The following is a 53,345-nucleotide window of genomic DNA, read 5'->3' as shown; positions in this document are numbered from 1 at the left end:
CTTCCGCCGCCACGGTCACAGAGGTCTCTCCCGCCGGAATCGTCCCCAGCTCCGTGGTGCGGAACCGCACCGCACCCTCTGTCATGCAGACCGTCCCCTCCGGTACGGTCAGCGCTCCCGTCTGCGCGGTAGCCGCCGTAAATGTCAGCGTTCCCACTGCTTTGGCCGCCGCCTGCCGCTTCAGACCCCGCACGGCGGCATGGCGGTCCAGATATTCTCCCGCCGCCGTTTGTGGAAAGCTCTGGGCCAGCACCCAGTCCGCCTGTGCCTCCAATGCCTGCACCTGTGCCGCCGCGGCCCACAGCCGCACCGCCAGCTCGCAGTCCTCCTCAATCTGGCCGCCCCGCCGTTCGGCATAGGCCGCCAGCATCTCCTGATAGATTGTCTCAATCGCTCTCATGCTTCACCTCCCTACTGCAGCGTCACCTCTGCGGTCAGTGCCGTATCCCCCGCAGTGAGCTGCACCGTCAGCGCCGCGCATTCTCCCCCGCTCTGCGTCAGTGTCACGCTGTCCACCGTGAGTCCGGTTTCCTCCGCCAGCGCCTCGGCCACATACTGCTCCGCCGCGGCCTGCCGCTCCGCCGCCTTTAACTGCCCCAGCGTCCACAGGCGGCTGCCGAAGCTCTCCATAAAGGGGAATGCCCCCCGCCGCGCCGTGAGCCGCAGCAGCACCCGCTGCAAGACCGCCTCGCTGCCGGATACCGTTTCCAGCCCGCTGCCCTTTGGCACGTAGTCTCCATTTTTCATTCGCAGCATCAAAGCGCCTCCCCCTCGCCGCAGGTGCAGGGCTTGTAGCTCTCGCCGTTTACCGACAGCGAGCCCCGGATGTCCACTCTGCCCCGCAGTTCCAGCGTACCGTCCCGCTTCAGATAGACGCTGACGCCGCCGGGTGCGTGGAGATACACCTCTCCCGGCTGCATCCCCTTGGGTGCCGCCGCCTGCTGTCCGCCGCAGACGCACTGCTCCTCTCCGCCGGGACCGCCCTTGATGACCAGCACGCTTGCCCCGCTCTCCGGCAGCCACACATACCCGCCGGGGCCGTAGACCGGCAGCCGCCGCACCTCACCCCGGGTCACAACGCCCATTTCGTCCCCTACGATGGTGGAAACACCCTGATCCGCCTCTGCCTCCGGAACAGCGGGCTTCATTTTCTGAGCCAGCCACATCGTTTCACTCACACTCCTTCAGCGTCCATGTCATCACAGCCCCCTCCCGGGCGGAAAAACGGTTTTCCGCCTCCGCCACGCGAAAAAAGCCCTCTAAGCCCAGCTTGCTCAGCCGCAGCTCTGCCCGATCCCCCGGGAACGCCCCAAAGCTCCCCGGCAGCGATACCGTCACCGTTTTCTCATCCTGCCGGGACTGCTGAATCTGATACTCCCCGGTGTAGCGCATGGCGGCCCATGTGCTCTTTCCCGGCGTGTAGACCACCCGGCGGCACTGGCCGCCCTTTCGAATCATCTCCGGGTTTCGCACGGAGTAGCTGATATTCTGCCGCTTGTCAATGACCAGCGCCTCCGTGATGACGCCGTAGTGGTCCTCCCGCAGCCGGCAGCTCCGAATAGGGCTGCTTTCATCCAGCACCAACTGCCGCCCCGCCTGCTCCGGTGCTGCCAACAGCTCTCCCGTTTTGGAAAACCGGGGTAGAAAGCCACCGTAAACCCGGCAGAACTCCGAAATGACCTTCCATTGGCTGCTGCCTGCCCCGGCGGTGTAGGGCGCGGCGGACGAAAGCTCCACCGCCTCCCCTACCGTGATGCCGTAAGGCTCCGCGTGCCGCCGCAGCAGCTCCCGCAGCGTCACCCGCTCATACGTCACCGGCCGGGATTCGTTGTCCAGCAGCCGCGCGGCATAGCCCCGCCCCGCCAGCGTCACCGTCAGGCCGTTCTGGTCCAGCTCCACGCTGTATTCGTCCACAATGCCCCGCAGCTGCGTCTGCCCGTCTTCCACCGCCGCAAAGCCCGCCGCCATTTTCAAAACCGGCGCCATCTCCGGCCGGTACACCGCCGTAACGCTCCAGCTATCGCATGGCACCGTCCCCGTGTGCCGCACGTTCCATTCCAGCAGCGGCGGCAGCTCATAGACATGGTGGTCCGCCGTATAAAGCATTCCCTTCACGGCAGCCTCACCTCATTTCCCGGATAAATGAGATTGGGATTTTTGATCTGCGGATTGGCGGCGATCAGCGCCGTGAGGTTCACACCGAACCGCTTGGCAATGCCCCACAGCGTATCGCCCCGCTTCACGGTGTACGTCCCTCCGGAGGCGTCGCCCGCAGTCTCCTCCACCGGCAGCAGCACCGCGCTGGTGCCGCTGCGCTCCGTCAGGCTACCATCGTAGCCGCCCATGTCCTCCCAGAACACAAAGCGGTAGCGCACATAGTCCGGCCTCGGTTCCTCCGTCACGGACAGCGACACGAAGTACGCCCGCTCCGTCCGCCAGACCGGGTGCACCAGCAGCCCCGGCCCCTCGTCCTGAAAGACCGCCGCCAAACGCTCAAACTCCCGGTAGGCGTCTGCCCCCGCAAATTCCCCCTCACCCTGCAAAACGCGGTACGTCACGCCCATCTCCTGCAGCACGCAGCCGCCCATGGGAATCTTGTGGGCCGCCACCTGCCGCCGGTATTCCACGGTGAACGTCTCCGGGTTATGGGGCCACACATAGCTTTTATATCGCATGGAGGACAGTCTCATCTCTCCACTCCTCCCTAAAAAATGGTAAATCCCCCGTCATAGCGCCGGGCGTCCCGCTGAACGGCCCGGGACAGCGCCTCCGCGTCCGTCCCGCCCCCTCCGGTCTCCGCTGCTTCCGAGAAAACGCCCATAGGCGTCACCGGACTTCGCCAAAAGTGATTCGCCTGTTGATTCCGATAAAATACCATCGCCTGTGGCTCCGTTTCCGCCGCCGCAGAGACACCGGCCGCGCCGACCGTTTCTTCTTCCCACCGCTTCCCTGCGGCCCGAAGCGGCTCTCCGATTTCGGGAGCCGCCTGCACCGCCTCTTCCCCCTCCAGCCGCACGGCGGCACGTTCCTTTTTACCCGGAGCCATAGAGGACGCTTCCCGCCCGTTCCGCTTTCCTTGGCGGAGCGGCTGCTCCGCCGCAAGGCGTTGAGAAGTGGCGTCCGTCTCGTCCGAATCTTCCCGGCTGCTCTCCATGGTCAGCAGCCGCGCCAGAAGCGCGCTCTGCCGCCGCTGCAGCTCCCGCAGATAGTCCATGGCTTCACGCTCCTCTCAACGCCTCAAACCGCTCGCTGTCAAAGGCCGGATTCTCCCGCTCCGGCTGCCGCCCCTCCGCGAGAAGGGTGAGCATCCTCTCCATCTCCCGGGGCGTCAGGTCATCCAGAACCTCGGCCTCATCCCGATAGACCGCCTCTCCGTCAGCATGGCAGCTTGCCTGCAAAATGGCGGCGTTGCACCGCAGCGTCCGCTCCAGCGGATCGTCATACGCCTCCCGGTGCGCCTGCCACAGCCCAAGAAGCGCCCCCGCTGTCAGCGGCCTCAGCTCCTCTATGGCCCTCATGCCGTTGTCTCAATTCTCCGGGCTGCGGTCAGTGTTACCTTCTCCGCCACCGTGGCGTTCAGCTCTCCATCCTCCTGAATGCCGCTCCACTCACAGCCGCTGTAGATGACCTTTCGATCCGGCTTGCAGATGACAAGGGAGAAATCCGTCAGCCCATAGAAATCGATGCCGTCGGAAATGGCGGTGTCCGTGGCGTAGAGCCGCGTCAGCTCCACGGTGTAACTTTTCTGTCCTTCAATGGTGGCCACCGGCTCGCTCTCGCCGAAGGCCTCCACATTTTTGCTGGACTTGGCCGCCTTGGCCCGGTAGCTCTGCACCACGGCGATTTTTCTTCCGTCCAGCTCCAAGTAAATATCCGCACTGGTGGGAAATCCCTTCATGTCCGTCCCTCCTTAAACCGTCAGATGCACCGTCAGGTAGATCTGGTTGAGTCCGTGGGCCACGGCAAAGCCGAATTCCACCAGACATACCGTGGGATCGTCCGCCGAGGCTGTCACCGTCACCTCGCCGTAATCCTCGATGATCTGCGCGCTTTTTTTCTTCTCCAGCTCCACAATGGTCTGGGCGCGGATAGCCCCCCGGCCCTGAGCCGTATTCTTCGCCCGGGCAAACTTGCTCCGCAGCGCCGCCCGCACCGCCGGAATCACATCGTCCGCCACCAGCACTGTGGTCAGCTCCCGCCATGTGGCGTCTGCGGCGCTGCCGGTCTTGGTCCGGGTGGTAATACCCCGCACCGGGGACACCGTGCCGCCCACGCATTCCAGCGGCGTTACGCCGCCCCGCACCATCAGGTCGATGTCGTTATCGCCGTAATCCGCCTGCAAACCGCCGATACCGTACAGCGCCGCGCCGTTTAACGGCAGCGCCGGGTCCGTCCCTGCGGCGATGGCTCCCGCCACGGCGGCCGCCGCAAAAACGCCGGGCAGCTCCGTGCCGTTTTCGTCCTTCATGTCCGGTCCCACCAGCACCATGCGCTCGCTGTTGATGGCCGCAGCCCTTGTCACCAGCTCCGCCGCCGTGTCGCCGCTGCCGCCGATGACGCCGATGCGCTCTTTCCGCGCCCCGGACGCCGCCTCCACAGCTGCCTTCAGCGCCTTCTGCACCGCAAGGTCGCTGCTGTCGCAGACCATGACCTGAACCTCCCGGTCCGCCAGCGCCGCAAAGGCCGCCTGATACGCCGCCGTGTCGCCGGCCTCGTCCACACGCACCGCCTCCACGGTAGACGCGCCGTTTTGGAACAGCAGCTTCAAAAGCGTGCTCATCCCCGGCGCGGCGGCAGCGTCCTCGCCAAAGGCCTCCACCCCCGCGCTGTACCGCGTCAGCGTCACAACCGTCCCCGCCGTTCCCTTCACCGCCAGTGCCGCCACGCCGATGACCTTGGGTGCACGGCCCGCCGTTGTCACGCCAGAGGCATCGTAAACCGAATAGACCCCCGGCCGCTCGTGTCTTGTCCCGCTCATTTCATAACTCCTTTCAGCCGGAAATCCAGAAAGGTCCCGGCCTCCGCCTCGCTCTCCGCCAAAAACAGCGCCCGGCACACAAGCGTACCCCGCCGCAAAAACATCCGCGTGGTCTTTTCCCATGAGATAGCCTCCCAAGTCAGCTCCCCGGCGCGAATGCCCTCCGGCAGCCCGCTCAAAAGCACCTCGGTGGCCCGCTCACAGCCCGCCTCGCAGTCTGCGGCCCGCTCCGCCCGCAGCTCCACGGTGATCTGCCCCGTCAGCTCCTTGCCGTAGCGCTCCCGCACCGTCTGAGTCTCCGCGTCCGTCACCTCGCCCAGGTAATCGCCAAAGCCCGCCGACTTCCCACTGGCCGCGCCTACGCCTACCGTCGCCGCAGCGCCGGTGTACGCCTTGATTTTTTCCTCTGGGAACTGCTCCAGCGCCTCAATGCCCGCGTCCTTCAGCGCTGTCAGCACTGCCGTGCGAATCTGACCCAGCTCGTTCATTCCGCCGCCTCCCGCGCTTCCTCCAAAGAGGCCCACCAATGGTGCAGCTTACCGCCCACGTAATACGCCCGGCTGGTCCGCACCCGGTACGGCGTTTTCAGCCACACCAGAATGTCCCCCGGCTGGACCTCCTCCATTCCGGTGTAGCTCCACAGGCAGTGGTCCACCCAACCGATGGCCGTTTTCTCCCCGGGAATAACCTCCTCCCGGGTCGGCACCGGCTGGATGAACGCCCGGATGGGCCGCTGGCCCTCCCGGTTTTTCAGCACCATCTTGTCGCCAAGCTGCTTGAGTACCTCCGAAAGCCCGCTCATCCCCGCACCCCCTGAAAGCAAAACCGCCCGGATACGGCGTAGGGCTCCATAAGCCGCTCCGCGGACTGCTCCAGCGCCTCCGCCAGCTCCTTTGCGGAGGCGGCGGACAGCCCCCGCACCGTCACTTCGCCCACCGTCATGCTCTCCACGCGGCTCCGCTTGCCAAGGTAGTCCGCCGCTGCGGTAAACGCTGCCGCGCAGGGCAGGGCGCTGCCGCAGTCCGCCGGGGTCACACCGCTTTGCAGCCGGTTTTTCCACGCCTGCTCCGCCGCCGCGCACAAAACGCTCAGCAGTTCGTCATCTGCCTCCACGCCGCACAGTTTCGCCGCCAGTGCCGCCGTTGTCAGCTCCATCTCATCTCTCCTCTCTCCCGCCGCGCCGGGGATACCGGCGCGGCGGCTCATCTCAGACCTTCAGTACCTTCGCCGCGTCCGTAAACAGCTTGGCAAAGCCGGAAATGGACGTAATCGCCGCCCGCTCCAGTTGACGGTCAATGAGCTTGTCATACTCCACGACTACCTCACTGCCGCAGATCTGCTCCAGCGCGTAATTTTTATCAAGACCGATGATGGTCCCGCTGGGTACGGCGGCAGAGCGCAGCAGCTTGGCGCCCAGCGGCGTTGTCAGCTTGCCGGTAGCCTGAAAGTTAAGGCCCGTGTTGGGATTCTGGAACTCGCTGAGCTTCAGCATGGCCAGCATCATGTCCCGGCTCACCAGCATGGTGTTCATAGTGTAGGGATCGAACTGCGCCCAGAAATCCAGCAGTGCGCCATAGCTCAGCGTACCGTCCGTGCCGCCGATGGGGCTCTCCGCCACGTTGTACACCTTGGCGGCGTTGTTATTGCCATCGCCGTTCACCAGCACGTTCACAGCGTCCTCAAGATGCATTCGGCCGATGTACGCGCCGATCTGCCGCAGCGTCACGGCGAACAGGTCCAGCCGCTGAAAGCGAATGGCCTCGTAGGGGGCCACCAGCATCCGGCCCCGCTTGTGCAGGCGCACCAGATTCTCCTGCGTGCGGATGGTGGTCTGGGGAATCTGCGCCCCCTCCTCCACACGCTTGAGCTTTTTCTCCTCCTCCGTGGGAACAGAGGCGATGGAGCGGTAATCCAGTCCGTCAAAATTCGTGACAGTGGCGGTAATGTCCGGCAGGATGCTCTCCTCCTCCATGCCCTGGCGCACCACGCGGCTCACGAACTCCGGGAACAGCACGGCGGATTCCGTGGACCAGAAGAATTTCTCCACCCGGTCGCTGCCCGCGCCCTTGACCTTGATGTCAAAGCGCTTGAGCTGACGCTGGAAGGCGTCCAGTCCCTCCAGCGCGGTGCCCTTATAGCTCTCGCTGGGATCAAGAGCCTCCAGCGTCTGGGCAAAGCTGCGGCCGCCCTGACCGTACATTCCCTTTTCCAGCTTCAGATTTTCGTAATGATATGCCATCTGTCTTCCCCTCCTTACAGTACGATGGTCACGGTCTTGGCTGCGGTGTCCGCCTCCACAGCAAGATAGCTCCTGCCGCCCTCGGATACCACGGTCACGCCGCCCTTACCGTCCGCCGCCAGCGTGTTCCAACCCGCCGTGGGGGCCGTGCCGCTGTAGCTCACCGTCACCATGCCGCCCATGGCCACGGAGCAGGCTTTGCCGTCTCTGGCTACCGACAGCACCACGCCGTCGAACCCGCCGTTCTCCGCACACGCCGCCACCGTGCCGTTTCCGCTGACCTTTACCGCCTGCCCCTCGCTCACGCCGCTGCAGGCGAAGGTCGCGGCCCACTGGCCGATGCCCTCATAAGAAACGTTCATTCTTCTTCCTCCCTTGATTTATCGTTCCAATTCCCGTCTACCGGGAGATCAGACCTGAAATACAGCCGCGTCCTCCGGCAGCTCCGCCTGCCGCTGCCGGAGCTGGACCGGCACCGGGAACCTTTTTGCCACCTGCGCCTCGTAGGCGCCCTTGAGCTCCAGCAGCTCGTCCTCCTCCAGCCGCCCCACGGCCTTTGCGAAAACACGCCCGTCCAACGCGCTGTCCGCCAGCATGGCAAGGCGCACCACCTCCCGGCGCAGCGCGCTGAGATACCGCTGCCCTGCCTGCGCCTGCTTTTGCAGCAGCCGCAGCTCCGGCTCCTCCCGGCCAAAGCGCTTCACAACTCCCGCCCGGGGCTGGGCCGGCACTGCCACAAATGACCACTCATAGGCGTCCAGCGGCTCCCGCAGCTCCGTAAAGCACAGCTTATCGCCGTATACCTGCCCCTTCACATGGCTGCAGGCGCCGTTTTCTGCCCCGCATACGGAGCACACGCTCCGGCCCATGCTGCACCCCACGCTGACCTCTTTTTTGATGCCGCCCTCGATCTCCGTGATGAGGTCCTGATTTTTCTCCGTCCGCATGAGATAGGCCCACGCCTTCAGCCAGCGGTATTCATCCCCCGCCGCCGTTACAACGCCCGGCTCCCGCACCACCTCCGTGCGGTAAATGCGGGCGGTCTGCCCCTTGGCGGACCACTGGTGGTCAAAAATGCCGCTCTTGCCTAAAAACAGCTCACCCAGCCGCTCCAGGTCCTCCGTGGCAAAGCGTTCCATATCCCGGTCCACCTCGTTGTCGCACAGCCGCACGCTGAAGGTGTATACCTGATCCTCCGTCAGCTCCGCCTTGGCATAGCGGTTGATGGCCTGTAATTCCTCCTGTGTCAGCATCCCGTTTCCTCCCTGTCATTTTCCTTGTCGCGGCTTCCGCCGCGGCTCACTTCCGTTCGCCCAAGCCAAGGCCCCTGCTTATTTCTTCTCCGCCAAATCGTTTTCGTTCCGCAGCTTCCGTGCCTGCTCCCGGTACAGTTCCGCCTTGGCCGCCCCACAAAAGCTCCGCTTTTGCGGGGACCCCTTATTCCACTCAAATCGTCAGACAAGGTCCGCCGATTTCAAGGTTTTGCTCCGCAAAACCCTTGGCGCGGCAACGCCGCGGCTCGCTTACGCTCGCAGAAGCCACGGCACGTCACTTAGTCTCTTCCGCCGCATCATTCTCGATTCTCAATCTCCGCGCCTGCTCCCGGTACAGCTCCGCCTTGGCACCCCCCACAAAAGCGCCGCTTTTGCGGGGGCCCCTTATTCCACTCAAATCGTCGGGCAAAGCCCGTCGATTTCAAGGCTTTGCCCCGCAAAACGCTTGTCGCGGCTTCCGCCGCGGCTCACCTTCGTTCGCGGAAGCCAAGGCCCCTGCTTATTTCTTCTCCGCCAAATCGTTCTCGTTCCGCAGCTTCCGTGCCTGCTCCCGGTACAGCTCCGCCTTGGCTTCCTCCACCTCATCCTGCAAATTGATGTCCTCCCAATCCACCGTGACCGTCTCCGTGCTGCCCTGCATCCGCAGCCACATCCGGCAGATTTTTTCCACCACCGGCGTCAGTGTCCGGCGGAGGGCGGTGATTTCCGTGGTCAGCATATCCGCCTGCTGAGCGCTCATCCGCTCCGTGGAGTTCCAGTTCAGCCCCAACATAAAGGGCGGGATGCCCGTCTTGGCCACGATCTGCTCCATGACCTGCCTCACCGGCACCTGGCTGTCCAGCACCGGCGCGTCCGCGCCGATGACCCGGATATCCACATCCCCCACGGCCACAAGGTCCCGCACATCGCCGCTGCGGGTCTCCTGCATGGCGCGGCTCCATTCCTGTGCCAGCACCTGTCCCCGCTGAGCGGCACTGCCCTCACTGTCCCGGCAGGTCACGGCAAAGCGCACGTTGCCGCACCGCTCCCAGTTCACGCCGATGGTGTGGTAAATTTTCATTAAAATATCCGCCATAAACGGAATCCCCCGCAGCATGGATACGCCGTAGGGATGCGCCGCCTCCGGGTGCAGTGGCGTGAACAGCAGCAGCTCCTGATAGGGCAGCTCCGCCATGCTCCCGTGCTCGTCCGGCCCACAGATACGAAAGTCCAGCGGGCTTTCCCCCTCCCGCAGCTCCACCTGCTCTAACCGGCCGCACAGCAGCGCCGCCAGCGTCCGGTTCCCGGCGGCGGGCACCATCTCGCCCACCGCTCCGCCATATACCAGCAGGGAATCCAGATATTGACTGAGGAACGCCTCAATGCCGTGCTGGCCGCGGCCCGCGTTCACCCGCTCCAAAAATGTCCGCAGCGCTGTCTGCGTCTCCAAATCGTCACAGAGCACCTTCACCCCGCCGCTGAGTCGGATGAGCTTGCAAACCGCCGCGTCCACCACCGGCACTGCCTCCCGCACCGCCTGATACAGCCGCAGCTCGCCGCTGCGCTGGGGCGTAAAGTTCCGCAGCTGCGCGAAGGGATGCGCCTCCCGGCTCCGCAGCTGTACCGCCTGCGCGGCAAGCCCTGTATCTCCCCGCTTCCAGAATTTCAAACGAACCACTCCTCCCTTGTGGAGACCCTTCTCCCATCCCCCCGCGCACATCCGGCCTTTGTTGCACGTTTCTGTGCAACAAATGAAAAATTTTTTATTTTTTCACTCCGCGCTCACGCCCGCCGCTCCACGGCGGCCACCGCAAACCCTCCGCTTCGCTTTCCCGTCAGATCCATGGCAAAATACCGCATCTCGTCCATCGCATGATCATGTTCCTTGCGGGGCGCGTCCTTTCCCGCCTTTTCGTCCCAACAATATTGCGCCAGCTCCCGCAGGCAGTCCCGGCAGCCCTCGCAAATTACAATCTTACCCTGCCGCAGCAGGTCCGCCGTTACCCGGATTCCGTCCGCCACATCATTATTGGCCTTCACCACCCGGTATCCCCGGCGCCGCAGTGCCTCAAGAAAGCTGGCCGCTGACGGGTCCACGATGACCCGCTCGATGCTCCGACCCGCCGCCAGACGCTCCAGTGCATCGGCGTATTCCGCATCTGTCTGCTGTCGGCCCTCCCGGCGGGAATCGTAGTAATATTCCTCTACCCGGTACCATACGCCCACCTTCTCGCCCCACAGCCCCATAGAGGTCGGATTGGCCGTGCCGTAGTCGACAGACACCCGCCAGCGCTCAAACGGCCCCTCCGGCGCCGGCCGGGCATCCCGCTCCGAATCGAAAAAATCATACACCAGCCCCTCCGCCGCAGCCCATTGCCCCAGCACGAACCGCCGGTAAAATGTCCCGGTATACAGCCGCTCGTACCGCTGTCGAATCTCCGGTGCCAGTCCGGGATTATCCTCCATGGTAAAGTGCAGTCGCAGCGCTCCCCGGGCCTCCGCCCTTTGAATCCACTCTTTATAAAACCAGTGCTCCGGTCCCTCCGGGTTGCAGTTGAACCACAGCCTGCTTCCCCGCACACTGCACCGGGCGACAGCCTGCTCCACAAAGGAGCGGGGCATCAGCGCCGCCTCGTCCAGCAGAACGCCCGCCAGCGTGATACCCTGAATCAGCGCCGCGCTGGACTCGTCCCGGCCGCCGAAAATGAGATAGCGGTTCGTATGCCCGCCAAAGGTCACGGTCAGCGTCCCGGCGCTGCGGTTTTCCGTTACCTCCATGCCGATACGCCGCAGCTGCGGCACCAGCTCCGTCAGCAGATTCCGCCGCAGGGCTCCCGCCGTTTTGCCGCACAGGGCCAACTGCCGCCCGTGAAAGCAGCTCTGCGCCCACAGGAAAAATGACAGCCCCATGCAGAACGTCTTTCCGCTGCGGACCGCCCCATCGCAGATAATGGCCTGCCAGCGATTCTGCCGCCACCATGTCAATACCTGCCGCTGCTTTTTGGAAAATCGGAACCGCTCATTCGCCATTCCAGTCCTCCGTTCCGCCGCCCAGCTCCGTCAGGGCCCGATACAGCTCATCCTGCTGCGCCCCGCCGCTTTCTCCCAGCAAGCGCCACAGGGTCTCCAGCGCCCGCACCCGGTCCACCAGCTTGACCTCGACCCCCTTTTCTGTTACTCTTAGCTCAGATACCGCCGAAAGCTCCAGCCCCTCCGGTGCGGTCTCTCCCCGCTCCAGCGCCAGACGCACCGCGTCCTCCGCGCCGCCGAAGGCCAGCTTTGCAAGCTGCCGCAAAATGTCCTCCCGCTTCACTGTCGCCGCGGCGGCGCTTCGCATCTGCTCCAAGTGCTGCTGGGTGGTTTTTCGGCCCAGCATGGTGTAACCGTCCCTGCGGTTGATCTCCGCCGCCGCACGCTCCGGGTCCATGGTCCGGAGATAGGCCCGGCAGAACCGTCCGTCCTCCTGTCTTTCTTTCATATCGCACCTCCCGTTTACCCCACCCTTTCCATTTACGGTTTGATGCACGTTTCTGTGCAACAAGCGAAAAATTTTTTCAAAAAATTTTCCCCATCACTCCTTACCGATCTGTTCCCGCCAATTTTAGCGACATATTAACGCACCGTCTGCTATACTGAATATGTACCAAAATCGACGGGCGCGGCCCTGCCTCCTACAGCGGACGCCGCACAGCCGCACCCGCGCCGGTACGCCGTATTTCAATTCTATGGAGGCATTTTATGTCCGATTCCCGCCATCCCCCGCTTTCCTCGCTGTTCCCCTTTTCCCTGAAAGACCTGAAAACCACACTGTTCATTCTGGCGATTGCCGTTGGCGTATGCATCCTGCTTCAGCGGCTGGACCCCAGCGCCGGCTTTGCCATGCCGGTTTTCGTACTGGCGGTGCTGCTGACCTCCCTCCTCACCACCGGCTATGTCTGGGGCCTTCTTTCCGCCCTATTGGGTGTTGTGGCGGTGAACTTTTTCTTTACATACCCCTATTGGGCCTTCAATCTCACCATCACCGGCTACCCCCTCTCGTTCCTGACATTTTTGGGGGTCTCCGTCATCACCTCCACCCTCACCACCAAGACCCGCCAGTTGGACCGGCTGCGGATGGAAAACGAAAAGATCAAAATGCGGGCTGACCTGCTCCGCTCCGTGTCCCACGATATCCGCACCCCCCTGACCTCCATCATCGGCTCCACCTCCGCCGTACTGGATAACCCCGAGCTTTCGCCGGAGGACCGCCGCACACTGCTGGAGGATGTGAAGCACGAGGCCCAGTGGCTCATCAGGGTGGTGGAAAATCTGCTCTCCATCACCCGTATCGGCTCCGATCAGGCGCCGGAGCTTTCCAAGCAGCCGGAGCCTGCTGAGGAGGTGCTGGCCGAGGCGGCGCAGAAGGCCCGCAAGCGCCTTCCTCAGATCAAATTCTCCGTGGATGTGCCGGAGGAACTGCTCATGGTCCCCATGGACCCCATCCTCATTGAGCAGGTGCTCTCCAACCTCATTGAAAACGCCGTAAACCACGGTGTCACCACCACCGCCATCCACCTCAGCGTGCAGAAGGACGGGGATTTCGCCGCCTTCTCTGTCCGGGATAACGGACAGGGCATCGCCCCGGCGCTGCTGCCCCATCTCTTTGACTATTCCATCCGCCACACCCTCTCGCCCATCGGAGACGGAAAGCGGAACATGGGACTGGGCCTGTCCGTGTGCAGCGCCGTGGTCAAGGCCCATGGCGGCACCCTGACCGCCTGCAATCATGAGCGCGGCGCGGAATTTATCTTCCGTCTGCCCATTTCAAAGGAGGCTTCTCTATGAATATCCGGGAAAAAATTCTCATTGTGGAAGATGAAAAGAGCATCGCCCACTTCATCTCCACCATTCTCACCGCCAATGGCTATGAGGCCATGCGGGCCTCCACCGGGGCCGAGGCCATGTCCATGATCTCCTCTCACTGTCCCGATCTGGTGATTTTGGACTTGGGCCTGCCGGATATGGACGGGCTGGACATTCTCCGTCAAATTCGCTCCTGGTCCGCTCTGCCGGTGGTGGTGGTCTCCGCCCGCTCTCATGAGCAGGACAAGGTCTCCGCACTGGACCTCGGCGCGGATGATTACCTCACCAAGCCCTTCGGCACGGACGAGCTGCTGGCCCGGGTCCGCACCGCCATCCGCCATACCCGCACCGCCTCCGGCAACGATGAGATCGCCCGGCAGGGCACCTACACCGTGGGCGAATTGACCATTGACTACAATAAGCATCAGGTGCTCATCCGGGGCGAAAACGCCAAGCTGACTCTCAGCGAGTTCCGCATCGTGGCCCTGCTCGGCAAGCACGCCGGCCGGGTCCTGACCTACGATTACATCATCAAGGAGCTGTGGGGCCCCCGCGCCAGCGGCGACAATCAGATTCTCCGGGTCAACATGGCCAATATCCGCCGCAAGATCGAAAAAAATCCCGCCGAGCCGGAATACCTCTTTACCGAGGTAGGCGTCGGCTACCGCATGGCGGAGGCGGATGCCTGAGCCGCCGCACACAAGCGGTTTGTCCATATTCCGAAGCCAAAACAGCAAGTTCCCCTGTCCGATGGACAGGGGAACTTTTTATACCGCTGGCGCTTTTCCACGCCGTATGCTATACTTGATTTGACAAATTTTTAAAGGGTGATTCCATGAAAATTCTGAACCCCGAATCTGTGGCCCGTTATACCGCGCTGCGGAAGACTGTGCGGAAAATCAGCCGCATGGTCCCTTCTGTCGGCCTTTTGGAGCAGCCGCCCCGGGCGGACCGGGACACCGCCTCCGCAGCGCTGGAATTTCCAACGCCGATGGTGATTCTCAATTCCACTATTCGCGAGTCCCTTTCGCTTCTCTTTTCCCGGTGCGACACCGTGCAGACGGATAAGACGGACCATGGCGTCTGCTTTACCTTTAGCGTTTCCGGCCCCTGGCTGACCGCAGAGGATGCGGAGCATTGAGCCTACTCCCCATTTGGCAGCTTTTCCCCAAACAATGCAAAAGCGGCTTGCAGAGCAAGCCGCTTTTATTTTTATCAGACTGTTGCAATAATATCCCGGTTCAGCACAAAGTATTCCACGCCGGAATACAGTGTTGTCACCACAATGACCACCACGCACAGGAAATTCAATACGTTCGGCACCGGCATCCACGGCTCGTTCATCAGCAGCATGATAACGATAGCCGCCATGGTGCTGGCGGTCTTTACCTTGCCGGACCAGCCGGCAGCAATGACCCGCCCCTTATCGCTGGCAATCATTCGCAGGCCGCTGACCGCAAATTCCCGCACAATGACGATCAGCAGCGCCCAAGCGGGCATCTGGCCAATCTCCACGAACCAGAGCATCGCCGCTGTCACGAGGCACTTATCCGCCAGCGGGTCGGCGAATTTTCCAAAATCCGTTACCAAATTGTACTTCCGGGCGATTTTTCCGTCCAGCAGGTCGGTAAGGCTGGCAATGACAAACACGGCCAGCGCCGCCCATGTGGCCCCGGGGAATCCCCAGTACAGCACCAGCATGAATACCGGAATCAGCAAAATCCGCAGCATGGTCAGTTTATTGGGTAAATTCATTGTTCTTTCCTCTTTTCCTTTTTGGGAAACCAGCCCTTCCGGACCCGTTGCTCCTGTTCAAACAGCTCCCGAATGCTCCAGAAGCACGAAAACGCCAGAATCCCCAGTACGGCGGCGCCGTACACGTTTTCCGTCAGCAAGGAGACAACGGCGAGCAGCAGGCCCGCGCACAGGAATACTGGCCAGCAGCCCTTTCCGAACTGGTACTCCGCCCAAATCACAAGGGGGTGGAACGCACCGATGACCGCAAAGGACACAGCCCCCAGCAAAATGCCGCCCCAGTTCATGCCTCGACCATTTCTCCGGTCGTTTCCCCGTCCATAATGCCGGTGAGGCGGACATTCACAAAGCTGCCGGGGGTGATCTCGCTGTCGGCGGTGAACCAGATACGCCCGTCAATGTCCGGGGACTCCGCGTAGCTGCGGCCATAGAACATCTGCGCCTGCGAATCATAGCCCTCGCAGAGCACCTCCCGCTCCTCGCCCAGAATGGAATCGTTATAGGCGTCAATGATGTCGGACTGGACGTCCACCACCAGCTCCGCCCGGCGGCGGGCCTCCTCGGTGTCCACATGGTCCATCAGGGCCGCCTTCGTACCCTCCTCCGGGGAGAAGGTGAACACGCCTGCCCGCTCGATCTTCACTTCCCGCAGGAAATCGCACAGCTCCTCAAAGGCGGTGTCACCCTCATAGGGCAGGCCGGTGATAAGGCTGGTCCGCAGTACAAGGCCGGGAATCTTTTCCCGCAGCTTTTTCAGAAGTCCCAGCAGCTCCGCCTTGGTGTCCCGGCGGTTCATGGCCTTCAAAATCGTATCGTTGCAGTGCTGGATGGGAATATCCAGATACTTCACGATCTTCGGCTCGCCCGCGATGACGTCAATAAGCTCATCGGTGGTGTCCGTGGGATAGAGATAGTGGAGGCGAATCCAGTGGAAATCCAGCTTGCACAGCTCACGCAGGAGCCTTGCCAACTGGTGCTCGCCGTTCAGGTCTGTGCCGTACCGGGTGATATCCTGCGCGATGACGATGAGCTCCTTCACCCCGGCGGAGGCCAGCTCCGCCGCCTCGTCCAGCAGCTCGTCCATGGGGCGGCTGCGGTACTTACCCCGCAAGGACGGAATCACACAATAGGCGCAGTGGTTATCGCAGCCCTCGGCGATTCGCAGATAGGCATACCACGGCGGCGTGGACAAGATCCGCTCGCCGCTCTGGTTGGCGGTATGGATGTTCCCCAAATGGCAGGGCTTTGTGCCCTTTTCCATCACTTCCGCAACAGCGCTGACAATATCGCCATAGCTGCCGGTACCGAGCAGGCCGTCCACCTCCGGCAGCTCGTGGAAAATATCCTCTTTATAGCGCTGGGTCATGCAGCCGGTGACAAGAATCTTCTTGATTTTTCCCTCCTTTTTCAACTCCGCCATCTCTAAAATGTTTTCAATGGCCTCCCCGCAGGCAGACGCCAAAAAGCCGCAGGTGTTCACCACCACCACATCGCAGCCCTCCGGCTCCGTCTGGATGGCATAGCCCGCCTCGGCGCACAGCGCCATCATCTGCTCGCAGTTCACCTGATTTTTCGCACATCCCAGCGAAATAAATGATATGTTGTAGCTCAAGGTTCCTTCTCCTCTTTTTCCTTATCTTTCGCGCCCAGATCCCACTTCCGCAGGTCCGGCCAATGCCCCGTCAGCTCCCGGAAGCGCAGAATGCACCGCAAGGTATCCCCGCAGCATAAAACCATCAAAATTCCGGACATCCACGGCCGTACCGGCGGGTGCGCCGCAGGTCCCCAGCTTCGCACCCAGCAGAACTCCGCGATGCACATCAGGTCCAGCACCAGCAGCGCGATCAGATCGCCTCTTGCGCTTCTTAACCTTTTTCCCATGGTTCTCACTCCTCCGGTAGCTCCGAGCCGTAGCGGCTCCACGCGGATTTGATTTCACTCCATGGAAAGCCCCGGCGCAGCAGCGCGTCCGTCAGCCGCTTTTTTTCCTTTTCCTCCGGGGCGCGGCCATGGAGCTTGCCCTGCAGAAAGCGGTCGATCTGGCCGCCATCCTCCGGCAGCTCCTCCAGCGCCGCGTCCCACAGCTCCTGGGGCACGCCCTTTTCCCGTAGCTTTTCCCGGGTCCGCCGGGGGCCGTAGCCCCTGTCACCGCAGTGGTGCGCCAGCGCGGCGGCATAGGCAGCGTCATCCAGCGCGCCGATGGCCTCCAGCCATTCCCCGGCATAGCGGGCCTCGGCCTCCGAGGCCCCCTTTTCCTGCAATTTCCGTTCAAGGTCCCGGCGGCTCATGGCCCGGCGGCCAATGAGGTCCGCCGCCGTAGTCTTGACGTTGGACACCCCGGCAGCCTCTTTCAGCCGCCGGAGCGTTTCCTCGTCCAGCGTGTCCCCGGCCCGGAGGCCGAAGGTCAAAAGCTCCTGCTCCGTGACCTTCAGAAGACTTCCGTCCTCCAAAAATACCAGCACTCGGCCCCGCTTATGCTTGGAGGCCTCAATGCGGTCAATCCTCATCGTTGAAATCGTCCGCCGAGACATTCACGGCCTTCCCGGCAGCCTTGGCGGCAGCAATACGGGACTGATTCCCCATGAGCTTATCGAAGTTGGCCCGGATCTGCGCCTCCACATCGGCGGCGATGTCGGGATTTTCCTCCAGATACTTCTTGGCGGCGTCTCGGCCCTGCCCGATGCGGGTCTCCCCCATGGAGAACCACGAGCCAGCCTTGGTGATGATACCCAGTCGGACGCCCAGATCGATAAGCTCACCGGTATGGGCAATGCCCTCGCCGTACATGATGTCGAATTCCGCCTCCCGGAACGGAGGCGCCACCTTGTTCTTCACCACCTTGGCCCGGGTGCGGTTACCCACTACCTCGCCGCCGTTTTTCAGCGCCTCAATACGGCGCACGTCAATGCGGACGGAGGCGTAGAACTTCAGTGCCCGACCGCCGGTAGTGACCTCCGGGTTGCCATACATCACGCCTACCTTTTCACGAAGCTGATTGATGAAAATGACGATGGTGTTCGTTTTTCCTACAGCGCCGGTGAGCTTCCGCAGCGCCTGACTCATCAGCCGGGCGTGAAGGCCCACATAGCTGTCGCCCATTTCGCCCTCGATCTCGGCCCGGGGCACCAGTGCCGCCACAGAGTCCACCACAATGACGTCGATAGCGCCGGAGCGCACCAGCGCCTCCGTAATTTCCAGAGCCTGCTCGCCGGTGTCCGGCTGGGAAATGAGCATATCGTCAATATTCACGCCCAGCGCCCGGGCATAGGTGGGGTCCAGCGCGTGCTCGGCGTCCACAAAGGCAACCTCGCCGCCCTTTTTCTGGGCCTCCGCCGCCACATGGAGGGCAAGGGTCGTCTTACCGGAGGACTCCGGCCCGTAGATCTCCACAATGCGCCCTCTCGGCAGTCCGCCCACGCCCAGCGCCACATCCAGCGACAGTGAGCCGGTGGGAATCACATCCACCTGCAAATTGTTCTGGTCTCCCAAGCGCATGATGGAGCCCTTGCCGTACATTTTCTCGATCTGGCCCATAGCAGCCTCAATGGCCCGCTTCTTGTCCTCCGCCGGCGCGGCGGTGGGAATCGGCGCTTTCTCTTTTGCCATACGTTCTTCCTCCCAATTCTGATTTTCTATCTGAATGCCCGTTTCGGGCCTTTTTACTCGCTGTAAACCTCACTGCAAAGCGTTCCGAACACCACCCGGGGAATGTCATTGTGGTCCTTCACCACCTGAATATCCCCGAAGCCCTGCGCGCGCATGAGCCGCAGCACACTGTCCGCCTGTCCGATGCCCACCTCGAAATACAGCCGCCCGCCGGGGACCAGCGCGGCGGTCCACTTTTCGCAGATGGCCCGGTAAAAGTCCAGACCGTCCTCACCGCCATCCAGCGCCAGATGCGGCTCATAATCCCGGACGGAGTGGTCCAGCTCCGGAATATCGTTCCGGGGAATGTAGGGCGGGTTGCTGACGATGCACTGGAATTCACCCAGCGCCCGGTCGGGCCGCTCCAGCGCGTTGACCTGCATGGGAATCATCCGGGCGGTCAGGCCGCAGCGGCGGACATTCTGCCGGCAAACCTTCAGCGCGGCATCAGAATACTCCCCCAATACGCCTCGAACGCCGGGGGCATGGGCGGCGATGGCCAGTCCGATACAGCCGCTCCCGGCGCACAGGTCCAGCACCCGGCAGGAGCCAAGGGTCTGGATATACGGCAGCGCCTCATCCACCAGCACCTCCGTATCCGGCCGGGGAATCAGCACATCGCTGGAAATATCCAGCGGCAGGCCGTAAAACTCCCACTCGCCAATAAGATACGCCACCGGCTCTCCGGCAAGGTGCCGGGCAGTCAGCTCCCGGACCCGGCGCTCCAGCTCCGGCGGGGCGTACAGCCGTCCATCCCGGGTCAGTTCCTCCCGGCTCTTGTTCACGCCGAAGCACACCAGCTCCCGGGCCTCCAATGTAGTGTCAATGACACCGCCCTTTTTCAGCTCCCGGCGAATATCCAAAAACAAATCGTTATATGTGATAGCCATATTACGCTCCGTAATCGTTTTTCTATCTATTCAAGCCATGCTTGCCATGGGATACGCGCCCCACAAGGGGGCTATCTCACTGCGGATAAAGGGGCCTGTCCCCTCTTTCGGCTCACCACTCGTCCTTGCCCTTTTCGCTGGGCAGCACCAGCTCCAGAGAGCGGATGGCACACTCGATCATGCTGTCATCCGGCTCGTTGGTGGTGAAATTCTGCATCCACATTCCCGGCGCGGTCAGCAATTGTGCCAGTCGGCTCTCCTTCACATGGCGGCCCACCCAGCGGTTGAACTCATACGTGATTCCCACCACCAGCGGCAGCAGCACCAGATGAATCAGCGTCCGCAGTCCGGCGTTGGTCACCGGCCAGATGCCGAACACCACGCTGGATACCAGAATGGACACAAAGATCACCACGAACAAAAAGCTCGTTCCGCAGCGGGGATGGTGCCGGGGCTGAATGCGGACATTCTCCACCGTCAGCGGCAGGCCCGCCTCGTAGCAAAAAATGGTCTTATGCTCCGCGCCGTGATACTGAAACACCCGGTAAATGTCCTTCTGCTTGGAGCAGAGCACGAGGTACAGCAGGAAAATGCAAATTTTCAGCAGACCTTCCAGCACGTTCCGCCCCCACAGGGGAAAGCCCGGGAAATAGTGCAGCAGTGCGCCGGTAAGCAGCGTAGGCAACACCAGAAACAAAAATACCGACATTCCGACGCCCACCAGCACCGCAAAGGCCACAAGGGCCTTTTCCAGCTTTTCGCTGCTGAGGTGCTTTTCCATCCACTGCTCAAATTTGGAGGGCTGCGCGGCCTCCTCGTCCGGGTAGAAATCTGCGGAATACATCAGGGCCTTCACGCCGCTGACCATCGCCGCCAGAAAATTCACGGTGCCCCGCACCAGCGGCAGACCTAAAATGGGGTAACGGTCCTTAATGAACCGCAGCTCCTCCACCTTTTCTACCAGCTTTCCGTCCTTGTCCCGGACCACAATGGCCTGCTTTTCCGGCCCCCGCATCAAAATTCCCTCAATAAGCGCCTGTCCGCCGATGCTGGTGCGGAAGGCGCCCCTGCGCTGCTGTTCTTCAGCCATAGTCTGTTTCCTTTCCCATGCAGTATAGCATATCGCATTTTAAAAATCAAACATTTGTTCTACTTCTTTTCCGGCAGCCGAACGGTCACCACCGCGCCGCCGCCCTCGGCATTGCCGATGTCAAAGGTACCACCATGGAGTCGGACGATCTCATCGCACACCGCAAGACCGATGCCGCTGCCCCGGGCCTTGGAGGAGCCCTTGTAAAACTTCTGCTTCACATAGGGCAGCTCCGCCTCTGGAATGCCGGGGCCGTAGTCCCGGACACGGATGACCTGCTCCGTCCCCTCCGCTGTCAGCGAGGCGTCAATGCGCCGCCCGGCGCCGCCATGCTTGGCGGCGTTGTCCAGCACATTGCAGAATACCTGCTTCAGCCGCTCCGGATCGCCGCTGACCGGCGGCAGAAGCGCCTCTCCCGGCTCATAGCGCAGCTCAATGCCCTCCTGCCGGAACAGCTCCCGGTAGGTGAAAATGGCATCCTCAAACTCCGCCTGCAAATCGACCTCCTCTAACTGCAGCGTAAAGCGTCCGTCCTCCATTTTGGAAAAGTCCAGCAGTTCCTCCACCATGGAGGAAAGCCGCCGGGATTCGTTGACGATGATTCTCAGTCCCCGGTGAAGCTGCACCGCGTCCCGGTCCGGGTCCGCCAGCAGTGTTTCGCCCCACCCGCTGATGGCAGTCAGGGGCGTCCGCAGCTCATGGGATACCGAGGACACGAATTCCGATCGCATTTTTTCGTTCAGGCCGATCTTGGCGGACATATCGTTGATGTTGTCCACCAGCTCGCCCAGCTCTCCGCCGTATTTATTGTCCACGGTGTAGCCGTAGCCGCCCTGTGAGATCCGCTTGGCCGCGTCTGTGACCACCGCCACCGGCTCCACCACGTTGTTGATGAAAATGAGGTTGGAGCTGATGACCATCAGCAGACACAGCGCCGCCACAACGCACACCGCCAGCACGCTCAGCCGCACCTGCACCGTCGCCTGCCGCAGCGAGGTGACAAACCGCAGAACGCCCACCACCTTGCCGTTGACAGTCAGCGGATGGGACACCGCCAAAATCTGCTCCCCGGTCTTGGGGTCCGCCCCCCGGAAGTAGCAGATGCGGTTCTGCTCCACCGCCCGGGCAATATCGTCCGTCCCGGGGCGGGTGCCCACCGTCAGATTTGAGGTGGAGGAAGCCTGAATGCTTCCTGCGGAGGATAGGAACTGCATCTCCACCCGCTCCTTGTCGGCGTAGTCGGAAATGGCCTGATTGGCCCGCTGCAAATAATTGGCAAAGCCCTGATCCATGAAGTAATCCACAAAGGCGCCGGACTGCGCCCGGGCCTGACGCTCCAGTCCGTCCAGCATTCCCTGATAGTAGTAATTGGAGATACCCAGCGACACGCCGGCCACAATCAGGGCCAGCAGTGCAAATACCGGCACCACGGAGTTGAGAATCCAGCGCTGGCGGAGGCTCCGCACCCGCACAGCCTTTCGTTTTTGATTTTGCTCCGGCACGCGCCCCGCCTCCTTACCGTTCGTTTTTACGTGCGCCTCACGCGCCCCACTTGTAACCATAACCCCAGACTGTTGTAATGTAGGTAGGGTTCTGCACATTGTCCTCGATCTTCAGCCGGAGACGGCGGATGTTTACATCCACGATCTTCAGCTCACCGAAATAATCCCGGCCCCAGACCCGGTCCAGAATTTCCTCCCGGGAGAGAGCCTTGCCGGGATTTTCCATAAACACCCGCATGATGGCGTACTCCACCTGTGTCAGCTTTACCCGCTGGCCGTTTTTCTCCAGCGTCCGGTTGCGGACATTCAGCAAAAACGGCGGCTGGCTGATTTCCCCGGTCTGCGCCGTTTCCTCTCCGCCTGCCCGGCGGAACAGGGCGTCCACCCGGGCGGTAAGCTCCGCCGGGGAAAAGGGCTTGGTCACATAGTCATCCGCGCCGGTCATCAGCCCCGTCACCTTGTCCATTTCCTGGGAGCGGGCTGTCAGCATGATGATGCCGATTTTCGTATTGGTAGCCCGGATGCGGCGGCACACCTCAAAGCCGTCGATTCCCGGCAGCATGATATCCAGAAGCGCCACCTTCACATCGGGGTTGGCCCGCAGGCGCTCCAGCGCCTCCTCGCCGCTTTCGGCCTCGATAACATCGTACCCCGCGCGGCGCAGATTGATGACGATGAAGCTCCGAATGCTGGCCTCATCCTCTAAAACCAGAATTTTTTTCATGAACGCTCCTCCGTTATTCGCCGTTGGCTCAGTTGTCCCCGGCGGACCACTCTCTTGTGATCAGGCCGAACGCGCTCCGCACCTGATCCTCCGTTACGCTGTACTTCCAATCCTCATTGCCCTTCAGCAGCTCACCCACATAGATCACACCGCCATTCCGGCTGAGAATGAACCGCCCGGTCCGCACCGCCTGCCGCTCCCGGTCCGCGCCGCTGAGCGCTGTGATGCGCAGCAGTCCGGCGGCCGTTGTATCCTGCTCAACATAAAACGTCACAGCGGTCTCCTCCCCGCTGGAGGTACGGGCCGCCTGAATATTCTCCGCCCAGCCCTCCGGCAGCCGGAGATACCAACCGTCCTCTACCGCGTGATACGTGGACAGCGCCTTTGCCGCCAAACCGGAGGCATCGTAGCTGATCCAGTCAATCCGCTGGGAGGCCGTGCTCTCCTCATCGCCAGACAGCGGCACCGTGCGGGGCACCTCCGTCACCCCGTCGCCGTTGATGTCCGTTGGATACAGGGTGCAGAACCGGGAGCTTTCCCCGGAAACACCGGTCATGGCCGAGAGCACCAAATTTGTCAGCTCTCCGCCACGCAGCACCAGCACATCCGTAATGGCCCGGGTGCTGTCCGCCACGCCGGTGACAAACAGCGCCGGCGTGCTGGAACGCAGCACGCCCACCGTTATCCGGCCCTGCTGGCTCAGCTCTGCCATGGTCATAGAGACCCGGATGCTGGAGCCCAATGTCAGTGTACCGTTTTTCCAGAGGTAGCAGTCTGCGGTGCCCGCGCCGGTCTCATCCGCCCGAAGCACCGTCAGCTCCCGCTGACCGTCTCCGTCCAGATCCGCCACGGCGTATTTTACATAATCCGACCGGGCCAGCTCCCGAATCCCGTCCTTTTCCAATGTATAGACCGTAAGGGCCTGCAGCTCCATGCTGACCCGCCAGCCCACGATGATCTCCATTTTCCCGTCGCCGTTCATATCACTGTAGGCCACGCTGTAAATGGCGAGGCCGCTGCCCTCGATCACCGCCACCTGCCGGTAGCTGTCTCCGTCAGCGGCAAAAATATAAATTTTCAGGGGCTTTTCTCCATCGCTCTGCCGGAAAAAGGCCAGCGCCTCCTCCCGGCCGTCCCCATCCAGATCCATCATCTGCACCGGCTGGATATTGCTGCCGGAGACCGGGGTGGCATACTCCGCGCCGCCCTCCTGAATGGCGGATAGCTGCTGGTTCAGCGCCGTGTAGCGCTCCGGCAGCTCCGGCAGGGCATACAGCTCCTCCGGGTCCAGCGTCAGCTTCGGCGCAGCGCAGCCCGCAAGGCTCAGAGCCATGCACAGTGTCACAAGTCCGATTGTCAGCCTCCGCAAAGCGCCCATGGCTCCGCCTCCCTTCTCTCAGATACCTATTTCACATAAAGATACAAATATATCATACCACAGCCCGTCCGGTTTTGGTAGCCCCTCTTTCGGGATTCCGGCAGATTTAACACGCCGTTCATTTTTCCCCGATTCGCGGCAGGCGGCAGAGCCATACCGGCTCCGCCGCCTGTTCACTTCGTTTTTAGGAAATGGCCTCACTGCCTACGGTGTAATCACCCCAATGCCCGTCCAGCGCCTGCTCGGCGGTGCAGTCAGCGAAGAAATACGCCCCCAAGGCGGAGCGCCACTTCTGGGCGTCAAAGGTCACGGTGTTCCTCGCGCCGTTCAGTTCGTTGTCTCCGGTCTCCCGCTCGGTGATGCTGAACAGACAGCCGTTCTCCCAATAGGGGAGGCTGTCGGCCCCCTGTTCCGCCCCGGTGAGATAGTCCTCCGCCGCCAATTTCTCGTAGCTCATGGTCATGGTCTCGGAAATATCGTGCATCCCGCCGAACACCCACGCTACCGCCGCCTGCTCGCTATCGGACAGGCCGGTTTGGGACAGGTCCACGGAAAGCATGGTAATGTCGCTGTTCAGTCCCTCATCCACAGCCCACAGGTCATTCAGCACCCGGAGGTACAGGGCACAGCGGTCATCGAACCCATCGGGACAGATATGCACCGCCGTTACTTCCGCCAGCTTGGCGGGATAGGTCTCCAGCACGGAGCCGTAGGTGATCTCCAGCAGCATTCCCGGTGCATACACAGGTATACATACACCTGTATATACACCATTCTTGGCCGCCGCGGACTCGCCCTTCGGTGCTGCTTCCGCATCTGCCGGTGAGAGTGTATATACACCTGCCGGGCCGCCGTCCTCCTTGGCCAGCAGCAGCGGCGCGCCGTTTTCTGCCCGGATGACCCGAAACAGCTCGCCCCCAGCGTCTGTGCCGGGTCCTTCCGTTTTCCCGGACACGTCCCCGCCTCCGGAGCCTTCCTCCGCCCGGCAGGTATTGCCGGTGCTGTCTGTCCGCCCGCACCCCGCCAGCAGACACAGGCACAAAATCGCCGCAAACAGTTGCTTCATAGAAACCGCCTCCTTTTTATTTCTACTTCTTTGTCGGCGCAAACGGTGATTTTGTTCCCGGTCCTGCAAATTTTTCCTGAAATAATTATTTTTCTGAAATTGGGGCTTGACATTTTGCTTTCGCCGCGTAAAATAAGCATTAGCTTAGAAGTCTAATTTTTTGCTTACAAAGGAGGGGTAGCCATGACCCAGCGTGAGCGGCAGCTTTTGAACTGGATTGAAGAGAACCCCCTGATCTCCCAGCAGGAGTTGGCGGACAAGGCGGGCATCACCCGTTCCTCCGTGGCGGTGCACATCTCCAACCTGATGAAAAAGGGCTATATCACCGGCAAAGGCTACATCGTCCACACGGCCCCCTATGTCACCGTGGTGGGCGGCGTGAATATGGACATCGGCGGCTGGCCCGGCGAGGTCCCCGTCATGCAGGATTCCAACCCCGGCGTGGTGCGGATGAGCCTTGGCGGCGTGGGCCGGAACATCGCCCACAATATGGCCCTTTTGGGCATGGACGTTCGGATGCTGACGGTGTTCGGAGATGACATCAACGCTCAGAAGATCGCGGCAAGCTGCGGTGAACTGGGAATCGACATCTCCCAGTCCCCGGTCATTCCCGAGGGGCGCACCTCCACCTATCTGTTCATCACCGATGAACGGGGCGACATGGCGCTGGCGGTCAGCGACATGGAAATTTACAAGCACCTGACCCCGCAGCTGCTGGCCCAGCGGCAAACGCTGCTGAACGCCAGTCAGGCGGTGGTGCTGGACACCAACCTGCCCGCCGAGAGTATTCAATATTTGGCGGATCACTGCACCGCACCCCTGTTTGCTGACCCGGTATCCACCGCCAAGGCGGTGAAGCTGAAGCCGGTGCTGGGCAAGCTTCACACCCTGAAACCCAACCGCATCGAAGCGGAGCTGCTCTCCGGCGTTTCCATCACGGATGATGCCAGCCTCCGAAAAGCGGCGGAGACGCTGCTGGACACCGGCCTTCACCGGGTCTTTATCTCTCTTGGTTCCGACGGCGTCTTTGCCGCCGACCGGTCCGGGCATCAGGTGCAGCTTCCCCCGCTCCCCGGCACGATGGTCAATACCACCGGCTGTGGCGACGCTTTCATGGCGGCTATCACATGGGCCTATTTACAGGGTACGGATTTGACGGACGCCGTAAGGGCAGGCCTTGCCGCCTCCGTTATCGCCATGGAGTCCGCCGAGACCATCAACCCCGCCATGAGCGAGGACGCCCTGCGACAGCGAGCCGCGTTTTCCAAATAATACCAATTTCAAACAGAATACCGATTTCAAATTTAAAATATGGAGGAATTTAACATGACGCTCAATAAGTATCTGGACATTGCTCCCGAAGTGCAGAAGGCTCTGGACGAGGGCCGCCCCGTGGTGGCGCTGGAGTCCACCATCATCTCTCACGGTATGCCCTACCCTCAGAATGTGGAGACCGCGCTGAACGTGGAGAAGCTCATCCGCGAAAACGGCGCGGTGCCCGCCACCATCGCCGTCATCGGCGGCCGTCTGAAGGCCGGTCTGTCCGAGGCTGAGATCGACTATCTCGGCAAGACCGGCACCGCTGTTGCCAAGGCCAGCCGCCGCGACCTGCCCGTTCTGGTAGCCGAGGGCAAGGACGGTGCCACCACCGTCACCACCACCATGATCATCGCTCACATGGCAGGCATTCAGGTGTTCGCCACTGGCGGCATCGGCGGCGTGCACCGCGGCGCTCAGCAGACCTTCGACATCTCTGCCGATTTGGAGGAGCTGGCCCACACCCCCGTCATGGTGGTCTGCGCCGGTGCCAAGTCTATTCTGGACCTCGGTCTGACGCTGGAGTATCTGGAGACCCACGGCGTGCCTGTCATCGGTTACGGCACCGAGGAGCTCCCCGCCTTCTACACCCGCAAGTCCGGCTTCAAGGTGGACTACCGCATCGACACTCCCGCCGAGCTGGCCAAGGCCTTCTATGTGAAGCAGGACATGGGTCTCGGCGGCGGTATGCTGGTGACGAACCCCATTCCCGAGGAGTATTCCATGGACCACGAGGTCATCAACAAAGCCATTGACGAGGCTGTGGCCGAGGCCAACAAGCTGGGCATCCACGGCAAGGAGACCACTCCCTTCCTGCTGGCCAAGATCAAGGACATCACCGGCGGCGATTCTCTGGCCTCCAACATCCAGTTGGTGTACAATAACGCCAAATTGGCTGCCAAGACTGCCTGTGAATTGATGACTCTTGCCAAAAACTGAAAACTCTGCTACAATGGACTGACCAGGAACTCCTGGCCAGTCCATTTTTTATATTCCGGCGGCGCGGCCGCCCGAACCGACTCAAAACTATACAAAAGCGGGTGGTTTTTCATGACAGCGGCGCGCCTTGCGAAAACCGTGGCGGAGCCCACGGCAAAAAACAGCTTTATCTTTACAATTCTCGGCACAAAATGGGGCATTCTCTGGCTGTGGCTCCTGATCATCAACGTTGTTGCCTTTTTGGCCTACGGCGGCGACAAGCTCCTGGCCAAGCTGAAGGAGCATCAGCCAAAAGTCCCCCGTCTCCCGGAGAAGAATCTCCTGCTGCTGGCGCTGGTGGGCGGCGGTGTCGGCGCGTGGCTGGGCATGGAGCTGTTCCGCCACAAGACGCAGCACCGGGCATTCCGCATCTGCGTCCCCCTGTTCACCCTGATCTGGATCGTTGTAGTAGGCGGGCTGTACCTCTACTTCAACGTCATCAGATAAGTCCCGCGTATCCCCGGCATTTGGCAGTACCCGTTTTCCAAGCTGTATGTAAATGTGTACCCAAATTTAAAAAGGAGGATTCCGCATGAAAAAGCTCTTTTCCCTGCTGCTGACAGCGGCGATGGTATGCTCGCTGGCTGTCACCGCCGGCGCTGCCGACGTTGTTCCCATCTCGGCGTCGGCAAACGGAACGGCTGCCCACGTTGCCGCTCCGGCCCCGGACCTGACCGGCTCTACCGTGATTCTGCACACCAATGATGTCCACGGCGCCATTGCGGGCTATGCCAAGGTGGCCGCATTGAAGCAGTATTATCAGGACTGCGGCGCCTATGTTCTGCTGCTGGACGCCGGAGACTATATTCAGGGCGATCCCACCGTCAGCGCCTCGCAGGGCGCCACAGCCATTGAGCTGATGAACCTCGCGGGCTATGACGCCGCTGCGCTGGGAAACCACGAGTTTGACTACGGCTATGATAATCTTGTGAAGCTGTCCAAGGCCGCCAAGTTCCCCATCCTCTCCGCCAATACCCTGTATAACGGCAAAACGGCTTTTGGGGACAACAAGATCTTCACCACCCCCGGCGGCAAGAAGATCGGCGTGTTCGGTCTGGAAACCCCGGAGACCGCCACAAAGGCCCACCCCGGCAAGATCAAGGGCGTGACGTTCCCCGCCGGTGAGGCCATGTTCAAAATCGCCCAGAATCAGGTGGACGCGCTGAAGTCCGCCGGCTGCGACATCATCGTGTGCCTTGGCCATCTGGGTATCGACAGCGAGTCTGTCGGCAACCGTTCCATTGACCTTCTGAACGCCGTAAAGGGCATCGACCTCTTTATTGACGGTCACTCCCACTCCACCCGGGACGAGGTAAAGGCCGCTACCGGCGGCACGGCCGAGGTAAACGGCACTCCCCTGACCTCCACCGGCACGAAGCTCGAGAGCATCGGCGTGGTCATCATTGACGCCAACGGCCAGATGACGGAGAGCACCACCCCCACCGAGACCCTGACCGGCATTGACAAGACCGTGGCCGACCGCGCCGCCGCCATCCAGAAGCAGATCGATGACGATTACGGCGCCGTGTTCGCCAAGACCCTCTATGAGCTCAACGGCGCCAAGGCTCCCAACGGCAACCGGGACGGTGAGACAAATTTGGGCGACCTCATCACCGACGCGCTGGTCTGGGGCGCCAAGCAGAACGGCGAGACCGTAGACGCGGCCATTACCAACGGCGGCGGCATCCGCGCCACCATCAAGGCCGGGGACATCACCAAGAAGGACATCAACACCGTCCTGCCCTTCGGCAACACCCTGAGCATCGTCAAGGTCACCGGCACGGAGCTGCTGGAGGCGCTGGAGGCGTCCACCTACTGCACGCCGGACGCGCTGGGCGGCTTCCCGCAGGTCAGCGGCATTCAGTTCACCATTGACACCGGCAAGAGCTATGACGCCGGTGCGCTTTATCCCGACTCCACCTATCACGCACCCAAGAGCATCAACCGTGTCACCATCCAGTCCGTAGGCGGCAAGGCCTTTGACGAAAAGGCTGTTTACACCATTGCCACCAATGACTTCATGGCCGCCGGCGGCGATACCTACTATGCCTTTAAGGCCGCCTCCGCCAACTACAACATCGGCGTCCCCATGGACGAGGTGCTGATGGACTACATCAAAACGGAGCTCAAGGGCGTTGTGGGCGAGACCTATGTAAAGCCTCAGGGCCGCATCACTCTGACCAAGACCGAGGCCCCTGCCGAGGAGCCGGCCAAGCCCGCTGAGCCTGCACAGCCCAGCACCCCCGCACAGCCTGCCAAGCCCGCTGACGGCGATGGCGGCGAGACCTCCTACACCGTGGTAAGCGGCGACTGCCTGTGGAACATCGCCTACCGGCACTATGGCTCTGGCGCGAAGTTCACTATGATCGCCGAGGCCAACGGTCTGAAGGCCCCCTATCTCATCAACATCGGACAGGTCTTGGTAATTCCCGCCGCGTAACAGCGGCTTTACGCAGGCACTGTTCCAACTCTGCAGTTTAAAAAGTTCCCCGGCAGACAAATGTCTGCCGGGGAACTTTTTCGTGTAGCGATATGGAGCGCCTATCAGGCAGCGGAATTTTGGAGAGTAAAAAGCACTGGCGCGGGGCTCTCAAAAAGGCGCCCGCGCCATTGAAATTCACCGGTTCCCGGCCCATTCCGCCGGGTTTCAAATGCCCTGCAAATGGAAGTCCGGGGTGTATTCCTCCTTGGCGGAGGTACGCTCCTGCGTGAACCCGTTGCTGATGCCGCAGTCCGCCATGTAGCGCTCTGCCGCCCGGTACTCCGCCGGTGTCAACCGCCGGGCCAGCTTGCCTACCGCTCCCGGCTGGGGCGTGTACTGGCTCATGAGAGAAAACAGCACATCGCCGGGCCGGAAGGTGCCTGACACCCAGTCGATGACCGCCTTCGTGTTTTCCAGCTCCCCCGGCAGCACCAGATGCCGGATGAGGACGCCGCTTTTCAGTTGGCCGTTTTCTTCTTTGTACGGCCCGGTCTGGCGGAACATCTCCAAAATGGCCGCCTCGGCTATCTCCGGATAGTCCACCGCCGCGGAGTATTCCCGCGCTGGGGCGGACAGGGCATACTTGAAGTCCGGGAGGTATACCTGTACCCGGCCCTCCAGCCGCCGCAGCGTCTCCACGGACTCATACCCGCCGCAGTTCCACACCACCGGCACCGGCCACGGCGTATCCCCCAGCGCCTCTAAAACGCTGTCAGTGAATTGGGTTGGCGTCACCAGATCAAGGCAGGACGCCCCTGCCTCCACCAGCTCGCAGAAAATCTCCCGAAGACGTCCGGGGGTAATGGGCTTGCCGTAGCCCTCCTGTGAAATAATGCCGTTCTGGCAGAATTTACACCGGAGATTGCAGCCGGAGAAAAACACGGCTCCCGCGCCGTGAGACCCTACAAGGCACGGCTCCTCCCATTGGTGAAGCATAGCCCGGGCCGCCACCGGCCACGCCGGCATGGCGCACACACCCCCTGCCTTGTCCGGCAGACGCTCCGCGCCGCAGTGCCGGGGGCAAAGGTTGCAAATCATCAGTCTCCCGTTCCCTTTCCGTTGAAGTCGGGGCCCAGATCCCCCGCCCGCCAGTGGCGGCGGCACAGGCCGATGTACTTATCGTTGGCTCCCAGCACCACCTGCGCGCCCTCCTTGAGCACACGGCCGTTTTCATCGAAGCGGGCGTTGAACATGGCCTTTTTTCCGCACCAGCAGATGGTCTTGACTTCCTCTAACTTATCGGCCATCACCAGCAGCTCATAGCTGCCGGGGAACAACTCCCCCTTGAAGTCCGCCCGCAGTCCGTAGCAGATTACCGGCACGCCCAAATCGTCCACAATGTGCACAAGGTAGTCCACCTCCTCTTTTGAGAGGAACTGAGCCTCGTCCACGATGATGCAGGCGTTTTCCTGAAGCGCTTCCGCCGACAGGGCCAGCATCTCGTCAAAATAAATGCAGGGGTATTCCAGACCGATGCGGGAGTGCACCATATGATCCCCATCCCGCTGGTCCAGCCGGGGCTTCACCAGCAGCGTTTTCTGGCCCCGCTCCTCATAGTTGAACCGGGCCATCAGGGCATTTGCCGTTTTGCTGGAGCCCATGGCTCCGTATTTGAAGTAAAGCTGCGCCATTTCCTTCTCCCTCTTATGTTGTTTCCTGTTTTTCCGCCGTTTCATCTATGCGCTGGCTGAAGGGATCGTTTTCCTCCGCCTGCGTCCGCAGATCGGCGGCGTCAATGGTCATTTTTCTGCACGCCGGGCAGTACCACGCTGTATGATAGACTGTCAAAATTTGATCTCCATCTGTGTCTATTCGGATGATATTTTCACTTCCGGGATTCCACCGGGCTTTTCCGGTGGCAATGCCGCGATACCAGAAAACGCCCCGGCCGCCCATGAGAAAGCCCTGCTCCATATCCTTGCCGCACCACGGGCACTTCTCCGGTGGCAGCCGCAGCCTTTCCCGCTTCTCCTGCCGCCCTGCCTGCATGGCGTCCCATTCTCCCCGGAGAGAATCCAGCAGGCTGGGAGCCGCTTTTTCCGGCTCCCGAGCCGGTTTACGCTTATCAGGGTCAATGTCCCACGGGTCCTCGCTCTTTTTCCAGAAGGACATGGCTACGCCTCCTTATCGCGGGCCTGCACATGGGCGTCAAACCGCCTGCCATCCCGGCCGGGGAGCCAGCCGATAGGGGGCGGGGTCTCCCGGCCATGCCTCCAGCACCACAGCCAGTACAGGCACCAGACCAGCTTACGTCCCAACAGCAGCAGCGCAAGTCCTCCCGCCAAATTCACGAGCTTCAGCATGGGTCACTCCCTCCGCTCTCCGATCCGCTGTCCTTTTGGTCCTTATCGTCCTTGACCTCCTGATAGTCCACGGTATAGACCGGGCCTTTAAAATGTGGCTCGTCCTTTTTGGGCTCATCGCTATGGTAGGCGCCCCGCTGGCGGCGCCACAGCCAGATGAAAAACACGATGAGGGCAATGGGTATCAGCACGCGCAGCAGCGCGAAAATCAATCCCAGCAGCCGTAGAGGCAGTCCCAGTAAAAGTCCCATATTATTCCTCCAATTCCCGCAGAGCCTCCGCGTAGTACCGTGCAAAGGCCGAGGGTACGGAGCGCGCCAGCAGGCCCGGACCGTCCGCCCAGACAAGCTCCGCCGCTCCGCTGCCCCGCACCGTCAGGATATAGCCTGTCATGTGCCACTCCACATGAGTGAAAATGTGCTTGGATGTCAGGCGGCTTTTCCAGTCCACCGGTGTCAGCCCCATGTCCGCCACCGCCGCTGCGGCGGCAGACTCGTCCAGCGTTCCCGGCACGTTGGGAAATTCCCAAAGCCCCGCCAGCAGGCCGGTTTTCGGGCGCTTCCGCAGAGCAACGCCCTCTGTCCCCAGCAGCAGAAATACCGTTTTCTCCTCGATGCGCCGCTCTTTTTTTGCCTTCTTTACCGGCAGCGCCTCCGCCGTGCCGCACTGATGCCCCAGACACAGCGCCCGCACCGGACAGTCCCCGCACTGCGGGGCGGTATTGGGGCCGCAGAGGGTAGCACCCAGTTCCATCATGGCCTGATTGAAAATACGGATGTCCGCCGCCTCCGAGGGCATGGCCCCCATCAGCGCAGCGCGAATCGCCCGCTTTGTCCGCTGGTCGGCAATGTCATCATGGCAGTCCGTCAGCCGGGTCACAACCCGGAGCACGTTTCCGTCCACCGCCGGCTCCGGCCGCCCGAAGGCCGCGGCGGCAATGGCGGAGGCCGTATAGTCCCCGATGCCTGGCAGCTTTAGCAGACCCTCATAGGTATCCGGAAAAGCCCCCCGCTCCGCGATGCACCGCGCCGCCTTTTGGAGATTCCGGGCGCGGCTGTAGTACCCAAGGCCCTCCCACAGTTTTAAGAGGCACTCCTCATCGGCCTCAGCCAGTGCCTCCACCGTGGGAAACGCCTTCAAAAACCGGGCATAATAGCCCAGTACCGCCGCCACACGGGTCTGCTGGAGCATGATCTCCGAGACCCAGATACGGTAGGGGTCTGCTGTATGCCGCCACGGCAGGTCCCGGGCGTTGGCCCGATACCACGGCAGCAAATGCTCCGGCAGCGCGGAGAGAATCTTTTCACTTGTCACACTCTGTTGTTTCATGGTATGATTGTAGCACAGGTTTTCCCGCCTGCACACCCCTTTTTTGAAAATCGAGGCAGCTTATGCGTGTTACATTTTTAGCCCATGACGGTTTTTTGATAGAGCTGGACAGCGTGTGCCTGCTGTTTGACTGGTGGAAGGGCGCTCTGCCGCCGCTGCCGGACAAGCCGCTGCTTGTTTTCGTCAGCCACCGCCACGCCGACCATTTTCAACCGGAAATCTTTCGTTTGGCGGATAAAAAATCCGACCTTCAATTTCTGCTGGGGAGCGATTTGCGCCTGACGCCCCGGAATTTGGAAAAATGGGACCTGACGCCGGAAACCGCCGCCAAGTGCCGCCGCTGCGGCAAGCGGGAGAAATTTGCGGCAGATTTTGGCGTGACGGTGGAGACGCTGCCCTCCACGGACGAGGGCGTGGCGTGGTTCGTCGCAGCGGAGGGGAAATTCATTTTCCACGCCGGTGATCTGAACTGGTGGCACTGGGAGGGCGAGGACAAGGCGTGGAACGCGAATATGGCCGCCGATTTCAAGCGGTACACGGAGCCCCTCCGGGGGCGGTGCGCCGACCTTGCCCTGCTGCCGCTGGACCCCCGGCTGGGCGTTCCCTACGCCTATTGGGGACTGCTGCGCTTTTTGGAGCTGATGGACGTCCGGCACCTCCTGCCTATGCACCAGTGGGAGCAGCCGGAGATCACCGATGAATTTCTGTGGGCCTATCCGCAGTATGCCCCTATTACCACGGTCATCCGCCGGGAGGGAGAAATTTTTGAATTAAATTGATGCGCGCTGCGCAAAACCGCGCAGCAAAGCCCCTTATTACGAGGTGTAATAAGGGGCTTTAAAAATGTCGAACGGGCCTTTCTGCGGGCGTAAAGCTTTGCGGGATTCTCAGCAAGCCAAAGGCTTCTTATTACAAAATGTAATAAGAAGCCTTATTTTTCCGCTTAGTTTTCAATAATCAGCCAATTTTCTACTGTTCCGGCGGGGCGCTCCGTCAGCTCCGGCACAAAGCCACACTCCGGCGATGCCGCCTTAACCGCCGTCTCCAGAGCCGGGACCTCCGCCGCCGTGGTGCGGACATAAACGCGGTCCACCAGCGGTGCCAGCGCACTGAGCGCCTGTCCGGCGTCGGTATCATATCCGGCGCGGACCGTTTCGGAGGGCAGCTCCAAGGAAAGAATCACACCCTCCGGCAGCACGGAGCGCACCTCCCGCAAAAAGCGCGCCAGCACGAGCTGTCGTCCGTCTGTTCCGTCCTCCCCGGGCTGGGCATTGGAAAGGTCGATCTTGTCCAGCTTGCCCGCCGTGGGGTAGCTGACATCCGTGAGAATAAGCTCGTCAAAGCCCAGCTCTGCCGCCTCCCGGGCAATGCCGCAGACATAGTCCCGGGCCACAGCCTTTCCGGGGTCCAGCCATTGACTGTTGTTCCCGTCATAGAAAACATAGCCGCCGGTATTTTTGAGGCCCATCCCGTCCACATCGGCGTTGGCCGCCTTGGGATCATGGAAGCAACTGATTTTTGCGGCGGTATGGTCCCCGCCGCCGGTCAGCTCCGCAAGCGCGGCGGCTGTGGTATCGGCTGTGGAGACCGTTCCGGCCAGCGCGGCGGCACTGTCAAAATACACCGCGCCGGTGTCATCCTTCAGCGTTATGACCAGAGAACCGGTACTCTGTGCCTTCGCCTCCGCCAGTGTCTCCGCTGTCAACGGCGCGGCAGGGAGCAGCGTGCCCTGCATTGCCTCCGCTGTGGAGCGCTCCGGCTCCTGAATGATGACCTCGCCGCTGGGAGCATCCTCTCCGGCGGAGGCATCGGACTTCGCCCACGGAGGGTCGAAATGGAGCTTACCATCCGTGCCGTAGCTCATGTGCTCCCGGGCAAGAATAAAGCCAACGGAGCCGAGAATCACGAGAATCAGCAAAATGGCCAACAGGATTTTCCATTTACTGCCCCGGCCGCGATAGCTGCTGTAGCCTCTTGTTCCGCTGAACGCCATATCGCCTCACCCCGCTTTCCTTCATTGATTTCTTATTCCTGCTCCAGCGCCATCATTTTATTGACCCGGCGTGCGTGGCGTCCGCCCTCAAACTCCGTTTTGAGGAACACTTCTACCATGCGCTCGGCCATATTCTTCCCAGTAAAGCCCGCGCCAATGGCCATCATGTTGGCATCGTTGTGGCGGCGGGTCATCTCTGCCTGCAGGCAGTCGGCGCAATGGGCGCAGCGGATGCCCTTGATTTTATTTGCGGCAATGGAAATGCCGATGCCGGTGGTGCAGATCACAATGCCCCGGTCACACTTGCCCTCCGCCACAGCCCGGGCGGCGGCAGCGCCGAAATCGGGATAGTCGCAGCTCTCCGTGGAGTAGCAGCCGAAGTCCTCGTGCTCATAGCCCAGCTTGTTCAGCACTGTGATGATGAATTCCTTCAGCTCATAGCCGCCGTGGTCACAGCCCAATGCGATTTTCATGAATCGTTCCTCCCAAAAGCGTTTTATTGGAATTTTTCGGAAATAGTATATACTGCTTTGCGAAAAAAAGCAATCATCCCCGAAAGAATTTACAATTCTGACAAAAAAGCTCCCCGCCCGATGGGCGGGGATACGATATTACAGCTCGTGCCAGATGGGCCGCTGCTTTTCAAAGGTGCAGAAGCGCTTGAAGCCGCATTCCCGCAGAAGGCCCTGCCGCTCCCGGATAAAGCGGCCGGCGTGGGCGGGGGTATGGGCGTCCGTTCCCAGCGTGATGAGCTCGCCGCCCAATTCCCGGTACAGCCGCAGCCACTTGGCGTCCGGCAGCGGCGTATTGCCCCGGTTGACGTTCAGCTCGATGCCTCGTCCGTTTTCGATGAGGGTCTTCAAAATCACGCGAATCTGCTCCTCGTATGGGTCAAACGAGGCGGAAAGGCCCCGCATTTCGTTGAAATACCGCAGCGGGAGCGTCAGGTGGCCCAGCACGTTGAAGCCGCCTTGCTTAGCCAATGCCAGCGCCTCGTTTAGATAATCCTCTATCGCCGCCTGTGCCTGTGCGGCATTTTCCGGCGTGAAGAAATAGAGGTCCTCCCCATGGAAGCGCTCCGATAGGAGATGCACGGAGCCGATGACAAAATCGAAGTCCGGCGCGTCAGCCAGCAGCGTCTTCACATGGGCGGGGTCCCATTCGGCGTCCCCCAGCTCCATGCCGAGGCGCAGTTGAATCCGGTCTCCCAGCGCCGCCTGCGCCGCGGCGAAATCCTCCGTCAAGGCGGACCAGTCATAGGGCGGGTGCCGCTCCTCGGAGCCCCACACCAGCGGCTCCACATGGTCGGTAAAGCAAATTTCATCCATGCCCGCGTCCAGCGCCGCCTGTGCCATTTCCGTCATGGTGGCGCTTCCGTCCGGGGAAAAGCGGGTGTGCGTATGGTAATCAGCCAGATACATTTGGGGCCTCACTTCTTGAATTTACGGAAGAACTTGCGGCGTTCCTCGTAATTATTGTCTCCCACGCTTTCAGCGAACTTCTTCAGTGCATCTTTCTGCTCCCGGTTCAGGTTCCGGGGGGTCTCAATGTAAACGGTGACGTACTGGTCGCCCCGGCCCCGTCCGTTGAGTTCCGGGATGCCCTTACCCTTCAGGCGGAACGTGGTGCCGGACTGGGTGCCCTCGGGCAGTTCGTATTTTACTTTACCGTCAATGGTGGGAATTTCCAGCTCTGCGCCGAGGCATGCCTGCGCGAAGGTGATGGGCGCCTCACAAAGAACGCTGGTGCCCTCCCGGCGGAACAGCTCGTGGGGCCGCACGGTGATGGTGATGAGCAGATCGCCGGAGGGACCGCCGTTCTTTCCGGCATGGCCCTGTCCCCGGATGGAGATGGTCTGGCCATTGTCGATACCGGCGGGAATCTTGGCCTGAATGGTGCGGCGCTTACGCTCAAGACCACTGCCCCGGCAGGCGGTGCAGGGGGTCTTGATGATACGGCCCTTGCCGCCGCAGCGGCCGCAGGGGGAGGTGGTTGCGAACACACCCATAGGCGTCTGCCGCCGCACCTGCACCTGACCGGAACCATGGCAGTCCGGGCAAACCTCAGGAGAAGTTCCGTCCGCACAGCCAGAGCCGTGGCAGGAGGCGCAGGTCTCGTAGCGGTCCACGCTGACCTCCTTCTCGCAGCCGAAGGCGGCCTCCTCAAAGCTGATAGTCAGGGCCAGACGAATGCTCTCGCCCCGCTGGGGGGCATTGGGGTTCCGGCGCTGGGCGGCGCCGAAGCCGCCGCCGAAGAAGCTGCCGAAAATATCGCCCAGATCGCCGAAGTCGAAGCCGCCGGCATCGTAGGCCCCGCCGCCGGCGCCCGCGCCGTAATTGGGGTCTACGCCCGCAAAGCCGTACTGGTCATAGCGGGCCTTCTTATTGGCGTCGGAGAGCACCTCGTAGGCCTCGTTGACCTCCTTGAACTTCTCCTCCGCCTCCTTGTTGTCCGGGTTCAGGTCCGGGTGATACTTCCGGGCCATTTTCTTATATGCTCTTTTGATCTCATCCTCGGACGCGCCCTTGTTGACGCCGAGGACCTCGTAATAATCACGTTTTTCTGCTGCCATATTCTTGCTCCTCTCAGGAATCCACTTGAACATCAGGAATCGGGAGCTGGAGCGACCGCTCCCGATTCCTCATGCTCAGGTTTTCCGCTAAAACGGTCCCAATGGGGCGGGGAATGCTCCCCGTCCCATCGGTTCCGCGGTTTGAATTACTGTTTGTTGTTCTGATCGTCATCCACAACCTTGTAGTCGGCGTCATAGTACTGGCCGCCCTGTGCGTTTCCACCGGCCTGCTGGCCGCCCATGTCGGGGCCGGGCTGTGCGCCGCCCTGGGGATTGGCCTGCTGATAGAGCTTTTCACTGACAGCGTAGAACGCCTGCGTCAGCTCATCGGTGGCGGCCTTGATGGCGGCGGTGTCCGTGCCCTTCAGGGTCTCCTTCAGCTTATCGATGCCGGACTGGACCTTGGTCTTGTCATCGGCGGGAATCTTGTCGCCCATCTCGCTGAGCGTCTTTTCAGACTGGTATACCATCTGGTCGGCCTGATTGCGAATCTCGACGTCCTCCTTCATCTTCTTATCCTGAGCGGCGTATTCCTCGGCCTCCTTCACGGCCTTTTCAATATCGTCCTTGCTCATGTTGGAGGAGGAGGTGATGGTGATGTGCTGCTCCTTACCGGTGCCGAGGTCCTTAGCGGAGACGTTGACGATGCCATTGGCGTCGATATCGAACGTCACCTCGATCTGAGGCACACCGCGGCGGGCCGGGGCGATTCCATCCAGATGGAAGCGCCCCAGAGACTTGTTGGCGGCAGCCATTTCACGCTCGCCCTGCAGGACGTTGACCTCAACGGAGGTCTGGTTATCCGCAGCAGTGGAGAAGATCTGGCTCTTCTTCACAGGAATGGTGGTGTTGCGGTCAATGAGCTTGGTGCACACACCGCCCATGGTCTCAATGCCCAGAGACAGGGGGGTGACGTCCAGCAGCAGCAGGCCCTTGACATCGCCGGTGAGCACACCGCCCTGCAATGCGGCACCCATGGCCACGCACTCATCGGGGTTGATGCCCTTGAAGCCCTCCTTGCCGGTGAGCTTCTTCACCATGTCCTGCACGGCGGGGATACGGCTGGAGCCGCCCACCATCAGGACCTTGTGGATGTCGCTGCCGGTAAGGCCGGCATCGCCCATAGCCTGACGGACAGGGCCGGCAGTGGCCTCCACCAGATGTGCGGTCAGCTCGTTGAACTTGGCACGGGTCAGCGTCAGGTCAAGGTGCTTGGGGCCGGTGGCGTCCGCCGTGATATAGGGCAGGTTGATGTTGGTGGAGGTCACGCCGGAAAGCTCGATCTTGGCCTTCTCGGCAGCCTCCTTCAAGCGCTGCATGGCGACCTTATCGCTGGAGAGGTCCACACCATCGGTGCGCTGGAATTCGCTGACCATCCACTTCATGATGCACTCATCGAAGTCATCGCCGCCCAGGCGGTTGTTGCCGGCAGTGGCCAGAACCTCGATGACACCGTCATCAATATCCAGAATGGAGACATCAAACGTGCCGCCGCCAAGGTCATAGACCATGACCTTCTGGCTCTGCTCCTTATCCACACCGTAGGCAAGGGCGGCAGCGGTCGGCTCGTTGATGATACGCTTGACGTCAAGACCGGCGATCTTGCCGGCATCCTTCGTAGCCTGACGCTGAGCGTCCGTGAAGTAGGCGGGAACGGTGATGACCGCCTCGGAAACGGTCTGGCCCAGATACGCCTCGGCGTCGCTCTTGAGCTTCTGCAAAATCATGGCGCTGATCTCCTGCGGCGTGTAGGCCTTACCGTCGATATCCACCTTGTAGTCGCTGCCCATCTCACGCTTGATGGAAGAAATGGTGCGGTCAGGGTTGGTGATAGCCTGACGCTTTGCCACCTGGCCCACCATACGCTCACCGGTCTTGCTGAAAGCCACAACGGACGGGGTGGTGCGGTTGCCCTCCGCGTTGGGGATGACAACGGCCTCGCCGCCCTCCATCACGGCCACGCAGCTGTTAGTAGTACCTAAGTCAATACCAATTACCTTAGACATAATGAATTCCTCCAATTTATTTTCATTTATTTATAAGCAATCTATGTGTTCCGGCCTCCGCCGGGAAAGAGTCTATTCAGTTTGCCACCTGCACGATAGCGTGGCGCAGAACCTTGCCGTTCAGTTCAAAGCCCGCCTGAAACACCTGTGCTACCTCGTTTTCGCCCAGCGTCTCATCGTCGATGTGCATCACGGCGTTCATGGTCTCCGGGTCAAAGGTCTTGCCCTTGGCCTCGATCTCCTTGACGCCCTGCTTTTCCAGAAGCTCGCGGAACTGCTGGAAAATCATTTCCAGTCCCTTTTTATGGGGACTGTCCTCGCCGCCCTCCGCAGCGGCGGCCCGCTCCAGATTGTCATACACCGCAAGGAAGGCCTTGATGGTGTCGCCCTTGGCGTCCTGATAGATACCGTCCTTTTCCTTGGTGGTGCGCTTGCGGTAATTGTCATACTCGGCGCTCAGGCGGGTGAACTGGTCCTTCACAGATTCAAGCTGCTTGGCAGCCAGCTCCATTTTTTCCACCTGTTCCCGGGTAAAGGTAATGCCCTTTTCCTTTTTTTCTTTTTTCTTGGCCTTTTTTTCGGTCTCCTGTGTCTCCGGCGCCTGCTGCGCCGCCTCCGCCGTTTCCGGCGTCTCCTCTACGGGCTCTTTCGTTTCTTCGCTCATGTATCCGTATCCTCCTTCGGGGGTAATTCATGTGGTTCCTTTTTGCCGAACAGCCGCGTCAGCCCGTCGGCAAAGCCGGTGAGCCGGGCCGCTACCGTGGCATAATCCATTCTGGTGGGGCCGACCACGCCGATGAGGCCCCGCATATCGTCACCGATATCATAGCTGGCCACCACCACGCTGGTATCCTTCAGCGCGTCGCTGACGTTCTCCGGCCCGATGAGTATTTTCATGGGGCCCTCGTCTGGCACCGGCAGCTTTTCCTTGTCATCGGCAAGGAAGCTCATAAGCTGGTGGGCCTTGTCGGCGTCCCGGAACTCCGGGAGCTTTAAAAGCTGGTTCGTGCCGGCGGTGATGAACTCTCTCCGGTCGGCCTCCTCCAGCATTTCCACGGCGTAATTCACCGTCTGGCTCAGCAGCAGGAAAAGCTGGGGCGTGATGCCCTGTACCACCGCCATGAGCCGTTCATTCATCTCCTTGGTGGAGATGCCGGTAAAATGGCGGTTCAAAAGCTCCACCAGCGCGCTCATCTGGTCCCGGTCCACCTTTAGCTGCAAACGCAGAAGCTGGCTTTTGACCCGGTCGCCCATCATCATGACCACGATGCAGCTTTTTTCATCCACCGGCAGTAAATCGAACCGGCTTGCGGTGACGCTGCTCTTAACGGCAGTCGCCGCATAGGCGGGGTAGTTTACAAAGCTGCTGACAGCCTTGCCCGCCTGTGAGATGACCCGGTCCAGCTCCTCCATTTTCATCTGAAGGGACTGGTTGATCTTCTCCGTTTCGGCAACGGAGAGCCGCTGGCGCTCCATCAGCTCGTTGACATACAGCCGGTAGCCCTTCGGGGACGGAATGCGTCCCGCAGAGGTGTGGGGCTGCTCCAGATAGCCCATGTCGGAAAGGTCCGACAGCTCGTTGCGGATGGTGGCGGAGGACACGCTGCCCCCCATCTCCTGCGCGATGGCCTTGGAGCCCACCGGCTCGGCGGTGCGGATATAATCCTCAACCACCGCCTTCAATATCCGCTTTTTCCGGTCTGTCAGGTCCATGGAAAAGCACCTCAGCTTTGATTAGCACTCCTTATCCCTGAGTGCTAAATGCAGTCTACCACCGGTGCCGGGTAAAGTCAATGGGCCAAGGTAAACAATTTGTGAACAAACCACGGGGAAATTTTAAATTCCGCACCCGCGGCAAAAAACGCCCCTGCCGGGGAGGGCAGGGGCGCCGGAGCGTGTTTCAGTTTTCAATAAGCCCCGCCCTCGCCAGCACCGGCCGGAGGGCAGTGAACAGCGTCATCAGCAGAAGCGTCTGGAACGGCAGGCAGATCAGGTTTTTCACCGCGCTGCCGGCGGCGGTAACGTACCACGCCTTGCCGGAGAGAAGCGCCATCCACAGCGCGCCCAGCGTCACGTTTTCGATATTGGTCAGCAGCTTCGCAAAAAAAACTCTACGAACCGTAATTTTCGACTTGTAGAAAAACAGTGCGTATAGAAAAACGCCCAGCATGGTGGTCAGGGTATAGCCGGGGAAAAAGGGATAACCGCCGCCCCCGGTGAGGAAAAAGCTCAAAAGGTCCTCCGCGCAGGCAAAGACCAGTCCCAGCACCGGGCCGCAGACCCACGCGCAGACAGAGCGGGCCAGAAAGCCCCACGTGATGCGGGCGCCGCCCCAAAGGGGCACGGAGGGCAGCGCGGACAGAGCGATGCACAGCGCCATGCACAGCGCGGCAAACGTCAGCTTGCGGACGTCTCGCAGCTCACCGGCGGCGCTTTGCCAGTAAGCATGGGTCAGGGGATGCGTTTCCATAAAAAAATCCTCCTTCTGTCGGCAGCAACGCCGCACAGAGGAGGCCGGCAGCCCCGCTGCCGGTTCCGGAATGCGGCAGCGGGATGCGAAGTGCGCACTGCGGTAATTTCCTTTCGTCCGGCGGACAACTCCCCGTTCCGCCGGCACTGCGGCCCGTAGGCCGACACGCGCACTTCTACTCTGCCAAAAATCTACTCTTATTTTAACCGCCCATTCCTCAAAAAGCAACGTAAATTTTTCAAACGCCATATTTTTAAATGAGAGGGGCTTGATTTTTCACACAGGGACATGCTTTAATATGAAAAAAGAATCGGCGGCCCTGCCGCCGGAGAAACAAAGGAGCTTCCATGAACACGATTTATGATGTGATGATTTTGGGCGCGGGGCCTGCGGGCCTGACTGCCGCCCTGTATGCCGGGCGTTCCGGGCTGAACACGCTGCTCCTTGAGCAGGGGCAGGACGGTGGACAGATCGCCCTGACGGATGAAATTGAAAACTATCCCGGTCAGTTGGAGGGCGAGTCCGGCGCTGCCCTCATCGCCCGGATGTCCGCGCAGGCGGAGCGCTTCGGGGCTGTGCGGGCCCGGGATGTCATCCGCTCGGCAGAGCTGACCGGTACGGTCAAGACCCTGGCGGGACTTCAGAACACCTATCGGGCCCACGCGGTCATTCTGGCCTCCGGGGCCACACCCCGGCCCATCGGCTGCAAAAATGAGGAGCAGTACGTTGGGCGGGGCATTTCCTACTGCGCCACCTGTGACGCCGGATTTTTCCGGAACAAGGCCGTTTATGTGGCCGGCAGCAGCAGCATCGCCGTGGAGGAGGCGCTGTATCTCACCGGCTTTGCCCGGGAGGTGACGCTGCTGTGCGGACGGGAGCGTCTGTCGGCCCCCAAGGCATTGCAGGAGCGGGCATTTGCCCAGCCGAAGCTCCATATTCTCTGGAACACCGCTGTGGCGGAGGTAGGCGGCAGCGGCAGCGCCGTTTTAGACCGCATGGTGCTGAAAAATACGGAGAGCGGCGCGGAGACCGTAGTGCAGGCGGAGCGGCAGGACGGTTTCTTCGGTCTGTTCGGCTTTTTGGGCTTCCAGCCCAGCTCCCGGCTGTTTGCCGATGTGCTGGACACGGACGGAGGGTATCTTGTCACGGACGAGGAGATGCACACGAAGCTCCCCGGCGTATTTGCCGCCGGAGACATTCGGAAAAAGAGTCTCCGGCAGGTGGTGACCGCTGCCGCGGACGGTGCCATTGCCGCCGTGCAGGCAGAAAAATATCTGCGGAAAAGCGGCTTGATCTAATCTAAAAGAGCGCCCATGGAGCAAAGCTCCGTGGGCGCTCTTTTTGTCTGCGGTTCTTCCCTATAGGGCTTGGGAAAAGAGGCCGTGCTCCGTGCAGTACCACAGCAGCGTGGCGTTAGGGATGTGGGGCAGGCGGACCTCCAGCCCCCACTCCGGGTACAGCTTCTTTATTAGCACCGTATCCCCGGAGAGCAACGCCAGAAAGGATATATAGTGCTCCCGGCGCATTTCGTGACGGCCGGTGATGTACCACTCCCCATCGCTGAGCACGGCATCCAGCCGGTCCTCACCCTCCGCCTTCTGTACCGGCAGGGGTGACAGCCGCCGGCCGCAGCAGGTCAGCTCTACGCTCTCCGTGGACAGCAGCAGACTTCCGCAGTCCGGGCAGACGTAAAAGCGGGTCCTTTTCATATTTCCGTTGGTCATTTCATTTTCCTCCAAATCGCCCCGGAGGAGGGCTTTTGTATCCACCCCCAGCGCCTCCGATAAGGAAGGAAGCAGCGCGATATCCGGTGCGCGCCGGCGCAGGGTGCGGATGAGCCTGCCGGTTTTCATCTGATCCATGGGACCACCTCCCTTTCCCGCCTACTGCAGCATATCGGGTACCGCCGCGCAATGAACGCACCGTAGAGTTTGCGTTTAAAAGTGCCAAAAATACAGAAAGGCCGCCTCACGGCGGCTCCAAAATTTTTAAAATTTTAGAGCCGTTATTAAAATTGTGCAGGGAACCCCTGATGGGTTTCCCGCACACGCCCTTCCCTTCCGACCGCGCAGGCCATGCTTCTACCGAAGTCTCCTAAAATACGGAAAGGCCGCCTCACGGCGGCCTTCTCGCATATGATTGGGAAGATTGGATGAAAAGAAGTTTTGTCTCTTGCAAGTATTAAGATACCGAAGAATTATTAAGCAAACCAGCAGCAGTTGTTACAAAAGTATTAAATCAATTCAGGAGCACCGCTTTTTTCCTCGCCCTGCCGCTTTTGCCGCAGACCATTAAAGAAATCCGCCAGCACCGCCTGACACTCCTCCGCCAGAATCCCCCCCACCAGCGCGGGCCGGTTGGGGAACTGCTCCATGAAAAGGTTCGTCACACCGCCGCAGGCACCGAAGGCGCTGTCCCGCGCACCGTAGTAGACCCGGGCTATGCGGGCATTGAGAATGGCCCCGGCGCACATGGGGCACGGCTCCAGCGTGACATACAGCTCACAGCCCTCCAGCCGCCAGCTGCCCAGCGCGGCGTTGGCCTGTGCCATAGCCTCCAGCTCCGCATGGGAGCTGACCGCCTGCTTTTCCTCCCGGCGGTTCCGCCCTCGGCCGATAATGGCTCCGTCCCGGACGATGACGCACCCCACCGGTACCTCCCCCGCCGCTGCGGCCTCCCGGGCCAGCGTTAGTGCCTCCCACATATAAAATTCCTCTTTCGGCATGGTCATTTTTGTACGCTCCCGTATGAATATTGGCATATTTGTCCAAACTCTCCGTAACATGGATGTATGGAGGGATCGCAATGAAACAGTCCAGAAAATCCGCCCCTGCCCCGGAGCTGGCAGCCCTGCGCGCCGAGCTGAGAGACGCCCAGAGCGAGCTGGCGCTGGCCTACCGGCAGTTCGATCAGGCTACCGCCCCGGAGCTGGTGGAGGCCTGCATTTACCGCATCAGTGCCGCCAAGGCCCGCTGCGACTACTATCTCCGTGTCCTGAAGGCACAGGAGCCGGAGGCGGCGGGCAGCGTCAGAGGAGGCGCCCTATGGACCTGAACCAGAAGATCATTGCCGGTCTGCTGCTGGCCTTTTTTCTCATCACGCTGCTGCGGGTCCTCCGTGCGCCGCTGCGGCTGGCCCTCAGACTCCTCGGAAACACCGCCCTCGGCTTTGCGGCGCTCTGGTGCGTCCGCGCCACCGCCGCTCTCACCGGCATCACGCTGGGACTCAACACCTTCAACGCGCTGGTCATCGGCATTTTAGGACTGCCGGGCTTCGTCCTGCTGCTTTTGACGCAGTGGGTGCTGTAGAACTACATAGCTCCGTCTGCCGTGGAGGGCCTAAACGCCCCTCGCGGCATTTTTAAAAGTCGATTTTCAGAATTTGAGAGCTATCGTTAGAAAATCAGAGCTTTTAAGAGCTTTTCAAGATATAAATAAAAATCGTGTTGACACCGGCGGACATCCATGGTATAACTATCCTTGCTCCGATTTTAACCCGGAGCTCTTGATTTGTAAAGAAAATCAAATTTATATACGGAGGAAATGTTCCATGTCCACTTTTATGGCCAACAAGGCCAACATCGAGCGCAAGTGGTACATCCTGGACGCCGCCGGTAAGCCTCTTGGCAAGACCGCCGTCCGGGCTGCCGATCTGCTGCGCGGCAAGACCAAGGTTACCTACACCCCCAACGCCGACTGCGGTGACAACGTCATCATCATCAACGCCGGTCAGGCCGTTCTCACTGGCAAGAAGCCCGAGCAGAAGATCTATCGGACTCACTCCGGCTGGATCGGCGGTCTGAAGGAGACCAAGTACCGCATCCTGATGGCAGAGAAACCCGAGACCGCCATGCGCGTGGCTGTCCGCGGCATGATGCCCCGGAACACCGTCTGCAAGGATTCTCTGAAGCGCCTGCACATCTACGCTGACGCCAACTATGAGCAGCAGGCTCAGAAGCCCATCGTGCTGGAGTAAGGAGGAGTAAGAGAATGTATCAGTCTAAGAAGCCTTATCTGTATGGCACCGGCCGCCGCAAGTCCTCCGTGGCCCGCGTGCATCTGTTCCCCAACGGTACCGGCGCGATCACCATCAATGGCCGTGACATCGACGAGTATTTCGGTCTGGAGACTCTGAAGATGGTCGTCCGTCAGCCTCTGGAGGCTACCGGCAACACCGGCAAGATGGACATTGTGGCTACCGTCACCGGCGGCGGCGTGTCCGGTCAGGCCGGCGCTCTGCGTCACGGTGTGGCCCGCGCTCTGCTGCTGGCCAGCGAGGATAACCGCGCCATTTTGAAGAAGGCCGGTTTCCTGACCCGCGATCCTCGTATGAAGGAGCGCAAGAAATACGGTCTGAAGGCCGCCCGTCGTGCTCCCCAGTTCTCCAAGCGTTAACAGATTGCGATTTACAGGCGTCCGCCAAATGGCGGGCGCCTGTTTTTTCATCGCTTTTGCAGGGCATAAATTCAGTTGCTTTTCAATCGGGTTCCTGTAAAAGTGATCCCGACTGCCTGTCTGCACCCTTTCCCCAATCAACACGGCATAAAAATCCCCGGCAGGCTGCAAATACAGCGGTCTGCCGGGGACTTGATTTCGTTTGCTCAAAATGCGAGTGCGCTTTTGAAGCGCCGCTTACTCGTGGACCCGCAGCTCCAGCACATCGGGGCGGGCATAGTGACCCACACCGTCAAACTCCATGCGGCTGGCAATGGCCTGCTGCATATCGAGGTCGGCATAGATGATCTCCTCCTTGTCCCACACCGGCTGCGTCACGTAATGGCCGAAGGGGTCCACCACGCAGCTGCCGCCGCGGCAGGGAATATCGCCGAGCTTCTCGATCTCCTGCGGGCAATGGAGGTCCTTGGGATACATTTCCTTGGTGAACACCATGTCGGCGTTGATGAAGAAGCAGTGGCCCTCAATGGCAATGTGCTTGATAGTATCCTGCCACTCTGGGTTATCGTTGGTATTGGGGGAAATGTAGATGGTAATGCCCTTCTGATACAGCGCCACGCGGGCAAGGGGCATATAGCTCTCCCAGCAGATCAGGTTGCCCATGGGGCCCCAGGGCGTTTCCGTAATGGGGAAGTAATCCTTATTGGCGTCACCGTATACCAAACGCTCCGCGCCGGTGGGCTTCAGCTTGCGGTGCACGTTCAGCAGCTCGCCTTCGGGAGAGAACACGATGTTGGAGTTATACAGCGTGGCGCTGTCCTCACCCCGCTCGGAAATACCAATGCTGACATAGGCATGGGCCTCTTTGGCGGCCTGTCCCAGCAGCTCCGTCTCCGGTCCGGGAATGCAGAGGGAATTGTCATAATACCGCTTCCAGTCCAAGCGGCCCACCTTATCGCGGCTGCCAACGGTAAAGCCGAAGGTCATGCCGTAGGGATAGCAGGGAATAATCAGCTCCGGGAACACGATGAGCTCCGCGCCGTTCTTGCCGGCCTCGCGAATCAGCTCCACCATCTTCTCCGTACTGGCTTTCTTATCAAACATCACAGGGGCACACTGTACAACTGCCACCCGGCAGGTATCCTTCAGATCTTTCATAGTTATTCCTCCTGACTGGACCGGCGCTTCTGCGCCGCGTTACAGCTTCATGATAGCAAATCCATTCGCCAATGACAATACGGAAAAATCGATCATTCCTTCCAGATAAAAATGGGGACCGGGGGATCGTTCCGCCGGTTGGCCCAATCGCAGCGGAGGACGGAAAATTTCCGGTCATCCAGCGTCTCCAGCCAATGCAGCACGGCGTCCCGCTCCGTATAGCCGTTGGCGCCGCCATAATACAAGGCGATGGCAACAGCGCCGCCGGGCTTCAGCACCCGCAGTGACGCCTCCAGCGCCGCAACGGAGGTCTCCGCCCGGGTAAATACCGCCGGGTCACCGCCGGGCAGGCGGCCAAAATTGAACACCACGCAGTCCACCGTCCCCGGCTCCGCGTACTGTTCCAAATTGGCGTGGCTGTCTAAAACGACCTCTGCTGACAACCCCTCCGCCTCCAGCAGCGCCCTTGTCTGCCGGATGGCCTCCTCCTGAATATCAAAGGCCAGCACCCGCCCTGCTTTCCCGGTCAACCTGCAAAGCAGGGCAGTGTCCCGCCCCTTGCCCGCCGTGGCGTCGACGCAGACGCTTCCGGGCTTCACCGTCCGCGTCAGGAAGTCATGCACCATGCTCAGCGTATTGAGCTGCATCAATGATTTCCCCCCTCCGTATTGAAAAAGGGACCCTCCAACGAGAGTCCCTTTTCTTGTCTTCATCTTTGTGCAATTCCAACTGGAATTGCACAAATTGAGTCCGTTTTTCCCGGCGACATGTGCGGCGGGAAAAACTCCGCTCACCCTGCAAGTGTGCGAACAACGTAAGTGCGCGCAGCAGGGTGCAGCCCCAACTCGTCAAAATACCGCAGTATTTTGACGAAATTATTTCACGATGGCGGCGGTGTCCATAGCGATCATGAGCTCCTCGTTGGTGGGGATCAGCAGGACCTTCACCTTGGAGTCAGCGGCGGAGATGACGGCTTCCTTGCCGCGGACGTTGTTGGCCTCGGCGTCCATCTTCACGCCCATGAACTCCAGACCGGAGGCGATATCCAGACGCTGAGAAGCGCTGTTCTCGCCCACGCCGGCGGTGAAGATGATGGCGTCCACGCCGCCCATAGCGGCAGCATAAGCGCCGATGAGCTTCTTCACGCCGTAGTTGAACATATCCACAGCCAAACCTGCGCGCTCGTTGCCCTCCTTGTGGGCGTTCTCCAGATCACGGAAGTCGGAGGACACGCCGGACACGCCCTGCACGCCGGACTTCTTGTTGAGGATGTTCAGCATCTCGTCAATGCTCATGCCGTACTTGTTCATGAGGTACTGCAGGATACCGGCGTCCAGATCACCGGCACGGGTGCCCATGGGAAGGCCTGCCAGCGGGGTGAAGCCCATGGAGGTATCCACACTCCTGCCGCCGTCGATAGCGGTGACAGAGGAGCCGTTGCCGAGGTGGCAGGAGATGAGCTTCAGCTCCTCGGGCTTCTTGCCCAGCATAACAGCGGCGCGCTGGGAGACATACTTGTGGGAGGTGCCGTGGAAGCCGTAGCGGCGGACCTTGTCCTTCTCATAATACTCATAGGGCAGGGCGTACATATAAGCCTTGGCAGGCATGGTCTGATGGAAAGCGGTATCAAACACAGCCACCTGAGGCACGTCCTTGCCCATCACAGCGGTGCAGGCGTTGATACCGGTGATGTTGGCGGGGTTGTGGAGAGGAGCCAGAGGGATGCACTCTTCCAGTGCCTTCATGACCTCATCGGTGATAAGCACGGACTTGTTGAACGCCTCGCCGCCGTGCACCACGCGGTGGCCCACAGCGTCGATCTCCTTCATGGAGCCGATGACGCCGTTGTCCTTGTCCACCAGTGCGTCCAGCACGGCCTGAATGGCCTCGGAATGGGTGGGCATGGCAACGTCAATGGCGTCCAGCACCTTCTTGCCCTCTACCTGAGGCTTGTAGGTGAACTTGCCGTCAATGCCGATGCGCTCGCACAGGCCCTTGGCCAGCAGCACGCCGGTCTCGGGGTTCAGCAGCTGATACTTCAAAGAGGAACTGCCCGCGTTGATAACCAGAATATTCATCGTTGGAATCTCCTTCTTCTTTTGAGAAAGCCTTGCCAGCTTTCCATAATTAAGCTACAATGTCAGTATGACGTCTGCATTTACGCAAACTCTCTTATCTCATTATAGCAGAACTTTCGCGAGATACAATCACCATTTTTACCGAATTGACACTTTTTTGTAACCGCTTTGAGGTGACATACGTGAAAACCGCTGGTATCATAGCTGAATATAATCCCCTGCACTATGGCCATCTGCATCTGCTGCAGGCTGTGCGGCAGCGCTTCGGCGAGGATACCGCCGTGATCTGCGCCATGAGCGGGGACTTTGTGCAGCGGGGCGACTTTGCCCTTCTGCGGCGGTACGCCCGGGCGGAGGCTGCTGTGGAAAGCGGCGCGGACCTCGTGCTGGAGCTGCCCCTGCCATGGGCTGTCAGCTCTGCTGAGGGCTTTGCGCGGGGCGGCGTGGAGACACTGACCGCCACCGGGCTTTTGGACGTGCTGGCCTTCGGCAGCGAATGCGGGGACAGCGCCGCACTGCTGCGGTGCGCTCACGCGCTGGAGCGCCCGGAGCTAACGCCGCTTTTAAAGGCGGAGCTTACCCGGGGAGACAGCTTTGCCGCCGCGCGGCAGCGAGCCGTTTCCGCGCTGTTATCTCCCGCAGATGCCGCGCTGCTGTCCCAGCCCAACAATACGCTTGGCATTGAATACTGCCGTGCCCTGCTGCGTACCGGCTCCGAGGCGGAGGTCTTCACCGTTCCCCGGCACGGCGCCGCCCATGACGCCGCCGTTTCCGAGGCCGGGGGCTGCTCCGCCTCCGCTATCCGAACCCTGTTGGCGGAAGGCGCAGAGGCAGACGCCCTCTCCCGCATGGTCCCGGCCATGCGGTGCATTTACGAGGAAGAAAAGGCCGCAGGCCGCGCCCCGGTATTTGCCGCCGGCTGTGAACGGGCCATTCTATCCCGGCTCCGCTCCATGAGCGCGGCGGAGTTTGACGTGCTGGATACCGGCCGGGAGGGCATCGGCCAGCGGCTGTACAAGGCCAGCCGGGAGCCCGCCTCCCTTGCCGCCGTTTTGGACGCCGCCAAAACAAAACGGTACGCCTACACCCGTCTGCGGCGGATGGTCCTCTGGGCCTATCTGGGGCTGACGCCGGCGGACATCCCCGCCCATGTGCCCTATCTCCGGGTGCTGGCCGCCAACAGCCGGGGCCGGGCGCTGCTGGGCCGGATGCGGGAAACCGCGCGTCTGCCGGTTCTCACAAAGCCCGCCGCCGTGCGGACGCTGGACGCCGCAGCGCAGCGGCTGTTCGCTCTTGAGGCCCGCGCTGCGGACCTCTACACCCTTGCCTACCCGGAGCTTCGCGCCGCCGTTGGCGGCGCACTGTGGCGGGAGACCGCCCGGATGCTCTGAACCGTCCCTGAAAGGAGTTTCTCATGAAAAAATTCGGTATTCTGACGCTTACCCTGTGCCTTGTATTGGGCCTGACCGCCTGCGGTGCGACAACGCTGCCCACCCCGGAGGAGCCGACGCCCCCCGCCGTTGCGGACACGGAGGACATCACCTACGAGGTGACAACAGACCCCTACGAGCAGGACATTCTGGCGGAGGATGGCACAAAGCTGATGCACATTTCCTTCCAGCTCCCCCATCTTCAGGCCTATGTAAACGGCCAGCCCATCGAGACCCCTGCAACGCCCGCGCAGGAGGCCGCTGTGAGCCGCATGAATACCTTTAACGAGAGCTTTGACCAGTGGCGAGAATCCGAATCCGTGGAGGAAAGCATTGCCGACACCAAAATGATGTATCAGGAGAACCCGGAGCTGTTCACCGGCGACAGTATGGCCCCGCTTTCCGAGGAGCTGACCTACACCTGCTACCGCACCGGCTCCCTTATCAGCATTGCCGCCGACTACTACAGCTATCTGGGCGGCGCGCACCCCAACACTGTGTATTTCAGTTGGAACTTTGATCTGGACAGCGGTATTTTCCTCGCCATTCCCGAGCTGGCCGAGGACCCGCAGGCCTTCACACTGGCTGTGGCGGACATGATCGAGGTACAGGCTGTGGAGCGCTTCCAGTCCGACCCCAACTACGCCGGTCTCTCCCTCTCCGACATTTATTGGGAAAATTACCGTGAGGTCATGGAAAAATGGGCCAGCGATTACGCCGTATCCTTTGACGCAGAGGGCATGACCATCATCTTCTCCGCCTATGAGCTGGCCAGCTATGCCGCCGGGCCGCAGGAGTTCCACTTCAGCTACGAGCAGCTTGCAAGCTATTGGAGCGAAAGCGGCCGCGCCGTGCTGGGCCTGAACTGAACATTACATAGGAGCAAAAAGGTCCCCGGAACGCGATGCGTTCCGGGGACCTTTTTTTATTTACTGATACGGCGATTCCGCAGTCAATTCTCCTGCTCCATCCGCTCCTTGATGGCCTTGCCCGTGGGGGTAGCGGCAAGACCGCCCAGCGCCGTTTCCCGCAGCTCCATAGGCATCCGGGTACCTACCTCACCCATGCAGTCAATAACTTCGTCCACCGGGATGCGGCTCTCGATACCGGCCAGCGCCATATCCGCGCAGCTCACCGCGTTGACCGCGCCCACCACATTCCGCTTCACGCAGGGGACCTCCACCAGTCCTGCCACCGGGTCGCACACAAGGCCCATCAAATTCTTCAGTGCCATGGCCGCGGCATGGCCGATCTGCTTGCAGTCGCCGCCCCGGAGAGAGGCCAGCGCCCCTGCCGCCATGGCGGAGGCGGAGCCGATCTCCGCCTGACAGCCGCCGGCCGCACCGGCAATGCAGGCCCGGAAGCTGATGACCGCGCCGATGCCGGAGGCGGTATACAGCGCCTTCAGGATTTCCTCCTCTGTGGCCTTCCCGGCCTGATACAGCGGCACCAGCACCGCCGGCAGCACGCCGC

The 53,345-nt window shown here is 60.9% G+C and carries 65 protein-coding genes and 1 riboswitch (2 of these 66 cut by a window edge); of the genes, 15 read left to right on the top strand and 50 right to left on the bottom strand.

The genetic code is table 11. The features are described from left to right. The 18 genes from PY311_RS03460 to PY311_RS03375 form a co-directional block, all read right to left on the bottom strand. Nucleotides 1-400, bottom strand: partial view of a baseplate J/gp47 family protein gene (locus tag PY311_RS03460; RefSeq protein ID WP_286147285.1) — the 5' end (the start) only. The gene continues 656 nt to the left of window position 1, outside the view; 400 of the gene's 1,056 nt are visible here — the first part of the coding sequence; it begins with the start codon at nt 398-400; its stop codon lies off the left edge, out of view. A gap of 11 nt (nt 401-411) precedes the next feature. Continuing rightward, nucleotides 412-756, bottom strand: coding sequence for a hypothetical protein (locus tag PY311_RS03455; RefSeq protein WP_286147284.1), 345 nt, complete (start codon nt 754-756; stop codon nt 412-414). Next, nucleotides 756-1,178 carry a hypothetical protein gene (locus PY311_RS03450; RefSeq protein ID WP_286147283.1) on the bottom strand — a complete coding sequence of 141 codons (423 nt, stop codon included), beginning with the start codon at nt 1,176-1,178 and terminating at the stop codon, nt 756-758. Before PY311_RS03450 ends, PY311_RS03455 begins: the two co-directional genes overlap by 1 nt. After that, the gene (locus PY311_RS03445; RefSeq protein ID WP_286147427.1) at nt 1,171-2,106 is read right to left on the bottom strand and encodes a hypothetical protein; all 936 of its coding nucleotides are present in this window, start codon (nt 2,104-2,106) and stop codon (nt 1,171-1,173) included. The genes PY311_RS03450 and PY311_RS03445 overlap by 8 nt, the downstream gene beginning before the upstream one ends. A gap of 5 nt (nt 2,107-2,111) precedes the next feature. Next, a complete protein-coding gene (locus PY311_RS03440) occupies nt 2,112-2,690 on the bottom strand; it encodes a LysM peptidoglycan-binding domain-containing protein (protein ID WP_286147282.1) in 579 nt (192 codons plus the stop codon). 14 nt (nt 2,691-2,704) lie between these two features. Next, nucleotides 2,705-3,214: a hypothetical protein gene (locus tag PY311_RS03435; RefSeq protein WP_286147281.1), complete on the bottom strand. Its 510-nt coding sequence runs from the start codon at nt 3,212-3,214 to the stop codon at nt 2,705-2,707. A gap of 4 nt (nt 3,215-3,218) precedes the next feature. After that, nucleotides 3,219-3,518, bottom strand: a complete 300-nt coding sequence (locus PY311_RS03430) for a hypothetical protein (RefSeq protein ID WP_286147280.1) — start codon at nt 3,516-3,518, stop codon at nt 3,219-3,221. Further along, complete coding sequence (locus PY311_RS03425; protein WP_286147279.1) at nt 3,515-3,898, bottom strand: hypothetical protein; 384 nt, start codon at nt 3,896-3,898, stop codon at nt 3,515-3,517. Before PY311_RS03425 ends, PY311_RS03430 begins: the two co-directional genes overlap by 4 nt. Nucleotides 3,899-3,910: 12 nt before the next feature. Further along, on the bottom strand, nt 3,911-4,978 hold the full coding sequence (locus PY311_RS03420) for a phage tail sheath C-terminal domain-containing protein (protein WP_286147278.1): 1,068 nt from the start codon (nt 4,976-4,978) through the stop codon (nt 3,911-3,913). Then, a complete protein-coding gene (locus PY311_RS03415; RefSeq protein ID WP_286147277.1) occupies nt 4,975-5,466 on the bottom strand; it encodes a hypothetical protein in 492 nt (163 codons plus the stop codon). Before PY311_RS03415 ends, PY311_RS03420 begins: the two co-directional genes overlap by 4 nt. Then, a complete protein-coding gene (locus tag PY311_RS03410; RefSeq protein ID WP_286147276.1) occupies nt 5,463-5,780 on the bottom strand; it encodes a hypothetical protein in 318 nt (105 codons plus the stop codon). The genes PY311_RS03415 and PY311_RS03410 overlap by 4 nt, the downstream gene beginning before the upstream one ends. Beyond that, nucleotides 5,777-6,184 (bottom strand): hypothetical protein, encoded by a 408-nt coding sequence (locus tag PY311_RS03405; protein WP_286147275.1) that lies wholly within the window; start codon nt 6,182-6,184, stop codon nt 5,777-5,779. The genes PY311_RS03410 and PY311_RS03405 overlap by 4 nt, the downstream gene beginning before the upstream one ends. A 1-nt stretch (nt 6,185) precedes the next feature. Further along, nucleotides 6,186-7,217, bottom strand: coding sequence for a phage major capsid protein (locus PY311_RS03400; RefSeq protein WP_286147274.1), 1,032 nt, complete (start codon nt 7,215-7,217; stop codon nt 6,186-6,188). 14 nt (nt 7,218-7,231) lie between these two features. Next, nucleotides 7,232-7,579: a hypothetical protein gene (locus PY311_RS03395; protein WP_286147273.1), complete on the bottom strand. Its 348-nt coding sequence runs from the start codon at nt 7,577-7,579 to the stop codon at nt 7,232-7,234. A 48-nt stretch (nt 7,580-7,627) separates the two neighbouring features. Then, entirely contained in the window at nt 7,628-8,470 is an 843-nt protein-coding gene (locus PY311_RS03390) for a hypothetical protein (protein WP_286147272.1), read from the bottom strand. A 520-nt stretch (nt 8,471-8,990) separates the two neighbouring features. Further along, nucleotides 8,991-10,139 (bottom strand): serine/threonine protein phosphatase, encoded by a 1,149-nt coding sequence (locus PY311_RS03385; protein ID WP_286147271.1) that lies wholly within the window; start codon nt 10,137-10,139, stop codon nt 8,991-8,993. A gap of 113 nt (nt 10,140-10,252) precedes the next feature. After that, nucleotides 10,253-11,500, bottom strand: coding sequence for a PBSX family phage terminase large subunit (locus PY311_RS03380; RefSeq protein ID WP_286147270.1), 1,248 nt, complete (start codon nt 11,498-11,500; stop codon nt 10,253-10,255). Beyond that, nucleotides 11,490-11,948 (bottom strand): hypothetical protein, encoded by a 459-nt coding sequence (locus PY311_RS03375; RefSeq protein ID WP_286147269.1) that lies wholly within the window; start codon nt 11,946-11,948, stop codon nt 11,490-11,492. The genes PY311_RS03380 and PY311_RS03375 overlap by 11 nt, the downstream gene beginning before the upstream one ends. Before the next feature lie 260 nt (nt 11,949-12,208). On the opposite strand from PY311_RS03375, the gene PY311_RS03370 reads away from it, so the two are divergent. From PY311_RS03370 to PY311_RS03360, 3 genes are all read left to right on the top strand, one after another. Further along, on the top strand, nt 12,209-13,294 hold the full coding sequence (locus PY311_RS03370; RefSeq protein WP_286147268.1) for a sensor histidine kinase: 1,086 nt from the start codon (nt 12,209-12,211) through the stop codon (nt 13,292-13,294). After that, complete coding sequence (locus PY311_RS03365; protein ID WP_286147267.1) at nt 13,291-14,001, top strand: response regulator; 711 nt, start codon at nt 13,291-13,293, stop codon at nt 13,999-14,001. Before PY311_RS03370 ends, PY311_RS03365 begins: the two co-directional genes overlap by 4 nt. Nucleotides 14,002-14,147: 146 nt before the next feature. Beyond that, nucleotides 14,148-14,453: a hypothetical protein gene (locus PY311_RS03360; RefSeq protein ID WP_286147266.1), complete on the top strand. Its 306-nt coding sequence runs from the start codon at nt 14,148-14,150 to the stop codon at nt 14,451-14,453. Nucleotides 14,454-14,527: 74 nt separating this feature from the next. Here PY311_RS03360 and pgsA read toward each other — a convergent pair whose 3' ends face one another. The 12 genes from pgsA to PY311_RS03300 all read right to left on the bottom strand — a co-directional run bounded on the left by pgsA (nt 14,528) and on the right by PY311_RS03300 (nt 25,362). Further along, on the bottom strand, nt 14,528-15,067 hold the full coding sequence (gene pgsA / locus PY311_RS03355) for a CDP-diacylglycerol--glycerol-3-phosphate 3-phosphatidyltransferase (RefSeq protein WP_286147265.1): 540 nt from the start codon (nt 15,065-15,067) through the stop codon (nt 14,528-14,530). Further along, a complete protein-coding gene (locus PY311_RS03350; RefSeq protein ID WP_286147264.1) occupies nt 15,064-15,354 on the bottom strand; it encodes a DUF4491 family protein in 291 nt (96 codons plus the stop codon). Before PY311_RS03350 ends, pgsA begins: the two co-directional genes overlap by 4 nt. Next, nucleotides 15,351-16,679: a 30S ribosomal protein S12 methylthiotransferase RimO gene (gene rimO, locus PY311_RS03345; RefSeq protein ID WP_286147263.1), complete on the bottom strand. Its 1,329-nt coding sequence runs from the start codon at nt 16,677-16,679 to the stop codon at nt 15,351-15,353. The genes PY311_RS03350 and rimO overlap by 4 nt, the downstream gene beginning before the upstream one ends. Further along, a complete protein-coding gene (locus tag PY311_RS03340; RefSeq protein ID WP_286147262.1) occupies nt 16,676-16,948 on the bottom strand; it encodes a hypothetical protein in 273 nt (90 codons plus the stop codon). The genes rimO and PY311_RS03340 overlap by 4 nt, the downstream gene beginning before the upstream one ends. Nucleotides 16,949-16,953: 5 nt before the next feature. After that, the gene (locus tag PY311_RS03335) at nt 16,954-17,574 is read right to left on the bottom strand and encodes a regulatory protein RecX (RefSeq protein ID WP_286147261.1); all 621 of its coding nucleotides are present in this window, start codon (nt 17,572-17,574) and stop codon (nt 16,954-16,956) included. Then, nucleotides 17,564-18,673, bottom strand: a complete 1,110-nt coding sequence (gene recA, locus PY311_RS03330) for a recombinase RecA (protein WP_286147260.1) — start codon at nt 18,671-18,673, stop codon at nt 17,564-17,566. Before recA ends, PY311_RS03335 begins: the two co-directional genes overlap by 11 nt. 53 nt (nt 18,674-18,726) lie before the next feature. Beyond that, nucleotides 18,727-19,602 (bottom strand): peptide chain release factor N(5)-glutamine methyltransferase, encoded by an 876-nt coding sequence (gene prmC / locus PY311_RS03325; RefSeq protein WP_286147259.1) that lies wholly within the window; start codon nt 19,600-19,602, stop codon nt 18,727-18,729. Between the two features lie 112 nt (nt 19,603-19,714). Then, nucleotides 19,715-20,692, bottom strand: a complete 978-nt coding sequence (locus PY311_RS03320) for a DUF1385 domain-containing protein (RefSeq protein ID WP_286147258.1) — start codon at nt 20,690-20,692, stop codon at nt 19,715-19,717. Nucleotides 20,693-20,751: 59 nt separating this feature from the next. After that, nucleotides 20,752-22,194, bottom strand: a complete 1,443-nt coding sequence (locus PY311_RS03315) for a HAMP domain-containing sensor histidine kinase (protein WP_286147257.1) — start codon at nt 22,192-22,194, stop codon at nt 20,752-20,754. 37 nt (nt 22,195-22,231) lie between these two features. After that, the gene (locus PY311_RS03310) at nt 22,232-22,918 is read right to left on the bottom strand and encodes a response regulator transcription factor (protein WP_286147256.1); all 687 of its coding nucleotides are present in this window, start codon (nt 22,916-22,918) and stop codon (nt 22,232-22,234) included. Between the two features lie 28 nt (nt 22,919-22,946). Continuing rightward, nucleotides 22,947-24,296 carry an FG-GAP repeat domain-containing protein gene (locus PY311_RS03305; protein ID WP_286147255.1) on the bottom strand — a complete coding sequence of 450 codons (1,350 nt, stop codon included), beginning with the start codon at nt 24,294-24,296 and terminating at the stop codon, nt 22,947-22,949. 184 nt (nt 24,297-24,480) lie between these two features. Further along, nucleotides 24,481-25,362, bottom strand: a complete 882-nt coding sequence (locus tag PY311_RS03300; protein ID WP_286147254.1) for a hypothetical protein — start codon at nt 25,360-25,362, stop codon at nt 24,481-24,483. A 183-nt stretch (nt 25,363-25,545) separates the two neighbouring features. On the opposite strand from PY311_RS03300, the gene PY311_RS03295 reads away from it, so the two are divergent. From PY311_RS03295 to PY311_RS03280, 4 genes are all read left to right on the top strand, one after another. Further along, nucleotides 25,546-26,634: a PfkB family carbohydrate kinase gene (locus PY311_RS03295; protein WP_286147253.1), complete on the top strand. Its 1,089-nt coding sequence runs from the start codon at nt 25,546-25,548 to the stop codon at nt 26,632-26,634. A 54-nt stretch (nt 26,635-26,688) separates the two neighbouring features. Next, nucleotides 26,689-27,618 (top strand): pseudouridine-5'-phosphate glycosidase, encoded by a 930-nt coding sequence (locus tag PY311_RS03290; RefSeq protein WP_286147252.1) that lies wholly within the window; start codon nt 26,689-26,691, stop codon nt 27,616-27,618. A gap of 111 nt (nt 27,619-27,729) precedes the next feature. Further along, nucleotides 27,730-28,104 carry a DUF1294 domain-containing protein gene (locus PY311_RS03285; RefSeq protein WP_286147251.1) on the top strand — a complete coding sequence of 125 codons (375 nt, stop codon included), beginning with the start codon at nt 27,730-27,732 and terminating at the stop codon, nt 28,102-28,104. Between the two features lie 85 nt (nt 28,105-28,189). After that, complete coding sequence (locus PY311_RS03280) at nt 28,190-30,097, top strand: 5'-nucleotidase C-terminal domain-containing protein (protein WP_286147250.1); 1,908 nt, start codon at nt 28,190-28,192, stop codon at nt 30,095-30,097. 207 nt (nt 30,098-30,304) lie between these two features. Here the strand turns inward: PY311_RS03280 and PY311_RS03275 are convergent, their stop codons facing one another. Genes PY311_RS03275 through mutY form a run of 6 tightly spaced genes read right to left on the bottom strand, consistent with a single transcriptional unit; the run spans nt 30,305 to nt 33,756 of the window. Then, a complete protein-coding gene (locus PY311_RS03275) occupies nt 30,305-31,177 on the bottom strand; it encodes a radical SAM protein (protein WP_286147249.1) in 873 nt (290 codons plus the stop codon). Continuing rightward, nucleotides 31,177-31,770 (bottom strand): thymidine kinase, encoded by a 594-nt coding sequence (locus PY311_RS03270; RefSeq protein WP_286147248.1) that lies wholly within the window; start codon nt 31,768-31,770, stop codon nt 31,177-31,179. The genes PY311_RS03275 and PY311_RS03270 overlap by 1 nt, the downstream gene beginning before the upstream one ends. A gap of 13 nt (nt 31,771-31,783) precedes the next feature. Continuing rightward, complete coding sequence (locus PY311_RS03265; protein WP_286147247.1) at nt 31,784-32,251, bottom strand: PF20097 family protein; 468 nt, start codon at nt 32,249-32,251, stop codon at nt 31,784-31,786. A 2-nt stretch (nt 32,252-32,253) separates the two neighbouring features. After that, nucleotides 32,254-32,442 carry a hypothetical protein gene (locus PY311_RS03260; RefSeq protein ID WP_286147246.1) on the bottom strand — a complete coding sequence of 63 codons (189 nt, stop codon included), beginning with the start codon at nt 32,440-32,442 and terminating at the stop codon, nt 32,254-32,256. Beyond that, on the bottom strand, nt 32,436-32,693 hold the full coding sequence (locus PY311_RS03255; protein WP_286147245.1) for a hypothetical protein: 258 nt from the start codon (nt 32,691-32,693) through the stop codon (nt 32,436-32,438). Before PY311_RS03255 ends, PY311_RS03260 begins: the two co-directional genes overlap by 7 nt. 1 nt (nt 32,694) lies before the next feature. Next, on the bottom strand, nt 32,695-33,756 hold the full coding sequence (mutY, locus tag PY311_RS03250; RefSeq protein ID WP_434059927.1) for an A/G-specific adenine glycosylase: 1,062 nt from the start codon (nt 33,754-33,756) through the stop codon (nt 32,695-32,697). A gap of 77 nt (nt 33,757-33,833) precedes the next feature. On the opposite strand from mutY, the gene PY311_RS03245 reads away from it, so the two are divergent. Continuing rightward, complete coding sequence (locus tag PY311_RS03245) at nt 33,834-34,550, top strand: MBL fold metallo-hydrolase (RefSeq protein ID WP_286147243.1); 717 nt, start codon at nt 33,834-33,836, stop codon at nt 34,548-34,550. A gap of 164 nt (nt 34,551-34,714) precedes the next feature. Here the strand turns inward: PY311_RS03245 and PY311_RS03240 are convergent, their stop codons facing one another. From PY311_RS03240 to PY311_RS03205, 8 genes are all read right to left on the bottom strand, one after another. Next, the gene (locus PY311_RS03240; RefSeq protein WP_286147242.1) at nt 34,715-35,764 is read right to left on the bottom strand and encodes a putative glycoside hydrolase; all 1,050 of its coding nucleotides are present in this window, start codon (nt 35,762-35,764) and stop codon (nt 34,715-34,717) included. Nucleotides 35,765-35,796: 32 nt separating this feature from the next. Further along, nucleotides 35,797-36,237, bottom strand: coding sequence for a ribose 5-phosphate isomerase B (gene rpiB, locus PY311_RS03235; RefSeq protein ID WP_286147241.1), 441 nt, complete (start codon nt 36,235-36,237; stop codon nt 35,797-35,799). Nucleotides 36,238-36,375: 138 nt separating this feature from the next. Continuing rightward, nucleotides 36,376-37,185 (bottom strand): histidinol-phosphatase HisJ family protein, encoded by an 810-nt coding sequence (locus PY311_RS03230; protein WP_286147240.1) that lies wholly within the window; start codon nt 37,183-37,185, stop codon nt 36,376-36,378. A gap of 8 nt (nt 37,186-37,193) precedes the next feature. Further along, entirely contained in the window at nt 37,194-38,336 is a 1,143-nt protein-coding gene (gene dnaJ, locus PY311_RS03225; protein WP_286147239.1) for a molecular chaperone DnaJ, read from the bottom strand. A gap of 146 nt (nt 38,337-38,482) precedes the next feature. Next, nucleotides 38,483-40,342, bottom strand: a complete 1,860-nt coding sequence (gene dnaK / locus PY311_RS03220) for a molecular chaperone DnaK (protein ID WP_286147238.1) — start codon at nt 40,340-40,342, stop codon at nt 38,483-38,485. 76 nt (nt 40,343-40,418) lie between these two features. Beyond that, nucleotides 40,419-41,006 carry a nucleotide exchange factor GrpE gene (locus PY311_RS03215; RefSeq protein ID WP_286147237.1) on the bottom strand — a complete coding sequence of 196 codons (588 nt, stop codon included), beginning with the start codon at nt 41,004-41,006 and terminating at the stop codon, nt 40,419-40,421. Continuing rightward, on the bottom strand, nt 41,003-42,055 hold the full coding sequence (gene hrcA, locus PY311_RS03210) for a heat-inducible transcriptional repressor HrcA (RefSeq protein WP_286147236.1): 1,053 nt from the start codon (nt 42,053-42,055) through the stop codon (nt 41,003-41,005). The genes PY311_RS03215 and hrcA overlap by 4 nt, the downstream gene beginning before the upstream one ends. Nucleotides 42,056-42,242: 187 nt before the next feature. After that, complete coding sequence (locus PY311_RS03205) at nt 42,243-42,812, bottom strand: folate family ECF transporter S component (RefSeq protein WP_286147235.1); 570 nt, start codon at nt 42,810-42,812, stop codon at nt 42,243-42,245. A 74-nt stretch (nt 42,813-42,886) separates the two neighbouring features. Beyond that, a riboswitch (THF riboswitch) is annotated at nt 42,887-42,997 on the bottom strand. A gap of 162 nt (nt 42,998-43,159) precedes the next feature. Between PY311_RS03205 and PY311_RS03200 the strand changes: the two genes are divergently transcribed. Beyond that, nucleotides 43,160-44,110 carry an NAD(P)/FAD-dependent oxidoreductase gene (locus PY311_RS03200; protein ID WP_286147234.1) on the top strand — a complete coding sequence of 317 codons (951 nt, stop codon included), beginning with the start codon at nt 43,160-43,162 and terminating at the stop codon, nt 44,108-44,110. 60 nt (nt 44,111-44,170) lie between these two features. Here the strand turns inward: PY311_RS03200 and PY311_RS03195 are convergent, their stop codons facing one another. Further along, entirely contained in the window at nt 44,171-44,674 is a 504-nt protein-coding gene (locus tag PY311_RS03195) for an XRE family transcriptional regulator (protein ID WP_286147233.1), read from the bottom strand. 371 nt (nt 44,675-45,045) lie between these two features. Continuing rightward, complete coding sequence (locus PY311_RS03190) at nt 45,046-45,537, bottom strand: nucleoside deaminase (protein WP_286147426.1); 492 nt, start codon at nt 45,535-45,537, stop codon at nt 45,046-45,048. Nucleotides 45,538-45,617: 80 nt separating this feature from the next. Between PY311_RS03190 and PY311_RS03185 the strand changes: the two genes are divergently transcribed. The 4 genes from PY311_RS03185 (at nt 45,618) to rpsI (ending at nt 47,206) form a co-directional block, all read left to right on the top strand. Beyond that, complete coding sequence (locus PY311_RS03185) at nt 45,618-45,866, top strand: DUF2508 domain-containing protein (protein ID WP_286147232.1); 249 nt, start codon at nt 45,618-45,620, stop codon at nt 45,864-45,866. After that, nucleotides 45,857-46,120: a pro-sigmaK processing inhibitor BofA family protein gene (locus tag PY311_RS03180; RefSeq protein ID WP_286147231.1), complete on the top strand. Its 264-nt coding sequence runs from the start codon at nt 45,857-45,859 to the stop codon at nt 46,118-46,120. Before PY311_RS03185 ends, PY311_RS03180 begins: the two co-directional genes overlap by 10 nt. Nucleotides 46,121-46,361: 241 nt before the next feature. Next, nucleotides 46,362-46,787, top strand: a complete 426-nt coding sequence (gene rplM / locus PY311_RS03175) for a 50S ribosomal protein L13 (protein WP_286147230.1) — start codon at nt 46,362-46,364, stop codon at nt 46,785-46,787. Between the two features lie 14 nt (nt 46,788-46,801). After that, complete coding sequence (rpsI, locus tag PY311_RS03170) at nt 46,802-47,206, top strand: 30S ribosomal protein S9 (RefSeq protein WP_286147229.1); 405 nt, start codon at nt 46,802-46,804, stop codon at nt 47,204-47,206. A gap of 237 nt (nt 47,207-47,443) precedes the next feature. Here rpsI and PY311_RS03165 read toward each other — a convergent pair whose 3' ends face one another. The 3 genes from PY311_RS03165 to PY311_RS03155 form a co-directional block, all read right to left on the bottom strand. Then, nucleotides 47,444-48,364 carry a carbon-nitrogen hydrolase family protein gene (locus tag PY311_RS03165; RefSeq protein WP_286147228.1) on the bottom strand — a complete coding sequence of 307 codons (921 nt, stop codon included), beginning with the start codon at nt 48,362-48,364 and terminating at the stop codon, nt 47,444-47,446. 92 nt (nt 48,365-48,456) lie between these two features. Beyond that, nucleotides 48,457-49,011 carry a tRNA 5-(aminomethyl)-2-thiouridylate-methyltransferase MnmM gene (gene mnmM, locus PY311_RS03160; RefSeq protein ID WP_286147425.1) on the bottom strand — a complete coding sequence of 185 codons (555 nt, stop codon included), beginning with the start codon at nt 49,009-49,011 and terminating at the stop codon, nt 48,457-48,459. 228 nt (nt 49,012-49,239) lie between these two features. Beyond that, nucleotides 49,240-50,442 carry an acetate/propionate family kinase gene (locus PY311_RS03155; protein WP_286147227.1) on the bottom strand — a complete coding sequence of 401 codons (1,203 nt, stop codon included), beginning with the start codon at nt 50,440-50,442 and terminating at the stop codon, nt 49,240-49,242. 182 nt (nt 50,443-50,624) lie between these two features. On the opposite strand from PY311_RS03155, the gene PY311_RS03150 reads away from it, so the two are divergent. Both PY311_RS03150 and PY311_RS03145 read left to right on the top strand, forming a co-directional pair. Then, complete coding sequence (locus tag PY311_RS03150; protein ID WP_286147226.1) at nt 50,625-51,833, top strand: tRNA(Met) cytidine acetate ligase; 1,209 nt, start codon at nt 50,625-50,627, stop codon at nt 51,831-51,833. A 23-nt stretch (nt 51,834-51,856) separates the two neighbouring features. Then, a complete protein-coding gene (locus PY311_RS03145; RefSeq protein WP_286147225.1) occupies nt 51,857-52,741 on the top strand; it encodes a DUF3298 and DUF4163 domain-containing protein in 885 nt (294 codons plus the stop codon). A gap of 83 nt (nt 52,742-52,824) precedes the next feature. Here the strand turns inward: PY311_RS03145 and sdaAA are convergent, their stop codons facing one another. Beyond that, nucleotides 52,825-53,345, bottom strand: the 3' portion of a protein-coding gene (gene sdaAA / locus PY311_RS03140; RefSeq protein WP_286147224.1) for an L-serine ammonia-lyase, iron-sulfur-dependent, subunit alpha. The gene runs 355 nt beyond the window's last position; 521 of the gene's 876 nt are visible here — the last part of the coding sequence; the start codon falls outside the window, past its right edge; the stop codon is at nt 52,825-52,827.

The sequence above is a fragment of the Neopoerus faecalis genome (assembly GCF_029218125.1).
GTDB lineage: Bacteria > Bacillota > Clostridia > Oscillospirales > Oscillospiraceae > Oscillibacter > Oscillibacter faecalis_A.
Note: the sequence above shows the minus strand (reverse complement) of the source record. Positions and strands in the feature narration are given on the sequence as shown.

Excerpts from the sequence above, each read along its gene's own strand:
- PY311_RS03290 (WP_286147252.1), top strand. The coding sequence starts at position 26,689 with ATGACGCTCAATAAGTATCTGGACATTGCTCCCGAAGTGCAGAAGGCT.
- PY311_RS03390 (WP_286147272.1), bottom strand. The coding sequence starts at position 8,470 with ATGCTGACACAGGAGGAATTACAGGCCATCAACCGCTATGCCAAGGCG.
- PY311_RS03350 (WP_286147264.1), bottom strand. The coding sequence starts at position 15,354 with ATGAACTGGGGCGGCATTTTGCTGGGGGCTGTGTCCTTTGCGGTCATC.
- PY311_RS03430 (WP_286147280.1), bottom strand. The coding sequence starts at position 3,518 with ATGAGGGCCATAGAGGAGCTGAGGCCGCTGACAGCGGGGGCGCTTCTT.
- PY311_RS03155 (WP_286147227.1), bottom strand. The coding sequence starts at position 50,442 with ATGAATATTCTGGTTATCAACGCGGGCAGTTCCTCTTTGAAGTATCAG.
- PY311_RS03340 (WP_286147262.1), bottom strand. The coding sequence starts at position 16,948 with ATGGGAAAAAGGTTAAGAAGCGCAAGAGGCGATCTGATCGCGCTGCTG.
- PY311_RS03180 (WP_286147231.1), top strand. The coding sequence starts at position 45,857 with ATGGACCTGAACCAGAAGATCATTGCCGGTCTGCTGCTGGCCTTTTTT.
- PY311_RS03285 (WP_286147251.1), top strand. The coding sequence starts at position 27,730 with ATGACAGCGGCGCGCCTTGCGAAAACCGTGGCGGAGCCCACGGCAAAA.
- PY311_RS03320 (WP_286147258.1), bottom strand. The coding sequence starts at position 20,692 with ATGGCTGAAGAACAGCAGCGCAGGGGCGCCTTCCGCACCAGCATCGGC.
- PY311_RS03280 (WP_286147250.1), top strand. The coding sequence starts at position 28,190 with ATGAAAAAGCTCTTTTCCCTGCTGCTGACAGCGGCGATGGTATGCTCG.
- PY311_RS03240 (WP_286147242.1), bottom strand. The coding sequence starts at position 35,764 with ATGGCGTTCAGCGGAACAAGAGGCTACAGCAGCTATCGCGGCCGGGGC.
- rpiB (WP_286147241.1), bottom strand. The coding sequence starts at position 36,237 with ATGAAAATCGCATTGGGCTGTGACCACGGCGGCTATGAGCTGAAGGAA.
- PY311_RS03365 (WP_286147267.1), top strand. The coding sequence starts at position 13,291 with ATGAATATCCGGGAAAAAATTCTCATTGTGGAAGATGAAAAGAGCATC.
- PY311_RS03310 (WP_286147256.1), bottom strand. The coding sequence starts at position 22,918 with ATGAAAAAAATTCTGGTTTTAGAGGATGAGGCCAGCATTCGGAGCTTC.
- PY311_RS03205 (WP_286147235.1), bottom strand. The coding sequence starts at position 42,812 with ATGGAAACGCATCCCCTGACCCATGCTTACTGGCAAAGCGCCGCCGGT.
- PY311_RS03200 (WP_286147234.1), top strand. The coding sequence starts at position 43,160 with ATGAACACGATTTATGATGTGATGATTTTGGGCGCGGGGCCTGCGGGC.
- PY311_RS03245 (WP_286147243.1), top strand. The coding sequence starts at position 33,834 with ATGCGTGTTACATTTTTAGCCCATGACGGTTTTTTGATAGAGCTGGAC.
- PY311_RS03370 (WP_286147268.1), top strand. The coding sequence starts at position 12,209 with ATGTCCGATTCCCGCCATCCCCCGCTTTCCTCGCTGTTCCCCTTTTCC.
- PY311_RS03165 (WP_286147228.1), bottom strand. The coding sequence starts at position 48,364 with ATGAAAGATCTGAAGGATACCTGCCGGGTGGCAGTTGTACAGTGTGCC.
- PY311_RS03455 (WP_286147284.1), bottom strand. The coding sequence starts at position 756 with ATGCTGCGAATGAAAAATGGAGACTACGTGCCAAAGGGCAGCGGGCTG.
- PY311_RS03360 (WP_286147266.1), top strand. The coding sequence starts at position 14,148 with ATGAAAATTCTGAACCCCGAATCTGTGGCCCGTTATACCGCGCTGCGG.
- PY311_RS03305 (WP_286147255.1), bottom strand. The coding sequence starts at position 24,296 with ATGGGCGCTTTGCGGAGGCTGACAATCGGACTTGTGACACTGTGCATG.
- PY311_RS03420 (WP_286147278.1), bottom strand. The coding sequence starts at position 4,978 with ATGAGCGGGACAAGACACGAGCGGCCGGGGGTCTATTCGGTTTACGAT.
- PY311_RS03295 (WP_286147253.1), top strand. The coding sequence starts at position 25,546 with ATGACCCAGCGTGAGCGGCAGCTTTTGAACTGGATTGAAGAGAACCCC.
- PY311_RS03300 (WP_286147254.1), bottom strand. The coding sequence starts at position 25,362 with ATGAAGCAACTGTTTGCGGCGATTTTGTGCCTGTGTCTGCTGGCGGGG.
- PY311_RS03435 (WP_286147281.1), bottom strand. The coding sequence starts at position 3,214 with ATGGACTATCTGCGGGAGCTGCAGCGGCGGCAGAGCGCGCTTCTGGCG.
- pgsA (WP_286147265.1), bottom strand. The coding sequence starts at position 15,067 with ATGAATTTACCCAATAAACTGACCATGCTGCGGATTTTGCTGATTCCG.
- PY311_RS03335 (WP_286147261.1), bottom strand. The coding sequence starts at position 17,574 with ATGAGGATTGACCGCATTGAGGCCTCCAAGCATAAGCGGGGCCGAGTG.
- mnmM (WP_286147425.1), bottom strand. The coding sequence starts at position 49,011 with ATGCAGCTCAATACGCTGAGCATGGTGCATGACTTCCTGACGCGGACG.
- PY311_RS03145 (WP_286147225.1), top strand. The coding sequence starts at position 51,857 with ATGAAAAAATTCGGTATTCTGACGCTTACCCTGTGCCTTGTATTGGGC.
- PY311_RS03440 (WP_286147282.1), bottom strand. The coding sequence starts at position 2,690 with ATGAGACTGTCCTCCATGCGATATAAAAGCTATGTGTGGCCCCATAAC.
- PY311_RS03255 (WP_286147245.1), bottom strand. The coding sequence starts at position 32,693 with ATGGGACTTTTACTGGGACTGCCTCTACGGCTGCTGGGATTGATTTTC.
- PY311_RS03415 (WP_286147277.1), bottom strand. The coding sequence starts at position 5,466 with ATGAACGAGCTGGGTCAGATTCGCACGGCAGTGCTGACAGCGCTGAAG.
- dnaK (WP_286147238.1), bottom strand. The coding sequence starts at position 40,342 with ATGTCTAAGGTAATTGGTATTGACTTAGGTACTACTAACAGCTGCGTG.
- PY311_RS03425 (WP_286147279.1), bottom strand. The coding sequence starts at position 3,898 with ATGAAGGGATTTCCCACCAGTGCGGATATTTACTTGGAGCTGGACGGA.
- PY311_RS03270 (WP_286147248.1), bottom strand. The coding sequence starts at position 31,770 with ATGGCGCAGCTTTACTTCAAATACGGAGCCATGGGCTCCAGCAAAACG.
- prmC (WP_286147259.1), bottom strand. The coding sequence starts at position 19,602 with ATGGCTATCACATATAACGATTTGTTTTTGGATATTCGCCGGGAGCTG.
- recA (WP_286147260.1), bottom strand. The coding sequence starts at position 18,673 with ATGGCAAAAGAGAAAGCGCCGATTCCCACCGCCGCGCCGGCGGAGGAC.
- PY311_RS03395 (WP_286147273.1), bottom strand. The coding sequence starts at position 7,579 with ATGAACGTTTCTTATGAGGGCATCGGCCAGTGGGCCGCGACCTTCGCC.
- PY311_RS03215 (WP_286147237.1), bottom strand. The coding sequence starts at position 41,006 with ATGAGCGAAGAAACGAAAGAGCCCGTAGAGGAGACGCCGGAAACGGCG.
- PY311_RS03230 (WP_286147240.1), bottom strand. The coding sequence starts at position 37,185 with ATGTATCTGGCTGATTACCATACGCACACCCGCTTTTCCCCGGACGGA.
- PY311_RS03445 (WP_286147427.1), bottom strand. The coding sequence starts at position 2,106 with ATGCTTTATACGGCGGACCACCATGTCTATGAGCTGCCGCCGCTGCTG.
- PY311_RS03265 (WP_286147247.1), bottom strand. The coding sequence starts at position 32,251 with ATGTCCTTCTGGAAAAAGAGCGAGGACCCGTGGGACATTGACCCTGAT.
- PY311_RS03400 (WP_286147274.1), bottom strand. The coding sequence starts at position 7,217 with ATGGCATATCATTACGAAAATCTGAAGCTGGAAAAGGGAATGTACGGT.
- PY311_RS03275 (WP_286147249.1), bottom strand. The coding sequence starts at position 31,177 with ATGATTTGCAACCTTTGCCCCCGGCACTGCGGCGCGGAGCGTCTGCCG.
- rpsI (WP_286147229.1), top strand. The coding sequence starts at position 46,802 with ATGTATCAGTCTAAGAAGCCTTATCTGTATGGCACCGGCCGCCGCAAG.
- PY311_RS03190 (WP_286147426.1), bottom strand. The coding sequence starts at position 45,537 with ATGCCGAAAGAGGAATTTTATATGTGGGAGGCACTAACGCTGGCCCGG.
- PY311_RS03195 (WP_286147233.1), bottom strand. The coding sequence starts at position 44,674 with ATGGATCAGATGAAAACCGGCAGGCTCATCCGCACCCTGCGCCGGCGC.
- PY311_RS03410 (WP_286147276.1), bottom strand. The coding sequence starts at position 5,780 with ATGAGCGGGCTTTCGGAGGTACTCAAGCAGCTTGGCGACAAGATGGTG.
- PY311_RS03375 (WP_286147269.1), bottom strand. The coding sequence starts at position 11,948 with ATGAAAGAAAGACAGGAGGACGGACGGTTCTGCCGGGCCTATCTCCGG.
- PY311_RS03185 (WP_286147232.1), top strand. The coding sequence starts at position 45,618 with ATGAAACAGTCCAGAAAATCCGCCCCTGCCCCGGAGCTGGCAGCCCTG.
- PY311_RS03260 (WP_286147246.1), bottom strand. The coding sequence starts at position 32,442 with ATGCTGAAGCTCGTGAATTTGGCGGGAGGACTTGCGCTGCTGCTGTTG.
- PY311_RS03405 (WP_286147275.1), bottom strand. The coding sequence starts at position 6,184 with ATGAGCCGCCGCGCCGGTATCCCCGGCGCGGCGGGAGAGAGGAGAGAT.
- PY311_RS03380 (WP_286147270.1), bottom strand. The coding sequence starts at position 11,500 with ATGGCGAATGAGCGGTTCCGATTTTCCAAAAAGCAGCGGCAGGTATTG.
- rplM (WP_286147230.1), top strand. The coding sequence starts at position 46,362 with ATGTCCACTTTTATGGCCAACAAGGCCAACATCGAGCGCAAGTGGTAC.
- dnaJ (WP_286147239.1), bottom strand. The coding sequence starts at position 38,336 with ATGGCAGCAGAAAAACGTGATTATTACGAGGTCCTCGGCGTCAACAAG.
- hrcA (WP_286147236.1), bottom strand. The coding sequence starts at position 42,055 with ATGGACCTGACAGACCGGAAAAAGCGGATATTGAAGGCGGTGGTTGAG.